47 protein-coding genes and 1 tRNA gene (2 of these 48 cut by a window edge) are annotated in these 56258 nt (G+C 67.1%); 25 read left to right on the top strand and 23 right to left on the bottom strand.

Features of this window, described 5'->3' with window-relative positions; genetic code table 11:
• On the bottom strand, nucleotides 1-1224 hold the 5' portion of the coding sequence (locus OOB33_RS19410; protein WP_271009841.1) for a sigma-54-dependent Fis family transcriptional regulator. It extends 798 nt beyond the left edge of the window; only the first 1224 of its 2022 coding nucleotides appear in the window; the start codon lies at nucleotides 1222-1224; its stop codon lies off the left edge, out of view.
• 418 nt (nucleotides 1225-1642) lie between these two features.
• Here OOB33_RS19410 and exaC point away from each other — a divergent pair, with 418 nt between their 5' ends.
• Nucleotides 1643-3163 carry an acetaldehyde dehydrogenase ExaC gene (exaC, locus tag OOB33_RS19415; protein ID WP_271009842.1) on the top strand — a complete coding sequence of 507 codons (1521 nt, stop codon included), beginning with the start codon at nucleotides 1643-1645 and terminating at the stop codon, nucleotides 3161-3163.
• A 99-nt stretch (nucleotides 3164-3262) separates the two neighbouring features.
• On the opposite strand, the gene guaA is transcribed toward exaC, so the two are convergent.
• From guaA to guaB, 3 genes are all read right to left on the bottom strand, one after another.
• The gene (gene guaA, locus OOB33_RS19420) at nucleotides 3263-4867 is read right to left on the bottom strand and encodes a glutamine-hydrolyzing GMP synthase (protein ID WP_271009843.1); all 1605 of its coding nucleotides are present in this window, start codon (nucleotides 4865-4867) and stop codon (nucleotides 3263-3265) included.
• Nucleotides 4868-4901: 34 nt separating this feature from the next.
• A complete protein-coding gene (locus tag OOB33_RS19425) occupies nucleotides 4902-6185 on the bottom strand; it encodes an MFS transporter (RefSeq protein ID WP_271009844.1) in 1284 nt (427 codons plus the stop codon).
• A 154-nt stretch (nucleotides 6186-6339) separates the two neighbouring features.
• Nucleotides 6340-7809, bottom strand: a complete 1470-nt coding sequence (guaB, locus tag OOB33_RS19430; protein ID WP_271009845.1) for an IMP dehydrogenase — start codon at nucleotides 7807-7809, stop codon at nucleotides 6340-6342.
• A gap of 142 nt (nucleotides 7810-7951) precedes the next feature.
• On the opposite strand from guaB, the gene OOB33_RS19435 reads away from it, so the two are divergent.
• The gene (locus OOB33_RS19435) at nucleotides 7952-8554 is read left to right on the top strand and encodes a DUF4124 domain-containing protein (protein WP_271009846.1); all 603 of its coding nucleotides are present in this window, start codon (nucleotides 7952-7954) and stop codon (nucleotides 8552-8554) included.
• Nucleotides 8555-8589: 35 nt separating this feature from the next.
• On the opposite strand, the gene OOB33_RS19440 is transcribed toward OOB33_RS19435, so the two are convergent.
• On the bottom strand, nucleotides 8590-8949 hold the full coding sequence (locus OOB33_RS19440) for an RnfH family protein (protein ID WP_271009847.1): 360 nt from the start codon (nucleotides 8947-8949) through the stop codon (nucleotides 8590-8592).
• Nucleotides 8936-9397 carry a type II toxin-antitoxin system RatA family toxin gene (locus OOB33_RS19445; protein WP_102767204.1) on the bottom strand — a complete coding sequence of 154 codons (462 nt, stop codon included), beginning with the start codon at nucleotides 9395-9397 and terminating at the stop codon, nucleotides 8936-8938. The genes OOB33_RS19440 and OOB33_RS19445 overlap by 14 nt, the downstream gene beginning before the upstream one ends.
• Before the next feature lie 83 nt (nucleotides 9398-9480).
• On the opposite strand from OOB33_RS19445, the gene smpB reads away from it, so the two are divergent.
• Nucleotides 9481-10011, top strand: a complete 531-nt coding sequence (gene smpB / locus OOB33_RS19450; RefSeq protein WP_102767205.1) for an SsrA-binding protein SmpB — start codon at nucleotides 9481-9483, stop codon at nucleotides 10009-10011.
• A gap of 85 nt (nucleotides 10012-10096) precedes the next feature.
• Here smpB and OOB33_RS19455 read toward each other — a convergent pair whose 3' ends face one another.
• From OOB33_RS19455 to OOB33_RS19485, 7 genes are all read right to left on the bottom strand, one after another.
• Entirely contained in the window at nucleotides 10097-11317 is a 1221-nt protein-coding gene (locus OOB33_RS19455; protein ID WP_271009848.1) for a PLP-dependent transferase, read from the bottom strand.
• Between the two features lie 77 nt (nucleotides 11318-11394).
• A complete protein-coding gene (gene rimO, locus OOB33_RS19460; protein WP_271009849.1) occupies nucleotides 11395-12816 on the bottom strand; it encodes a 30S ribosomal protein S12 methylthiotransferase RimO in 1422 nt (473 codons plus the stop codon).
• A 54-nt stretch (nucleotides 12817-12870) separates the two neighbouring features.
• A complete protein-coding gene (phaR, locus tag OOB33_RS19465) occupies nucleotides 12871-13485 on the bottom strand; it encodes a polyhydroxyalkanoate synthesis repressor PhaR (protein ID WP_271009850.1) in 615 nt (204 codons plus the stop codon).
• A gap of 51 nt (nucleotides 13486-13536) precedes the next feature.
• Entirely contained in the window at nucleotides 13537-14637 is a 1101-nt protein-coding gene (locus tag OOB33_RS19470) for an adenylate/guanylate cyclase domain-containing protein (protein WP_271009851.1), read from the bottom strand.
• Between the two features lie 231 nt (nucleotides 14638-14868).
• Nucleotides 14869-14945: transfer RNA gene (locus tag OOB33_RS19475), tRNA-Val, on the bottom strand.
• A 63-nt stretch (nucleotides 14946-15008) separates the two neighbouring features.
• Nucleotides 15009-17291, bottom strand: a complete 2283-nt coding sequence (locus OOB33_RS19480) for a RelA/SpoT family protein (RefSeq protein ID WP_271009852.1) — start codon at nucleotides 17289-17291, stop codon at nucleotides 15009-15011.
• On the bottom strand, nucleotides 17288-18172 hold the full coding sequence (locus OOB33_RS19485) for an alpha/beta fold hydrolase (protein WP_271009853.1): 885 nt from the start codon (nucleotides 18170-18172) through the stop codon (nucleotides 17288-17290). Before OOB33_RS19485 ends, OOB33_RS19480 begins: the two co-directional genes overlap by 4 nt.
• Before the next feature lie 50 nt (nucleotides 18173-18222).
• On the opposite strand from OOB33_RS19485, the gene OOB33_RS19490 reads away from it, so the two are divergent.
• Nucleotides 18223-19005, top strand: coding sequence for a 3-hydroxybutyrate dehydrogenase (locus tag OOB33_RS19490; protein ID WP_271009854.1), 783 nt, complete (start codon nucleotides 18223-18225; stop codon nucleotides 19003-19005).
• Between the two features lie 44 nt (nucleotides 19006-19049).
• On the opposite strand, the gene OOB33_RS19495 is transcribed toward OOB33_RS19490, so the two are convergent.
• Nucleotides 19050-19787 (bottom strand): SIMPL domain-containing protein, encoded by a 738-nt coding sequence (locus tag OOB33_RS19495; RefSeq protein WP_102767213.1) that lies wholly within the window; start codon nucleotides 19785-19787, stop codon nucleotides 19050-19052.
• Nucleotides 19788-19991: 204 nt separating this feature from the next.
• Between OOB33_RS19495 and ompR the strand changes: the two genes are divergently transcribed.
• Together ompR and OOB33_RS19505 are read left to right on the top strand one after the other, a co-directional pair.
• Nucleotides 19992-20726 (top strand): osmolarity response regulator transcription factor OmpR, encoded by a 735-nt coding sequence (ompR, locus tag OOB33_RS19500; protein ID WP_102767214.1) that lies wholly within the window; start codon nucleotides 19992-19994, stop codon nucleotides 20724-20726.
• A 36-nt stretch (nucleotides 20727-20762) separates the two neighbouring features.
• Nucleotides 20763-22085, top strand: a complete 1323-nt coding sequence (locus OOB33_RS19505) for an ATP-binding protein (protein ID WP_102767215.1) — start codon at nucleotides 20763-20765, stop codon at nucleotides 22083-22085.
• 7 nt (nucleotides 22086-22092) lie between these two features.
• Here OOB33_RS19505 and ispF read toward each other — a convergent pair whose 3' ends face one another.
• Nucleotides 22093-22620 carry a 2-C-methyl-D-erythritol 2,4-cyclodiphosphate synthase gene (ispF, locus tag OOB33_RS19510; RefSeq protein ID WP_102767216.1) on the bottom strand — a complete coding sequence of 176 codons (528 nt, stop codon included), beginning with the start codon at nucleotides 22618-22620 and terminating at the stop codon, nucleotides 22093-22095.
• 164 nt (nucleotides 22621-22784) lie between these two features.
• Between ispF and OOB33_RS19515 the strand changes: the two genes are divergently transcribed.
• Nucleotides 22785-25040, top strand: a complete 2256-nt coding sequence (locus OOB33_RS19515) for a patatin-like phospholipase family protein (RefSeq protein ID WP_271009855.1) — start codon at nucleotides 22785-22787, stop codon at nucleotides 25038-25040.
• 39 nt (nucleotides 25041-25079) lie between these two features.
• Here OOB33_RS19515 and OOB33_RS19520 read toward each other — a convergent pair whose 3' ends face one another.
• Entirely contained in the window at nucleotides 25080-25826 is a 747-nt protein-coding gene (locus tag OOB33_RS19520) for a helix-turn-helix domain-containing protein (protein WP_102767218.1), read from the bottom strand.
• Between the two features lie 156 nt (nucleotides 25827-25982).
• On the bottom strand, nucleotides 25983-26693 hold the full coding sequence (ispD, locus tag OOB33_RS19525) for a 2-C-methyl-D-erythritol 4-phosphate cytidylyltransferase (RefSeq protein ID WP_271009856.1): 711 nt from the start codon (nucleotides 26691-26693) through the stop codon (nucleotides 25983-25985).
• Nucleotides 26694-26941: 248 nt separating this feature from the next.
• Between ispD and OOB33_RS19530 the strand changes: the two genes are divergently transcribed.
• The 9 genes from OOB33_RS19530 (at nucleotide 26942) to OOB33_RS19570 (ending at nucleotide 37949) form a co-directional block, all read left to right on the top strand.
• A complete protein-coding gene (locus OOB33_RS19530) occupies nucleotides 26942-28222 on the top strand; it encodes an efflux RND transporter periplasmic adaptor subunit (RefSeq protein WP_271009857.1) in 1281 nt (426 codons plus the stop codon).
• Nucleotides 28223-28364: 142 nt separating this feature from the next.
• Nucleotides 28365-29093: an ABC transporter ATP-binding protein gene (locus OOB33_RS19535; protein ID WP_102767221.1), complete on the top strand. Its 729-nt coding sequence runs from the start codon at nucleotides 28365-28367 to the stop codon at nucleotides 29091-29093.
• An 8-nt stretch (nucleotides 29094-29101) separates the two neighbouring features.
• Complete coding sequence (locus OOB33_RS19540) at nucleotides 29102-30436, top strand: TolC family outer membrane protein (RefSeq protein ID WP_271009858.1); 1335 nt, start codon at nucleotides 29102-29104, stop codon at nucleotides 30434-30436.
• The gene (locus OOB33_RS19545; RefSeq protein WP_271009859.1) at nucleotides 30433-31746 is read left to right on the top strand and encodes an ABC transporter permease; all 1314 of its coding nucleotides are present in this window, start codon (nucleotides 30433-30435) and stop codon (nucleotides 31744-31746) included. The genes OOB33_RS19540 and OOB33_RS19545 overlap by 4 nt, the downstream gene beginning before the upstream one ends.
• 11 nt (nucleotides 31747-31757) lie before the next feature.
• Nucleotides 31758-33002 carry an ABC transporter permease gene (locus OOB33_RS19550; protein ID WP_271009860.1) on the top strand — a complete coding sequence of 415 codons (1245 nt, stop codon included), beginning with the start codon at nucleotides 31758-31760 and terminating at the stop codon, nucleotides 33000-33002.
• Between the two features lie 40 nt (nucleotides 33003-33042).
• Complete coding sequence (locus OOB33_RS19555; RefSeq protein ID WP_271009861.1) at nucleotides 33043-34404, top strand: sigma-54-dependent transcriptional regulator; 1362 nt, start codon at nucleotides 33043-33045, stop codon at nucleotides 34402-34404.
• A gap of 9 nt (nucleotides 34405-34413) precedes the next feature.
• Nucleotides 34414-35721: a sensor histidine kinase gene (locus tag OOB33_RS19560; protein WP_271009862.1), complete on the top strand. Its 1308-nt coding sequence runs from the start codon at nucleotides 34414-34416 to the stop codon at nucleotides 35719-35721.
• A gap of 47 nt (nucleotides 35722-35768) precedes the next feature.
• Nucleotides 35769-36842 (top strand): hypothetical protein, encoded by a 1074-nt coding sequence (locus tag OOB33_RS19565; protein ID WP_271009863.1) that lies wholly within the window; start codon nucleotides 35769-35771, stop codon nucleotides 36840-36842.
• Nucleotides 36843-36890: 48 nt separating this feature from the next.
• Complete coding sequence (locus OOB33_RS19570; RefSeq protein ID WP_271009864.1) at nucleotides 36891-37949, top strand: RNA methyltransferase; 1059 nt, start codon at nucleotides 36891-36893, stop codon at nucleotides 37947-37949.
• A 52-nt stretch (nucleotides 37950-38001) separates the two neighbouring features.
• On the opposite strand, the gene OOB33_RS19575 is transcribed toward OOB33_RS19570, so the two are convergent.
• On the bottom strand, nucleotides 38002-39555 hold the full coding sequence (locus OOB33_RS19575) for a methyl-accepting chemotaxis protein (protein ID WP_102767228.1): 1554 nt from the start codon (nucleotides 39553-39555) through the stop codon (nucleotides 38002-38004).
• Between the two features lie 459 nt (nucleotides 39556-40014).
• Here OOB33_RS19575 and mfd point away from each other — a divergent pair, with 459 nt between their 5' ends.
• From mfd to OOB33_RS19600, 5 genes are all read left to right on the top strand, one after another.
• Nucleotides 40015-43491, top strand: coding sequence for a transcription-repair coupling factor (gene mfd, locus OOB33_RS19580; protein ID WP_271009865.1), 3477 nt, complete (start codon nucleotides 40015-40017; stop codon nucleotides 43489-43491).
• Nucleotides 43492-43493: 2 nt separating this feature from the next.
• The gene (locus OOB33_RS19585; protein WP_102767229.1) at nucleotides 43494-44183 is read left to right on the top strand and encodes an HAD family hydrolase; all 690 of its coding nucleotides are present in this window, start codon (nucleotides 43494-43496) and stop codon (nucleotides 44181-44183) included.
• 70 nt (nucleotides 44184-44253) lie between these two features.
• Nucleotides 44254-44961: a phosphoserine phosphatase SerB gene (gene serB / locus OOB33_RS19590; protein ID WP_442953025.1), complete on the top strand. Its 708-nt coding sequence runs from the start codon at nucleotides 44254-44256 to the stop codon at nucleotides 44959-44961.
• 22 nt (nucleotides 44962-44983) lie between these two features.
• A complete protein-coding gene (locus tag OOB33_RS19595) occupies nucleotides 44984-45925 on the top strand; it encodes a septation protein IspZ (RefSeq protein WP_271009866.1) in 942 nt (313 codons plus the stop codon).
• A 40-nt stretch (nucleotides 45926-45965) separates the two neighbouring features.
• Nucleotides 45966-46544, top strand: a complete 579-nt coding sequence (locus tag OOB33_RS19600) for a flavin reductase family protein (RefSeq protein ID WP_271009867.1) — start codon at nucleotides 45966-45968, stop codon at nucleotides 46542-46544.
• Between the two features lie 7 nt (nucleotides 46545-46551).
• On the opposite strand, the gene rraA is transcribed toward OOB33_RS19600, so the two are convergent.
• The gene (gene rraA, locus OOB33_RS19605) at nucleotides 46552-47049 is read right to left on the bottom strand and encodes a ribonuclease E activity regulator RraA (protein ID WP_271009868.1); all 498 of its coding nucleotides are present in this window, start codon (nucleotides 47047-47049) and stop codon (nucleotides 46552-46554) included.
• A 48-nt stretch (nucleotides 47050-47097) separates the two neighbouring features.
• A complete protein-coding gene (locus OOB33_RS19610) occupies nucleotides 47098-47319 on the bottom strand; it encodes an RNA-binding S4 domain-containing protein (RefSeq protein WP_102769514.1) in 222 nt (73 codons plus the stop codon).
• A 156-nt stretch (nucleotides 47320-47475) separates the two neighbouring features.
• Here OOB33_RS19610 and OOB33_RS19615 point away from each other — a divergent pair, with 156 nt between their 5' ends.
• Entirely contained in the window at nucleotides 47476-48441 is a 966-nt protein-coding gene (locus OOB33_RS19615) for a hypothetical protein (protein WP_271009869.1), read from the top strand.
• A gap of 24 nt (nucleotides 48442-48465) precedes the next feature.
• On the opposite strand, the gene OOB33_RS19620 is transcribed toward OOB33_RS19615, so the two are convergent.
• From OOB33_RS19620 to OOB33_RS19630, 3 genes are all read right to left on the bottom strand, one after another.
• The gene (locus OOB33_RS19620; protein WP_271009870.1) at nucleotides 48466-49350 is read right to left on the bottom strand and encodes a hypothetical protein; all 885 of its coding nucleotides are present in this window, start codon (nucleotides 49348-49350) and stop codon (nucleotides 48466-48468) included.
• Entirely contained in the window at nucleotides 49347-51131 is a 1785-nt protein-coding gene (locus tag OOB33_RS19625; protein ID WP_271009871.1) for a thiamine pyrophosphate-binding protein, read from the bottom strand. Before OOB33_RS19625 ends, OOB33_RS19620 begins: the two co-directional genes overlap by 4 nt.
• Nucleotides 51132-51297: 166 nt before the next feature.
• Complete coding sequence (locus OOB33_RS19630; RefSeq protein WP_271009872.1) at nucleotides 51298-52569, bottom strand: MFS transporter; 1272 nt, start codon at nucleotides 52567-52569, stop codon at nucleotides 51298-51300.
• A gap of 69 nt (nucleotides 52570-52638) precedes the next feature.
• Between OOB33_RS19630 and OOB33_RS19635 the strand changes: the two genes are divergently transcribed.
• From OOB33_RS19635 to OOB33_RS19645, 3 genes are all read left to right on the top strand, one after another.
• On the top strand, nucleotides 52639-53481 hold the full coding sequence (locus OOB33_RS19635) for an AraC family transcriptional regulator (protein WP_271009873.1): 843 nt from the start codon (nucleotides 52639-52641) through the stop codon (nucleotides 53479-53481).
• A gap of 75 nt (nucleotides 53482-53556) precedes the next feature.
• The gene (nadA, locus tag OOB33_RS19640; RefSeq protein ID WP_271009874.1) at nucleotides 53557-54687 is read left to right on the top strand and encodes a quinolinate synthase NadA; all 1131 of its coding nucleotides are present in this window, start codon (nucleotides 53557-53559) and stop codon (nucleotides 54685-54687) included.
• A 171-nt stretch (nucleotides 54688-54858) separates the two neighbouring features.
• Nucleotides 54859-56258, top strand: partial view of a TonB-dependent receptor domain-containing protein gene (locus OOB33_RS19645; RefSeq protein ID WP_271009875.1) — the 5' portion only. 778 nt of this gene lie beyond the right edge of the window; only the first 1400 of its 2178 coding nucleotides appear in the window; it begins with the start codon at nucleotides 54859-54861; its stop codon lies beyond the right edge, outside the window.

Here is a 56258-nt window from a genome sequence, read left to right on the forward strand (position 1 = left end):
CAGCGCCGCGCAGTTGATGGCCACAAACGGCCCGGCGCGCCGCGGCCCGCTCTGGTGGCAGGCCCGCGCCAGCAACTCCTTGCCGACACCCGACTCGCCCTGCAAGAGCAAGGCAATCGGCTTGGCCAGCACGCGACGCGCCCGCTCGATCAGCTTGTGCACGGCCGCGTCACCGGTGTCGAGCGCGCTCAGTGCATCCGAGGCAGGGGCAGGCGCAGACGCTGGCGATGCCGTCGTGAGCAAAGCCGTGGCAGCCGGCGGCGCCACGCGTGGGCGGGGCTGCAGGGGCCGCGCACCATCGAGCCGGCCGTAGATCAAGCTGCCGTCCACCCGCTGCAGGCGCCGAGGCTGCGAACCATGCACATCAGCCAGCAGCTCCTGCATGCGCAGCCCCAGCGCCGCCTCCACCGTGCAGCGACCGAGGGCACTGGGCGCCAGGCCCAGCCACTCGAGGCCCAAGCCGTTGGCGCCGAGGATGAGGCCGTCGTCGGCCAGGGCCAGCAAGCCCTCGGTGACCGTGTCCAGCCCCTCGGGCCGGCTGTGCAGCCGCAGCACCAGGCCGCCGCCGTGACGGGCCACAAACAGCTGGTGCTCGATCATGCGCGCGGCCGAGCGGGCCAGGCCCAGGGTGTGGGGGTGGTAGCCACGGCGGTCGCCCGAGATGTCCAGCACCCCAAGCAGGGCACCGCTGGGGTCGACGATGGGCGCAGCGGCGCAAGTCAGGAATCCATTGCGCTCCAGATAATGCTCGGCGCCGTTGATGACGACCGGCCGGCCATCGGCCAGCGCCGTGCCGATCGCATTGGTGCCGCGCCACTGTTCCAGCCAGACAGCGCCGGGCCGCAAGGCCACCCGTGCGGCCTTGTCGGCAAAGCCATCGTCGCCCAGTGCGTGCAGCAGCATGCCTTGCGGGTCGGCCAGGATGACCAGGCTGTCGCTGGCCCTCACCTGCTCGGCCACAAACTCCATCACCGGCCGGGCCTGGGCCAGCAAGGCGCGGCGCTGCTCCAGGGCCCGCGCCAGCTGGGCGGCCGACGCGTGTGGCACACCCTGCGGCCGCCCCTCGGGCGCCAGACCATAGGCCCGGCTGCGCTGCCAGCTGGCATGGAGTCGGGCATCGAGCAAGCCGGCGCCCAGCTCACCGGTTTCCAGCAGCTGCCGGCGCGCCTGTCGCAGGCGGCTGGGCGGCGTGCGCAAGCTCATCAAGGCATTGGCAGCAGTCATCGCGTGTGTCTCCGTGATCGGCCCTTGTGAACGGGCTCTGAATCAGACGCGGCTCAGGTGTTGAAACCCGCGCCGCAGCACGACCTTAACAGGCTCACGGCACTTGCCAAGCCCTTGGGCTGGTTTTGCCCGCTTCCAGCACAAGTGGACGTGAAAGCTGTGCCACGCGAGGCGGCCACCTGTCCTCTTTCGTGACAGTGGGGCGGCACGGTGCGCAGCCAAGCGAGGCGGCCAGCCGTCTCGCCCCGCGCAGCAGCAGCCCTTGTGCCCAAGTTCCGCGCAAACCTAGGCCTTGGCACGCTCCATGCAAGAAACCCTGCGGCTGGCCTGCTTGCCTCTAACCCCGCAACTCAGCACCCGCGATGGAGACGGAGCAGGCCCAGACCTTGAGACCCCAACACAACACACGGAGACCGACATGCTTTACGCCAGCCCCAACACCCCCGGCGCCACGCTCGCCTACAAAGCCCAGTACGACAACTTCATCGGGGGCCGCTTCGTGCCACCGGTCAAGGGCGAATACTTCGACGTCGTCACCCCCATCAGCGGCCAGGTCTACACCCGCGCCGCCCGCTCCACCGCCGAGGACATCGAGCTGGCCCTGGACGCCGCCCATGCCGCCACGGCCCAGTGGGCAGCCACCAATGCCGCCACCCGCGCCAACATCCTGCTCAAGATCGCCGATCGCATCGAGGCCAACCTCGAATTGCTGGCTTATGCCGAGACCGTGGACAACGGCAAGCCCATCCGCGAAACCCTCAATGCCGACATCCCGCTTGCCGCCGACCATTTCCGTTACTTCGCCGGATGCCTGCGCGCGCAGGAAGGCGCGCTGAGCCAGATCGACGAGCACACCGTGGCCTACCATTTCCACGAACCGCTGGGCGTGGTCGGGCAAATCATCCCCTGGAACTTTCCCATCCTGATGGCGGCCTGGAAGCTGGCGCCGGCCCTGGGCGCGGGCAACTGCGTGGTGCTCAAGCCGGCGGAATCGACACCGATCAGCATCCTGGTGCTGACCGAGCTGATCGCCGACCTGCTGCCGCCCGGCGTGCTCAACATCGTCAACGGCTATGGCCGCGAAGCCGGCATGGCCCTGGCCACCAGCAAGCGCATCGCCAAGATCGCCTTCACCGGCTCCACCGCCACCGGCCGGGTGATCGCCCAGGCGGCGGCCAGCAACCTGATACCGGCCACGCTGGAGCTGGGTGGCAAGAGCCCCAATGTCTTCTTCGACGATGTGATGGCCCAGGACGACGCCTTCCTGGACAAGGCCATCGAAGGCCTGGTGCTGTTCGCCTTCAACCAGGGCGAGGTCTGCACCTGCCCGAGCCGGGCGCTGATTCAAGAGTCGATCTACGACCGCTTCATCGAACGCGCACTCAAGCGCGTGGCCGCCATCAAGCAAGGCAGCCCACTGGACACCGACACCATGATGGGTGCCCAGGCCTCAGCCCTGCAGATGGACAAGATCATGTCCTACCTGGAAGTGGGCAAGCAGGAAGGCGCTCAGCTGCTGATCGGCGGTGGCCGCAAGCAGATGTCGGGCGAGTTGGCCGGCGGCTATTACATCGAGCCCACGCTGTTCAAGGGCACGAACAATATGCGCGTGTTCCGCGAAGAGATCTTCGGCCCCGTGCTGGCCGTGGCCACCTTCAAGGACGAGGCCGAAGCCCTGCAGATCGCCAATGACACGCCCTACGGCCTGGGCGCCGGCGTCTGGACACGCGACGGCAGCCGCGCCTACCGCATGGGCCGCGCCATCCAGGCCGGCCGGGTCTGGACCAATTGCTATCACGCCTATCCGGCGCACGCGGCCTTCGGCGGCTACAAGGAATCCGGCATCGGCCGCGAAACCCACAAGGCCATGCTGGACCATTACCAACAGACCAAGAACCTGCTGGTCAGCTATTCGCCCAATGCTCTTGGCTTCTTCTGAGCAGCCAGCGCTGCTGAGTTGAAACAAAAAAAAGGCGGCCTTGCGGGCCGCCTTTTGCGTTCACTCAGGACTTGAACCAGGGGTTCAAGACCTGAGAGATCATTCCCACTCGATCGTTGCCGGCGGCTTGCTGGACACATCGTAGGTGACGCGGTTGATGCCGCGCACTTCGTTGATGATGCGGCCCGAGGTGCGCTTGAGCAGGCTGTAAGGCAGCTCGGCCCAGTCGGCGGTCATGAAGTCGCTGGTCTGCACGGCGCGCAGGGCCACGACGTAGTCATAGGTGCGGCCGTCGCCCATCACGCCCACGCTCTTGACCGGCAAGAACACCGTGAAGGCCTGGCTGGTCAGCTCGTACCAGCTCTTGCCCGTGGCTTCATCCTTGGTATTGCGCAGCTCTTCGATGAAGATGGCGTCGGCACGGCGCAGCAGGTCGGCGTACTCCTTCTTCACCTCGCCCAGGATGCGCACGCCCAGGCCGGGGCCCGGGAAGGGGTGGCGGTAGACCATCTCGGGCGGCAGGCCCAGGGCCACGCCCAGGGCGCGCACCTCGTCCTTGAAGAGCTCGCGCAGGGGCTCCAGCAGCTTCAGGCCGAGCTGCTCGGGCAGGCCACCGACGTTGTGGTGGCTCTTGATGGTGGTGGCCTTCTTGGTCTTGGTGCCACCGCTTTCCACCACATCGGGGTAGATGGTGCCTTGGGCCAGCCACTTGGCGCCTTTGGCGCCGGCATCGGCCGCCTTGAGCTTGGCGGCCTCGGCCTTGAAGACATCGACGAACAGGCCGCCGATGATCTTGCGCTTTTTCTCGGGGTCGGTCACACCGGCCAGCTGACCCAGGAAGAGCTCGCTGGCGTCCACGCGGATGACCTTGGCGTGCAGCTTGCCGGCGAACATGTCCATGACCATATCGCCTTCGTTCAGGCGCAGCAGGCCGTGGTCCACGAAGACGCAGGTCAGCTGGTCACCGATGGCGCGGTGGATCAGGGCGGCGGCGACCGAGGAATCGACGCCACCGGACAAGCCGAGGATGACTTCTTCATCGCCGACCTGCTCGCGGATCTTGGCCACGGCTTCTTCGATGTAGTCACCCATGATCCAGTCGCCCTTGCAACCGGCGATGTCGCGCACGAAGCGGGTCAGTATTTCCTGGCCCTTGACGGTGTGCGTCACCTCGGGGTGGAACTGCACGGCGTAATAGCCCTTCTCCTCGTTGGCCATGCCGGCGATGGGGCAGCTGGGCGTGGAGGCCATCAGCTTGAAGCCCGGCGGCATGGCGGTGACCTTGTCGCCATGGCTCATCCAGACCTTGAGCATGCCATGACCTTCCAGCGTGGCATGGTCCTGGATGCCGTCCAGCAGCTTGGTGTGGCCATGGGCGCGCACTTCGGCGTATCCGAACTCGCGATGGTCGCTCCACTCGACCTTGCCGCCCAGCTGCACCGCCATGGTCTGCATGCCATAACAGATGCCCAGCACCGGCACGCCCAGGTCCCAGACGGCCTGCGGTGCGCGCAGCTCGTGGTCCTCATAAGTCGAGGCATGGCTGCCCGACAAGATGATGGCCTTGGGCGCGAAGCTGCGGATGAACTCGTCCGAAACATCGTTGGGGTGGATTTCGCAGAACACCGCCGCCTCGCGCACGCGGCGCGCGATCAGCTGGGTCACCTGGGAGCCGAAATCGAGGATCAGGACTTTGTCATGCATGGTCGGGCTTTCACTCTCTGTCTGGATTCTGAATTCAGGGGCCGGCGGGGGCGGCCGGTGCGGCGTCGGCGCCAGGCGCTTGCTGAGGCAGCTGGGCAAAGTGCCGCCAGGCGAAGAACAGGGACAGCGCCTGCAGCGCGGCGCAGAAGTAGAACGGGGCGCCAATGCGCCAATCGCCCTTGGGCAGCTCGCTGACCAGGTAGATCAGGCCTAGGCCCAGCACCGGCGCGATCACAGCCATCAGGCTGTTCAGCGAGGAGATGGCACCCATGGTCTCACCCTGGTTGCGGGCATCGGCGGCATTGGAAATCTGGCTTTGCAAAGCCGGACCGGCGGCATAACTGAGCACACCCACGCCAATGGCCGCATACATCATCCAGCCGGCGCTGGACAGGCCCCAGATGGTGTTGGTCAACACGGCCGAAGCCAGGCCCAGCAGCACCAGGCGGGCGGCCGACACCCGCTTGAGGATGTGCTTGAGCAAGACGCCCTGCACCAGCACCGCCATCACACCGACGGCAAACAGGGACAGGCCGTTGTCCTTGGGGCCCCAGCCGAATTTGTAGGTGGTGTACATGACCCAGCTGCTTTGCAGAATCATCTGCGCCAGGCCGCTGAGTGCCAGCACATAGACCAGCGGGCCCACGCCTTGCAGATCGCGCACACGGCTCAGGGACTTGAAGGGGTTGGCACGGCGCCAGTCAAAGGCGCGGCGGTTCTCTGGCTGCAGCGACTCGGGCAGGACGAAAAAGCCATACATCCAGTTCAGCACCGCCATGCTGCCAGCCACATAGAAAGGCAGGTGCAAGTTGATGTCACCGAGCAGGCCGCCCAGCACCGGGCCCAGGATGAAGCCCATGCCGAAGGCCGCGCCCAGCATGCCGAAGCGCTTGGCACGCTCGGCCGGCGGCGTGATGTCGGCCACATAGGCATTGGCCACGGCCGCATTGGCCTGCATGGCGCCCGAGAACAGGCGCACCACGATCAACATCCACAGCGCATCGGCCATGGCGGTGACGAAGAAGCTCAGCGCCAGGCCCGAGAAGCCGATCAGCATGACGCGGCGGCGGCCGTAGCGGTCCGACAGACCGCCCAGAATGGGCGAACCAAAGAAATTGGCAATACCGAAAGCAAAGGCCACAGCCAGCTGCGCCAGGGTGTGCTCGGACGGGTTGTGGGTGAAGGTGCCCACCAGCGGCGGCAGCACAGGGATGATCAGGCCGATGGAGATCATGTCGATCAGCACGGCAATCAGGATGAAGCCCATGCCGGCCGAGCGGCCCTTGCCGCCTGCTGCTTGACCGCTGCCTTCTGTCATCACTCGCTCGCTCAATCGATGTCCTTGCTTGCTAGCTAGCTCTCGCGGCTTGAAGCCGCATACGAAGAAAGGGGCCGCGGCCCCTTTCTTGAAGTTCACCGGCGCCCGGCCTTGCCCTGAGGCCTCGGCGCCGGCGGCGGGACTTCGACCCGCCTCACTCGGAACGGTAGTTCGGTGCTTCCTTGGTGATCTGCACATCATGGACATGGCTTTCGCGCATGCCGGCCGAGGTGATCTCCACGAACTCAGCTTTGTTCTGCATGTCGGCAATCGTGGCACAACCGCAGTAGTGCATCGAAGCCTTCAAGCCGCCGGCCATCTGGAAGATGACCTGCACCACCGAACCCTTGTACGGCACCTGGCCTTCAATGCCTTCCGGCACCAGCTTGGAGGTGTTGGGATTGTTGGCCGAGGTGTCCTGGAAGTAGCGATCGGCCGAACCCTTGGCCATCGCACCCATGGAGCCCATGCCGCGGTAGCTCTTGTAGGAGCGGCCCTGGTACAGGATCAGGTCGCCAGGGGCTTCCTCGGTGCCGGCAAAAGCACCACCCATCATCACGCAATCGGCGCCCGCGGCGATAGCCTTGGCCAGGTCACCCGAGAAGCGCACACCGCCGTCGGCAATCACCGGCACGCCGGTGCCGCGCAAGGCGGTGGCGACGTTGTCGATGGCGGTGATCTGTGGCACGCCCACACCGGCGACGATGCGCGTGGTGCAAATGGAGCCGGGGCCGATGCCGACCTTGACGCCATCGGCACCGGCTTCCACCAAGGCCAAAGCCGCCGCACCGGTGGCGATATTGCCGCCGATCACATCCACGCCGGGGAAATTCTGCTTGACCCAGCGCACGCGCTCCAGCACGCCAGCGCTGTGGCCGTGAGCGGTGTCGACGATCAGGGCGTCCACACCGGCCTTGACCAGCATGGCCACGCGCTCTTCGGTGTCGTCGCCGAAACCGACGGCAGCACCGACGCGCAGCTTGCCCTGGGCATCGCGGGCGGCATTGGGGAAGCTGGTCTGCTTGGTGATGTCCTTGACGGTCATCAGGCCGCGCAGCTCGAAGGCGTCGTTGACGACGACCACGCGCTCCAGCTTGTGCTTGTGCATCAAGCCCTTGGCCTCTTCCAGCGACGCGCCTTCCTTGACGGTGACCAGGCGCTCGGCCGGGGTCATCATCTCGCGCACCGCCAGATCCATGCGGGTCTCGAAGCGCACGTCACGGCCGGTGACAATGCCGACGACGCGCTTGCCCTCCAGCACCGGGAAGCCCGAGACGCCGTGTTGGCGCTGCAACTCCACCACTTCGCGCACCGTGGTCGAGGGCGTGATGGTGAAGGGCTCCAGCACGATGCCCGACTCGTAGCGCTTGACACGCGCCACTTCGATGGCCTGCTGCTTGGCGGGGAGGTTTTTGTGAACGATGCCGATGCCGCCCTCTTGCGCGATGGCGATGGCCAGACGCGCTTCTGTCACCGTGTCCATGGCCGCAGAGACCAGGGGCAGGTTCAGATGGATATTGCGGGACAGCCGGGTGGCGAGAGAGGTGTCGCGAGGCAACACATGGGAGAACGCTGGCACCAACAAAACATCATCGAAGGTGAGCGCTTTTCCTAAAAGGCGCATGAGGGAAGCTCCAGACGCAAAGCGGCATTATACGGAAGACTGGCACCGCCTTGCCCGCGCCGGGCTGTGACAACCCGAATTTGCGCAAATTGACGCAATTTTGCGAACCCGGCTTCACCGGACCCAGGGCTACACTTTGCCCATGCAAACGCCCCGGTTCGCCCACCACGCCCACCTGTCCCCACGCGCCTCGCAAACCCGGCGTCCAGCGTGGGTTCTGGCCCTCTCCACGCTGTGCCTGCTGTGCTGCGCCCTGCCCGCCCACGCGCAATGGAAATGGCGCGATGCCAGTGGCCGCATGCAAATCAGCGATCTGCCGCCGCCCAACGGCACACCCGACAAAGACATCCTGCAACGCCCGGCCGGCTACAAACCGCCGCCGGTGTTTGTCATGCCCTATGCCAGCAAGGCGGAGGCCGCCGCCAGCGCCGCCGCAGCGGCCTCGGCCAATGCACCCAGCAAGGCCGAACTGGACCGACAGGCCCGCCAGCGCGAGCAGGAAAAACTTGAGAAGCAGCAGGAACGCGAAGCGATCGAGAAACACAAACAGCAGGAGCGCCGCTACGCTGAACAGAAGCGTGAGAACTGCAGCCGGGCCCAGGAGAATCTGCGCATGCTGCAGGACGGCATGCGCATCAGCCGACGCAACGCGCAAGGCGAAAACGTGATCCTTGACGACCGCCAACGGTCCGAAGAAATCCAGCGCACCCGTGCCATCGTGGCAAGCGACTGCGGCGGCAGCTGAGTCCTGACAGAGCGATCAGCGCCCCTTTCGCAGAATCAACGGCGGGTCCTGCCCGCCAGCGGCCGATGGCGAGAGACGATGCGCTCGCCTCGGTCCTTGTAGCGCTGCCGACGCGCTTCCTTCGGGTCCACGGTCAGGGGCCGGTAGACCTCGATGCGATCCCGATCACGCAAGACCGTGTCTGCCGGTTGTTGCCGCCCCCAGATACCCAGCTTGAACTCCGCCAGCCGCGCCTGCATGGGCTGAAACTCAGCACAGGCTTGCAAGGCTTGGCCCAGGGTGCTGCCTGCCGGCAGTTGCAGATCAAGGCGGTGAACGGTGCCCGCCTGCGGGCTCCAGACCAGCTCCACGGCGATCAAGGCCTGTTGCCCTTCGACGGGCTCAGCGAGGGCCATAGACACTTTCAGCGCGCTGCACAAAGCGATCGACAAAGGTGTTGGCAATGCGGTCGAACACCGGGCTGACCACCGCCTCCAGCGCTGCGCTGGAGAAGGCGTAGCGCAACTCGAACTCGATCTTGCAGGCCACCGCCTCCGGGCTGTCGCTGCCAGGCTTTTGCAGGGGGTGGAAATGCCAGACCCCATCGAGCGAGGAGAAGGGGCCGTCGACCAGGGTCATGCCGACGCTGCGATCCGTCTCGTGGGTGTTGCGGGTGGTGAAGGCGTGGCGCACGCCGGCGTAGGACAGCGACAGGCGGGCCGTCATGGCATCGCCCTGCTGCTCCAGCACCTCGGCGCGCTCGCACCAGGGCAAGAACTCGGGATAGCGCTCGACACCGACCACCAAGTCATACATCTCGCGCGGCGAGTACCAGAGCAGAACAGACTTCCTAACGTGTTTCATAGCGCTTCATACAATGGGCGGATTGTATTGGCGCGCCCAGGCCCGCCCAAGCCGACCCGGCCGCCCACCCACCAGCGAGTTTCATGTCCACTGCTGCCTCTGCCCACCACCACGGTTCACGCCCGCCCCCAAAGGCCAAGCCGGCCGTGTCCAGCGCCCCGATCGCCGAAAACCGCCGCGCCCGTTTTGACTACTTCATCGACGAGCGGCATGAATGCGGCATCGTGCTGGAAGGCTGGGAGGTCAAGGCCATCCGCGCCGGCCAGGTGCAGCTGACCGATGGCTATGTGCTGATCAAGAACGGCGAGCTGTTCCTGATTGGCTGCCGCATCAACCCGCTGCGCACCGCCTCCACCCATGTCAGCCCCCTGGCCGACCGGACCCGCAAGCTCTTGATGAGCAAGGGCGACATCCGCCGCCTGATCGGCAAGGTGGAACAGCGCGGCTTCACCCTGGTGCCACTGAACCTGCACTACAAAGGCAGTTTCGTCAAAGCCGAGATCGGCCTGGCCAAGGGCAAGGCCGAGCACGACAAACGCGACACCGAGAAAAAGCGCGATTGGGAACGAGAAAAAGGGCAGCTCATGAGACACGCGACAAAGTCGCGGGGCTGAGGCGCGTAGCGACTCGCTGCCCTTTTCGCTAAAAGGGACAGCTGATGCGCCACGCGACCAAGTCGCGCAGCTGAAGCCGCCTCCCTCAGTCTTTCAAGACCTCCAGCGCCTGCACCAGATCGGCGCGCAAGTCGGCTTCGGCCTCCAGGCCGATGGCAAATCGCACCAGATGCCCTTCGCGGTAGGGCAAGCCCAGCGAACGGCTGCGGCTCATGTTGTAGGGCACGGCCAGACTCATGGGGCCGGCCCAGGAGTAGCCGATGCCGAAGAACTGCAGCGCATCGACGAAAGCATCCACCTGGGCTGCGCTGTACCGAGGCTGGAACACCACCGAGAACAAACAAGCCGCCCCGCCGCTGCTGACCTCGCGCCAGTGCGCATGCCCGGGCGAGCCAGGCAGAGCCGGGTGCAGCACCTGGGCCACAGCGGGCTGGGCCTGCATCCAGGCAGCCAGCGCGCGGGTCGTGGCATCCTGGGCGCGGTAGCGCAGTTCCAGCGTCGGCAGACTGCGCAGCACCAGCTCCACATCGTTCTGCCCCAGGCCGTAGCCCAGGTGCTCGTGCATATAGTTCATGCGCTCATGCAAGGCCAGGTCGCGGGTGCAGACCGAACCCATCAGCACATCGGCGCCGCCCGAGGGGTATTTGGTCAGCGCGTGCATGGAGATGTCCACGCCCAAGCCCGGCTCGCTGTCCGGCAACAAATCAAAGGCCTTGAAGGCAACACCTGCGCCCCAGGTGTTGTCCAGCACCGTGGTGATGCCGCGCTCTCGGCAGACCCGCAGCAGGCCGATCAGATCGGGGAACTCCAGGGTGATGGAGCCCGCCGCCTCCAGCCAGACCAGCTTGGTCTTTTCACTGATCTGGGCAGCGAATCCAGCCACATCGAGCGGGTCGTAAAAGCGATGCTGGATGCCGAACTGTGGCAGCAGCGATTCGCTCAAGTAACGGTTTTGTCCATAGACATTGTCCGGCACCAGCACCTCGTCACCCGGCCGCAGCAGGCTCAGCGACACCAGGGTGACGGCCGCCAAACCGCTGGGCACCAGCAGGCAGTGCTCGGCGCCCTCGAGGCCGGCGATGCGCGCCCCCAGCGTGTAGCTGGTCGGCGTTCCGTGCAGGCCGTAGCGGTAGCTCTTGCCGTCACGCGGGCGGTATTGGTGCAGATCGGCGGTGTTCTTGAACAGCACCGTGGATGCCTTGAACACACCCACCGGATGCGCAGCCCAGCCCTCGGGCGCCTGGTAGGGATGGTGGATCTGCTGGGTGGCCAATGCGAGGTCTGGGGCGGGGGCGTGTTTGCTCACGAGGGGGTCCTGAAGAGGCGCTGAAAAAACAAAGCGGGCCGAAACCCGCTTTGATTCTGACTCAGATCGAACCGGGCTCAGATCGGCATGCCGATCAGGTCATGACCCTCTACCGCGACGATGCGCGCGCGGGTGAACTCGCCCACCTTGAGCGTCTTGCTGGCCTTCTCCGGCGGCAGCAGGCGCACGGTGCCGTCGATCTCGGGCGCATCGGCGTAGGTGCGGCCGACACCGCCCTTGCGGCCGAGAGCCGGCGCGGAATCGACCAGCACCTGCATGGTGGCGCCGACACGGGCCCGCAGCTTGTCGATGGACACCGCTTCGGCGATCTGCATGAAGCGCGCACGACGCTCTTCACGCACCTCAAGCGGCAACGAACCAGGCAGCTCATTGGCGGTCGCGCCGGTCACCGGCGAGTAGGCAAAGCAGCCGGCGCGGTCGATACGAGCCTCGCTCATGAAGTCCAGCAGGTACTGAAATTCCTCTTCGGTCTCACCAGGGAAGCCGGCGATGAAGGTCGAGCGGATGACGATGTCCGGGCAGGTTTCGCGCCAGCGCAGGATGCGCTCCATATTCTTTTCGCCGCTGGCCGGGCGCTTCATGCGCTTGAGCACATCGGGGTGGGCATGCTGCAGCGGCACATCGAGGTAAGGCAGGATCAAGCCTTCGGCCATCAGCGGCAGCACCTCGTCCACATGCGGATAGGGATAGACATAGTGCAGGCGCACCCAGGCGCCGTACTGCTTGGCCAGCTCGCCCATTTGCGCGACCAGGTCCAGCATGCGGGTCTTGACCGGCTTGCCGTCCCAGAAACCAGTGCGGTACTTGACGTCCACGCCGTAGGCGCTGGTGTCCTGGCTGACCACCAACAACTCCTTGACGCCCGACTCGAACAGCGCCCGTGCCTCGTTCAGCACATCGCCGACCGGGCGCGAGACCAGATCGCCGCGCATGCTCGGAATGATGCAGAAGGTGCAGCGGTGGTTGCAGCCCTCGCTGATCTTCAGATAGGCGTAATGCTTGGGCGTCAGCTTGATGCCGGCAATGCCGCGCGACTCAGGCACCAGATCGATGAAGGGATCGTGCGGCTTGGGCACATGGGTGTGCACCGCATCCATCACCTCTTGCGTGGCATGCGGGCCGGTCACGGCCAGCACGCTGGGGTGCATTTCGCGCACCAGGCTGCCGGCATCGCTGCTGCTGGCGCCGGCCTTGGCGCCGAGGCAGCCGGTGACGATGACCTTGCCGTTCTCGGCCAGGGCTTCGCCGATGGTGTCCAGACTTTCCTTGACGGCATCGTCGATGAAGCCGCAGGTGTTGACGATCACCAGGTCGGCGCCGGCAAAGGTCTTGGAGGTTTCATAGCCCTCGGCCCGCAGCTGGGTGAGGATCAGTTCCGAATCGGTCAAGGCCTTGGGGCAACCCAAGGACACAAAGCCGATCTTGGGGGCAGCGCCCGCGGCAACGGCTGCTGGGCTGGGGGTGATGGTGTCGCTCATCCCCGGATTTTGCCTGAGCCCGGCCTTGCAGGCGCCTCCGGGGCGCCAAGCGCCCTACTTCTTGCCGCCAAATCCCGGCATTCCGGGCATGCCTGGCATCACCGGGAACATCGCTCCGGCCTGCTTGAGCTGCTCCTGCATCTGTTCGATCAGGTTCTTGCTCTGTTCGACATAGCCGCCCATCAGGTTCTGCATCACCGGCGCCTGGGCGCCGAGGAACTGGGTCCAGAGCTCGGGGCTGAAAGCCAGGCCCTGGCTTTGCTCGGCGAACTTGCTCTGCAAAGCCGTGAAGGTCTGGACGTTCTTTTCGAGATAGTCGCCCATCACGCCCTGCATGGCATGACCGTAGAAGCGGATGATCTGCTCCAGCGCATTCGTGCTGAACATGGGCACGCCGCCGGTTTCTTCTTCCAGAATGATCTGCAGCAGGATGCTGCGGGTCAGGTCTTCGGCGGTCTTGGCGTCGCGCACCTCGAAGGCCTGGCCGTCCAGCACCATCTTCTTCACATCGGCCAGCGTGATGTAGCTGCTGGTCTGGGTGTCGTAGAGACGGCGGTTGGGGTATTTCTTGAGCACGCGCACGGCGGGCGATTGCGCTTCGCGCTCGCCGTCGGCCTCGGGAGCCGAGCCGGCTGCTGCTGTCTTGCTGCCTCTGCGGGCCGTCACCATGAATGCTCCTTGTCCGACCGGCACAGGGTGTTGTGCAGGTGCAGCAATATTCTAGGAGCCCGCGCGACGTGCTCCGGCGGGGATTTCCCCCGTAAGCGGCCCGGCCGCCGCCACCGCCGACAAATCCAGGCGCATGCGGCTCATGCTGACCAGGGTCTGGTCGGCATCGGCCGCGTGACAAGGCAGCGGCGCCAGCAGGCGCAGGCTCAAAGCATTGGCCACATCGATGCGGCAACCGACACGGACCGGCACATCGCGACCCTTGGGTGCCGGCTGGCCATCGACCAAGGTCGCGCTGTCCGACAAGGCCCGCAAGACCATGCCCTGGGCGCCGCGGCGCAGCTCGAAATGCCAGCGGCTGATCTGCAGCGCCTGCATGGGATCGGCATGCGAGAGCACCACATCATTGGCCGGCACACCCTCATGTTCGCGCAGGCGGCCGAAGCTGATGATGTCCAGCAAGGGCAAGGCCTGCGCTTCCTTGGCATCTCCGATCAGAACATGGGTCGGGAACTGGCTGCGATCGCGCCAATCAAAGGCCATCAGCTCAACCGCCGCCGCCACATCCTTGAGCAGCACCGGCGCCAGGGGCCGGCATTGCACGCGCCAGGCGGCCGGCAACTCTTGAAAGGCCTCGCGGCTCAGGCGCACCTCACCGGGCTCGGCCGAGGCCACCACGCGCGCGCAGAAATTGACGGCATCACCGGATACGGACTGCCCATCGCTGAGCACCCGCCCCCAGTGCAGACCCATGCGCAGCTGCAACTGATGCGAGCGCGCGCGGCTGAGGTTTTGTTCGCTGAGCTGCACCTGCACTTGCTGGATGGCCCGCAGCGCGCGGCCGCAGTCCTCAAAAACCACAAAGGCGCCGTCCCCGGCGGTGTCGACGATGCGCCCATCGTGGGCCAGGACTGCCGCCTCCAGAAGGTCCAGATGCAACTGTTGCAGCTGCCGCCCGGCGGCATCGCCGAAACGCTGGAAATACGAGGTGGAGCCCACCATGTCCGAAAACAGCAGCACCAGGCAGCGCTCGAAGCGCCGCTTCAACTCCTGCTCCAGCTGCGCCTGCAGACGGATGATGTCCTTCAAGCTCAGCTGATCGAGCTGGGCAAAGCAGGAGGGAGTGACAAAAGCACTGTCAGAAGCAATCATCGGTCGGGCTCAAAAACGCGGGGACATCCATGACGATGGCCGCATTGGAGCACAGGAGCAGAACATGGCTGCGGCACTGCACGCTTGGTTACATACGCGCCGCCAGCACCGCCCTCCAAGCCGGGCAACACAAACCTGGCCCGAAAAGCAAAAAACCCGGGAGATCTGTGATCTACCGGGTTTCTGCTTCAACGTTACTTGAGTAACGCCTACCGTCTTACTTACGTATTTTGGTAGGCGCGATTGGACTCGAACCAACGACCCCCACCATGTCAAGGTGGTGCTCTAACCAGCTGAGCTACGCGCCTCAAGAGCTTCGCAGTATAGAACAGATTTTTAGGGTCTGTCTAGTCTTTGCGAATATTTCTTCATTATTTTCTTCGCGCACCCCTCACGCCGCTGACCTGGGCAACGCTGCGCAGCACCTGGGACAGGCGGCCGGAGTCGGCCACCTCGACGGTGAAGTTCATCCAGGCCGTGTCGCTGCGCGCCGATTTGACCGACTGCGTGTTGACGGCGATGACATTCATCTTCTCCTTGGCGAAGACTTCCAGCACATCGCGCAGCAGGCCCTGGCGATCATTGGACTCGACCACCACATCGACCGGGTACAGGGCCGGGCCCTTGGCGCCGCTGCCGGCCGCAGCCGCCCCACCCCACTCGACCTCGATCACCCGCTCGCCGGCCTGCTGGGCCATCTGGCGGAAATTGCTGCAGTCCAGGCGGTGGATGGCCACGCCTTTGCCGCGGGTGACATAGCCGCCGATGGCGTCCGGCGGGGCCGGCCGGCAGCAGCGCGCCAGATTGGTCAGCAAGGAATCGACGCCCACGACCAGCACGCCGCCGCGTGGACCGCTGCGGGTGGGCTTGGTGCGGCGCTGAGCCAGCAGCTCGTCGTTGTCGGGCTCGGGGGCGGGCGGGCGCAGGAGCTGCTCGATATTGCGCAGCGAGTACTCGTCCTTGCCCACCACCTCGAACAAGGCCTCGGCACTCTTGAAGCCCAGACGCGCGGCCAGGTCCTCCAGCTTGACCGCCGTCTTGCCCTCGCGCTGCAGCAGCTTTTCCACCGCCTCGCGGCCGCGCGCCGCGGTCTGCGCCTGGGCCAGCGCGTTGAACCAGGCACGCACCTTGGCCCGCGAACGCTGGCTTTGCAGATAGCCCAGTTCGGGGTTGAGCCAGTCCAGCGAGGGTCCGCCCTCCTTGGCCGCGGTGATCTCCACGGTTTGCCCGCTTTGCAGCGGCGTGTTCAGCTGCACCATGGCACCGTCGACCTTGGCGCCGCGGCAGCGGTGGCCCAGATCGGTGTGGACGGCGTAGGCAAAATCCACCGGCGTGGCGCCCGCACTCAGCTCGATGATGGTGGCCTGCGGCGTGAACACATAGATGCGGTCGTCGAACAAGGCCTGTCCGCCGCCGGCCTCGGCCGGGGCGTCGTCCTTGTGGCCTTCGACGAAATCGCGCTCCCAGGCCAGCAGCTGGCGCAGCACCGCCTTGCGGGCCTGCGCCACTTGGTCTTCGAACTCGCCCGCTGCGCTGACGCCGGCATAGCCGCGCGCCCCCGCCTCCTTGTAGGCCCAATGCGCGGCCACGCCATGCTCGGCATGCTCGTGCATGGCCTGCGTGCGGATCTGCACCTCCATGGCCCGGCCGTCGGCACCCTGCACCACGGTGTGCAGGGACTGATAGCCATTGGGCTTGGGCCGGGCGATGTAATCGTCAAACTCACCGGCCACCGGCGTGAACTGCTCGTGCAGACGGCTCAGCACGGCATAGCAATCGGCCACGGTCGGCACCACCACGCGCAGGGCGCGCAGATCGAACACGCGCTCCAGCTGCAGGCTTTTCCCCTGCATCTTCTTGTAGATGCTGTAGAGGTGCTTGGGCCGGCCCTGCACCTGCGCCTGCAGGCCATGGGCTTGCAGATCGGCCTGCAGGGCGGCGCGGGTAGCCTCGATGCCTTGCTCGCGCAGCACCCGGGTTTCATCCAGAGCCCGCGCAATTTCGCGGTAAGCCTCGGGCTGGGAGAAGCGGAAAGACAAGTCCTCCAGCTCCCATTTGATCTGCCAGATGCCCAGGCGATTGGCCAGGGGCGCGAACACCTGCTGGGTCTCCTGCGCCAGGCTGGCCGGGCAAGGCCGCTTGGAGGCAGCAAAGTAGCGCAGGGTCTGCAGACGCGAGGCCAGGCGCAGCAGCACCACGCGCAGATCGCGGGAGAAGGCCAGCAGCATCTTGCGCACCCGCTCGGTCTGTTCGCCGCGGCGCTCGTCCTCCACCCGCGCCTCACGCGCCGCGCGCTGGATCTGCACCAGGCGCCGGGTGTGCAGCACCAGGCTCGCATAGGACTCGCCAAAGGCCTTGGCGACGATCTCCTCGGGCTTGTGCAGGTACTCACCGGCATAGACCAGGTAGGAGGCCGCCTGCATGGTCGGCGCCGCGCCGATGCCGGCCAGGATGGCGGCCACGCCATCGGCATGGGCCAGGGCGTCCTCACCGGTGTCCAGCGGCTGGCCGGCCAGCAAGGGCTCGGCAAAAGCGCGTGCGCGGGCAAAGGGCAAGGCCTCGGAGGGCAAGCCGCCCTCGGGCGTGTCCAGCAAAGCCACGATAGGCGCCGCCTGAGCCAGGGCCGGCGCCTGGGTCGTCAAACCAGTTTTCATGCCGCCTCGAGAAAGTCCTGCACCCGCGCGATTTGATCGGGCTGCACCAGGGTCGGTGCATGGCCCACGCCGGCGAACTCATGCAGCTGAGCGCGCGGGCCGCGCTGGGTCATGGCCTGCGCCGTCTCGGCGCTCAGCAAATCCGACGTCGCGCCGCGCAACAGCAGCGTCGGGCAGCGCAGGGCGTCGTAGGCATACCAGAGCGCCGCCGAGCCTGCCTGGGCCAGCTCAGGCGTCACGGCATGGAAGGCCTGGGCGATCTGTGGGTCGTAGTGCAGCTTGAAGCCTTCGCCCTCGGGCTTGAACATGGGCGCGGACAAGCGCGCCCATTGCTCGGGCGTATGCGGGCCGAAGCTCTCCGAAATACTCCAGAGGTAAGCCGTGCCCTCTTCCACGCTGGAGAAATGCTGGGGCTGGCCGAGATAGCTGCCAATGCGCTGCAAGGCGTCGAACTGGATGCTCGGCCCCACATCGTTGAGCACCAGGCGGCGCACCGGGCTGCCGGGCAAGGCGGCCAGGCCCATGCCGATCAGGCCGCCCATCGAGGTGCCCACCCAATCGACCTGCTCGACATCGAGCCGGGCCAGCAAGGTCACCATATCGGCGACATAGGCCGGCACCTGGTAGCCGGCCGCCTGGGCCAGCCAGTCCGAGCGACCGCGGCCCACCACATCGGGGCAGATGACACGGTAGCGTGCGCTCAGGACCTCGGCCAAGGCATCGAAATCCCGCCCCTGGCGCGACAGGCCGTGCACACAGACCAGCACCGGCGCCTTCTCGCCCGCCGGCAAGGCAGCACGGCAGGGCCACTCCCAATAAGCCATGCGGTGCAGACCGCCCTGCTCCAGGCATTTCACGAAATTCAGTTGTGGTTCGGCCATGATTGAGATCCTTATAAAGTCCATCCTAGCAACCCTCGAAAGGATTCCCGATGCTTCAAGGCAAATGCGCCGTGATTACTGGCTCCACCAGCGGTATTGGTTTGGGCATGGCGCTGGTTCTGGCGCGCCAGGGCGCGAACATCGTGCTGAACGGATTTGGCGACCATGAAGGCCCGCGCACCGAGGTGCTGGCCGCCGGCCAGGTCCAGGGCGCCCGCGTCGGCTACCACGGCGCCGACATGAGCAAGCCGGCCGAGATCGAAGCCATGATGGCCTATGCCGATCAAGAGTTCGGCGGCTGCGACATCCTGGTCAACAACGCAGGCATCCAGCATGTGGCGCCGGTCGAGAGCTTCCCGGTCGAGCGCTGGGACGCCATCATCGCCATCAACCTCAGCTCGGCCTTCCACACCACCCGCCTGGCCCTGCCCGGCATGAAGCGCAAGGGCTGGGGCCGAATCATCAATGTGGCCTCGGTGCACGGCCTGGTGGCCTCGGCGCAGAAATCAGCCTACGTCGCGGCCAAGCATGGCCTGGTGGGCTTCACCAAATCGGTGGCCCTGGAGATCGCCACCAGCGGCGTGACGGCCAATGCCATCTGCCCCGGCTGGGTGCTGACCCCTCTGGTGCAAAAGCAGGTGGACGCCCGTGCGCAGGCGGACGGTGTGGACGGCGAAGAAGCCAAGCGCCGCCTGTTGGCAGAAAAGCAGCCTTCGCTGCAGTTCACCACGCCCGAGCAGCTGGGCGAGCTGGCCGCATTTCTGTGCTCGAACGCGGCCAGCAATGTGCAAGGCCAGGCCTGGAGTCTGGACGGCGGCTGGACGGCGCAGTAAGGCCGAGATAGCCCTCAGGCCACCGCGCCCGCCCTGCCCAACGCTCAGCGGTTCACCGCCTCGCGCACCAGCAGCACCGAGCCATTGACCGTGGCGCTGACCGTGGCCTGGCCGGCCTCGGTCGGCAGGGCCATCTCGGCCGAAGCGGCCATGGCCTTGAAGCGCATCTGCGGCGCGGCCATGGGTTGGGCGCCGTTGGCATCGGTGTTGACATTGACCTCGCCGAGCTGGAAGCCGGGGTAGCCAAACTGCTTGGCGTAATCGGCGGCGCGGGTCTTGTACAGCGCAATGGCCTGGGCCACCACGTCCGACTCGACCTTCTCGCGCTGCGCCTTGGACAGGCTGTAGCCCACCCGCGCAATGCTCATGCTGCTGATGCGGCCGGTCAGCTGGGCGATGGCCGCACTGTCGCGGCCTTCCACCACCAGCTCGGCACTGCCCTGCCAGCCATTGATGCCGCCCTTGGGGGTGTAGCGCGGGTAGAGCGAGAAGTTGCCGGTCTGCACCTCGACCAGGCCCGGCTTGGCGATCTTGCGCGCCTCGGCCAGGGCGCTGTCCAGGGCCTGCTTGAGCGCCTGCTGCACGGCGGCGGCATCGCTGCCCTCCTTGCTGGTGCTGAAGACCACGCCCAGCACATCGCGGGTCACCTCGACGCTGGCCGTGGCCGAGAGGTTGAGGCGGTCGCGCGGCAGCTGGTCGCCCGGGGCGGCCTGGGCCCCGGCTTGCAGCAGCAAGCCACCCAGGGCGGCGGCGACGATCTTGCGGGTCTTTGAGTTCTTCATGGGACGGGTTCTCCTTGGAAAAGGCTTGGGAAAGCCGGCACAGCTTAGCGGCTGCCACTTAGCTGGTCACAACGCTGGAGCTTGCAAGTTGGATGTCTAAAAAAGTTGTTAACCAGCTGTAACGCTGGCCGCAGCGCGGCGGCAAAGGCAAAAAACCGGCTGACAATGGCTCTGTTACAAATTCAGAGCTCCCAGGACTTGGCCATGACCAGCACCAGCACCTCCCGGCCCAACCGCATCTTGGTCGTCGACGACGACGCCCGCATCCGCGACCTTCTGCGTCGCTACCTGACGCAAGAAGGCTTTGAAGTCCTGCTGGCCGAAGACAGCCGCTCGCTCAACAAGCACCTGACCCGCGAAACCGTGGACCTGATGGTGCTGGACCTGATGTTGCCCGGCGAAGATGGCCTGACCATCTGCCGTCGCCTGCGTGCCGCCAGCGACAACACCCCCATCATCATGCTGACCGCCAAGGTCGAAGAGGTGGACCGCATCGTCGGCCTCGAAGTCGGCGCCGATGACTACCTGGCCAAGCCCTTCAACCCGCGCGAGCTGCTGGCCCGCATCAATGCCGTGCTGCGCCGCCGCCCGGCGCTGGAAGCCCCCGGCGCGCCCTCGAAGGAGCCGATGACGGTGACCTTCGGCCCCTTCGAGTTCGACCTGGCCCAGCGCCGCCTGGCCCGCGACGGCGAGGTGCTGCCCCTGACCACGGGCGAGTTCTCCATGCTCAAGGCCCTGGTGCGCCACCCGCGCCAGCCGCTCTCGCGCGACAAGCTGGCCCAGCTGGCCCGCGGCCGCGATTTCGAGCCCTTCGACCGCAGCCTCGATGTGCAGATCTCGCGCCTGCGCAAGCTGCTGGAAACCGACCCGACCCAGCCGCGCTACATCCAGACTGTCTGGGGTGTGGGTTATGTCTTCGTGCCCGATGAAGCGAACTGATGGCCTGACGCATTGACCGCCCAGCGACCGGACCACATGCCCAAACCAGAGTTCGCTCTGAACCTCTTCTGGCGCACCTTTGCCCTGCTGGCCCTGCTGCTGGCCGGCGGCGTGCTGGCCTGGCAACAGACCTTCAAGGTGCTGGAGGCCGAGCCTCGTGCGCTGCAGGCCGCGCAGCAGCTGGCCGGCCTGGTCAACCTCAGCCGTGTGGCGCTCGAAGGCAGCGATGCCATCAACCGCGTCACCACGCTCAAGTCCCTGGCCCGCAGCAACACCGTGCAGGTGCGCGTGGCCGAGGACAGCGACCACTGGCAGCCCTACGACATCAACACGTTCGCCCGCCGACTGGTGACCGAACTGCGCCAGAACCTGGGCCAGGATACGGTGGTGGCGCGCAGCGTCAACGACGATGAAGGCCTGTGGGTGCGCTTCAGCATCGGCCCCGATGCCTACTGGCTCAAGACCAGCGCGGCGCCGGTCTCGGTGAGCCTCTCGGGCAAGGGCTGGTGGCTGGTGATTGCCTTGATAGCCAGCGTGCTCGGCTCGGCGGCCATCACCCGCTTGATCAATCAGCCCCTGCGCGCGCTCAGCGAGGCGGCCCACCGCATCCGCGAGGGCGAGTACGACTCGCGCCTGGACGAAACCACCCGCACCAGCGAGATCCGCGATGTCAACACCGGCTTCAACCGCATGGCGCGCGAGCTGGCCAAGGTCGAGGAAGACCGGGCGGTGATGCTGGCCGGCATCTCGCACGACCTGCGCACGCCCCTGGCCCGCCTGCGCCTGGAGGCCGAGATGAGCGTGCCCGATGAGCAGGCACGCCAATTCATGGCCCAGGACATCGACCAGCTCGACGCCATCATTCACAAGTTCATGGACTACGCCCGCCCCAACGAGCTGCGGCGCGAGCCCCTGGAGCTGGCCGCGGTGGTGGAGCGCGAGGCCCAGGCCTTCCGCTGGCCCGACCAGATCCGCATCGCCGTAGCCCTGCCCTCGGGCACCAAGGTCTGGGCCGACGAAACCGAGCTGGCGCGCGTGCTGCTCAATCTGTTCGAGAACGCACGCCGCTACGGCCACGCGCCCGATGTGCCAGCCCTGGTGGAAGTGACCTGCACACAGAACGGCCCCTGGGTCACCCTGCAGGTGCGTGACCACGGCCCCGGTGTACCGGCCGACATGCTGGCCCGGCTGACCACGCCTTTCTTCCGCGGCGACGCGGCGCGCACGGCGGCCAACGGTGCCGGCCTGGGCCTGGCCATCGTCGAAAAATCGGTGCTACGCCTGGGCGGACAGCTGCGCATCGGCAATGCCGTGGACGGCGGACTGCAGACCCTGATTCGCCTGCAGCGCGCGAACTAAAACCCCGTCAAGCCAAGGCCGCCAGCAGGCAGACCGCCCGCGTCTCGATCGCCTTGCCCTCACCCACCGGGCCCATCTTCTCGGCCGTCTTGGCCTTCACATTGACGCGCGCCAGCTCGACGCCCAGCACCTCGGCCAGGCGGCTGCGCATGGCCAGGATGTGCGGCGACATCTTGGGCGCTTGCGCGACGATGGTGCTGTCCAGGTTGACGATCTGCCAGCCGGCAGCGCGCACCTGCCGGTAGGCCTCAGCCAGCAGCACCATGGAATCGGCGCCCTTGAACTCGGCCGCGGTGTCGGGGAAGAGCTTGCCGATATCGCCCAGGGCGGCCGCGCCCAGCAAGGCGTCGGTGATGGCATGGGCCAGGGCATCGGCATCCGAGTGGCCGAGCAGGCCATGGCTGTGCGGGATGGTCACGCCGCCCAGCACCAGGGGCCGGCCTTCGACCAGGGCATGGGTGTCCCAGCCTTCACCGATGCGCAGCGGCGGCAGCAAAGAGGCGGAGGACGATGTGGCGGCAGCATTCAGGGACATGACGAGTGGGCGCAAGGCCGGCAAAGAGTTCCAATGCGGGGGAGCTTAGCGCATCACTTCCGCCATGCTGCCCACGGCCCGCCGCGGATTCGGCTGGCGCCGCGTCTGAACGCGCTATCGTTCGCCCCGGCGCCACCTGACTGATTCATCCCTCTCGAACACCCATGCCTTTGCTGCCTCGCTTGTTCTGTCTGACCCTGGCATTGGGTCTCGCTCTAGGCTGTACCGGCTGCCCGGCGCAGACCGTGCTGCCAGGCGACCCTCCGATCGCGCCCATTCGCGCCGATGGGCAACGCGCCAAGATTGGTCTGGTGCTGTCGGGTGGCGGGGTGCGCGGCCTGGCCCATATCGGTGTGCTCAAGGTGCTGCGCGAACGCAAGATCCCGGTGGATCTGGTCGTTGGCACCAGCATGGGCGCGGTGGTGGGCGGCGCCTATGCCTCGGGCCGCAGCATCGAGGAGATGGAAGCCTTTGTGCAACACACCGACTGGCCCAGCGTGCTGGCCGACCGCCCGCCGCGCCAGAACCTCAGCTTCCGGCGCCGGGAGGAAGATCAGACCATCCCCTCGCGCCTGGAACTGGGTGTGGATCCACGCGGCGGGCGCACCACCTTGCCACCCTCGGCCGCGGGCAATAGCGCGTTGGAGGCTGCGCTGGAAAGCCTGGTGCGCGGCGAACAGGCCGAGACGCCGATCAGCCAGCTGCGCCTGCCCTTCCGCGCCCTGGCCACCGATTTGCTCAATGGCGATCTGGTCGAGATGGTGGACACGCCGCTGTTCCTGGCCATGCGCGCCTCCATGGCCGTGCCGGGCGTGTTCTCACCGGTGCGTGTGAACGGCCGCGCGGTGGTGGACGGCGGCCTGGTGCGCAATCTCGGCGTCGATGTGGCGCGCAAGATGGGGGCGGACATCATCATTGCGGTCAATGTGGGCTCACCCCTGCTGGAAGAGCGCGAGATCACCAGCGCGGTCGGCGTGGCCAACCAGATGCTGCAGATCCTGACCAATCAGAATGTGGCCCAGTCGCTGCGCGAGTTGCGCAGCGTCGATGTCTTGATCGACCCCGATCTGGGCAATATCAGCTTCATGGACTTCAGCCGTTTCGAAGAGGCCATGAGATCGGGCGAACGCGCCGCCCAGGCCGCGCTCGAACGATTGACTCCACTGGCGGTGGACGACGAGCATTTCGCGCGCTACGAGCAAGGTCGGCTGCGCGAGCCCGCCCCGCTGAGCCAGCAGGCCCTGCCTCTGGCCAGCCTGAAGATCGAAGGCACCCAACGCAGCAACCCCAAGGCCTTGCGCGAAGAACTGGGGCTGCATGTGGGCAAGCCCGCCAGCCCTGAGGACATCAAGCGCGCCACGGCGGCCTTGTACGGCCTCGGCGACTTCGAGCGCATCGACGCGCAAGTCAGCGATGTCGAAGGACAGCGTCACCTGACCCTGCATGTGCAGGAGGCCGAGTGGGCGCACAACCGCCTGCGCTTCGGCCTCAGCCTGAAAAGCAATTTCGGCGACACCAACGGCTTCACGATCAGCGCCATGCATGTCAGCACCTGGCTGAACCGCTGGGGGGCCGAGCTGCGCAGCTCGGCCAGCCTGGGTGAGAACCGCGGGCTGAGCTTTGATCTGATCCAACCCCTGGGAGCCGGTTCGCCCTGGTACCTCAACCTGGTCAGCAACACCGAGAGCACGAACACCGATTTGCATGATGCCTTCGGTCGGCGCAGCATGCGGCTGAGCGTGGGCCAGGCCGGCACCGAGCTGGCGATCGGTCGCCGCTTGTCCAACTGGGGTGATGTGCGCCTGGGTGCGGTCCGGGCCTCTGGTTCGGTGCGCGCCGTGATTCCTGAGCCCGCAGAGAACCCCAATCTGAAGTACCGGGTCAGGGGCGCTTTTGCCGAGTTGCGCACCGACACCCTGGATTCCCTGGCCTTCCCCAGCCGCGGGCACATGGTTTCGCTGCGCTTGCAATACGCGTCCACCACGCACGGCACGGACGCCTTGAACGCCGGCGCCATGGGCCTGGCCGCCTTCCGTGCCGGCCGCTGGGCCGGCCATGTCTACACCGAATGGCAGCACGCAGCCCTGGGCAGCGCGGGGGGCAGCCTGGGCGGTTTCTTGCGCCTTTCCGGCACCAATGAAAACTCACTGGAAGGCCGCACGCTGGGCTTCGGCCGCCTGGTGATGGCACGCCGCATCGGCGAGATGCCCATCGGTTTGGGCGGCGCCATCCGCGCCGGCATGTCGCTGGAATTGGGCGGCATCATCCGCGACCGAGAGCTGTTCGACCGCAGTCAGCTGAAACTGGCCGGCAGCACCTTCCTGGCTTTTGACACGCGCTTCGGTCCCTTCTACCTGGCGCTGGGCGGCACCTACAAGGGCCAGGGCACCGCCTACCTCTTCCTCGGCCCGACCTGGTAGGCGTGGCGCCGGAGCGCCCCGCCCCGCCTCGCGGATGACTCAGCTCGCCTTCTTGACGCGGCGCATGGCCGTGAACTGCTCGAACTCCCAGGAACGCAGGCCCAGCAGCAGGGTGAAGCCATCTCGCTCGCTGGGCTGCAGGCGCTGATCGTCCTGGTGCAAACGCGCCAGTTCAGCGGCCAACTGGCGGATCTTCTGCACCAGCTCCTGCGCGCTCGGGTTGGACAGACGGCCATGCACGCAGAGCAAGGCCTCGCCGTCACCATCGAAACGGCCCGCGAAATAGTCGTTGACGACGTATTTACGGAAGAAGTTCTGCACCGGGCCATCGGGCAGCCAGTGGAAGGCGATGGACACGCGCATGCGGTAGCGGTTCAGCGGCTTGAGCTCGATCAGCTCCAGGCGGTCGAGCTTGACCAGGTAGCGGATGCACTCGGTCTCGCTGATGTCATAGGTCTCGATGATCTGCTCCAGGGTCCAGTGACCCAGGCAGCAGATCGCCACCAGCAGCAGCTTGGGGTCGCTGACCAGGGAGCGTTCCTGCGCCAGCGTCAGCGTGTCGGCATGCGGCGTGGCGTCCGCCGCCTGACGCAGGACATCCTCCATGGCCACACCGACGGCCTTGCAGATCTGGGCCAGGCGAGACAAGCTCATATCGCCTTGCGAGAACATGCGCTTCATGCTGGACTCGCTCATCTCCAGGCGCTGGCCCAGCTGCTTGTAGGTGATGCCGGCGGCGCGCATCTCGCTGCGCAGGACCTGGATCAGGACTTCGGGGCTGCTCATGATGACTCTCTCCTCTCGCTGGGCTCAAATTGGTAGCGCATCGTAATACCGAATTACAAGAATTAACAAGCAAAGTTCAGTTTTACGAATCCTCAGGATGAACTGCAGCTGGGCGCGATGAACTGCAGCTTCGCACCGGAGCCCGCTCGGGCGAACTCAGCGGCTGCGCAGCAGGCGCTCGGCCAGGGCGAAATCCGCCGGCCAGGTGACCTTGAAGTTCTCCATCGGCGACTCGACCAGCAGCGGCGCGTGACCGAGTGCCTCGACGGCACTGGCCTCGTCGGTGACCGAATCGCCGGCCATCATCAGCGCCGGCTTGAGCATGCCAAGGCGAAACATCTGCGGCGTCTGGGCGGCCCATTTGTGGCGCCGGTCCACGGTGGCGGCGACGCGGCCAGCCTCGGCCTGCTTGAGGGTGTCGGCCAGGGGCAAGGCCAGCAGGCCGCCCACCTCATCCTCGGCACAGGCTTCGATCAGGCGCAGCACCCACTCGGGCCGGATCAAGCAGCGCGCCGCATCGTGCACCAGCACCCAGTCGTGCGGCTGGGCGCCGCGCGCCATCAGCTCGGTCAGGCCGGCGCTGACAGTCTCGGCCCGGCTGGCACCGCCGACCCGGGCCACCCAGGCGCGTTCGCCCTGGAACTCGGGAATGGCCGCTTCGAACAGATCGTCCTCTGGCGAGAGCACCACCAGGGTCGCCTCCAGCGCCGCCACCTGCGACAAAGCGTCCAAGGTGTGGGCCATCATGGGCCGCCCGGCCAGCGTCACGTACTGCTTGGGCCCGGTCGCGCCGGAGCGAGCGCCGATGCCAGCGGCCGGCACCAGGGCGAAGCAGCGCGGCTGCAGCCCGATGGGGAAATGTGTCATGGCGCGGATTCTAGGACCGTGGATGGAGGCGTCGCTGAGGCCCCGCCGCCGTTCCAGCCCTGTCCGATGCGGGTCGATCCTGTCCGCTCCTGTCCGGCATCGCTGTCCGCCGCAGTGTCCGCGGACACTGCGGCACCGGCCCCTGAAGGCCGCCAAGGCCCATGCCACCGGGCTTGGCGCCATCTCGAAGAGCTGGCATGCGGCTTGCAATGTTTCAGGCAAAGCCCCTCCAAGGAGACCCTGACACCATGATTCGAGACACCTCTGCCCAGGACCAGGTCTTGAGCCCCCGTCGACGCAGGCTGCCACCCCGCTGGCTGCTGGCCACGATCGGCCTGGCCGCCTTGCTGGCCCTGGCCTACACCGTGCCCAAGCTGCGAGATCAAGTCGGCGGCCAAGGCGCCTCTTCGGTCAAGCTCTCGCGCCTGAGCCTCTCGACCGCAGAAATCGGTCCGCTGACGCGTGAAGTCAGCGGCGAGGGCAAGGTGGTGGCCGCGATCAGCCCCACGCTCTATGCCGGCAATGCCGGTACGGTCAGCCTGACGGTGCAGGCCGGCGACCCCGTTCAGCGCGGCCAGATCCTGGCCCGCATCCACAGCCCCGAGCTGGCCGCCCGCCTGGCCCAAGAACGTTCGAACGCCGATGCCTTGAAGAGCGAATGGCTGCGGGCCGAGGCCGACGCCCGCCAGCAGCGCGCTCAAAGCCAAAGCAATCTCGAGACCGCCACCATCGCCCAGCAAAGCGCGCGCAACGAGCTCAAGCGCCAGACGCAAGCCTTCGAGGCCGGCGCCACCGCCCGCGCGCAGGTCGACCAGGCCCAAGACGCCCTGGCCCGCGCCGAAGTCGCCCTGCGCCAAGCGCGCGGCCTGCTGGACCTGAAGGACGAAGCCAGCAAGTTCGAGCTGCAGGCCAAACGCCAGGCCTTCGAGCGCCAGCAGCTGAATGTGCAGGACCTGAGTCGCCAGGTCGATGAGCTGGCAGTGCGCTCGCCAGTGGACGGTCAAGTCGGCCAGCTTTTCGTCACCGAGCGGGCCAGCGTCGCCAAGGACGGTCGGCTGCTCTCGGTCGTGGACCTGAGTGCGCTGGAGGTGCAGATGCAGGTGGCCGAGAGCTTTGCCCGCGAACTGCAGGCCGGCATGCCCGGCACCATCCAGGGCAATGGCCAACAGTGGAAGGGCGTGGTCAGCTCGATCTCGCCCGAGGTGGTCAACAACGAAGTGGCCGCACGGCTGCGCTTCCAGGGCCAAAGGCCCGAGCAGCTGCGCCAGAACCAGCGCCTCTCGGTGCGCGTGCAGTTGGACCACCGCGACCGCGTGCTCACCGTCGCCCGCGGCAGCTTTGTCGATGAAGGCGGCGGCCGCTTTGTCTACGTGCTGAAGGACGGCCAGGTGCAACGTCGCGCCATCCGCCTGGGCGCCCAGGGCCTCGCCCGCGTCGAAGTGCTGGAAGGCCTGCAGCCCGGCGAGCAGATCGTCAGCAACGGCGGCGAGCTGTTCCAAGGCAAGGAGCGGGGAGTAGTGAGTGAGTAGCTGAACTCTTTGGGTGAACAGGTGAACGGGTGAACAAGTGAATCACTCCCCTGCCACCACCCACTCACCCACTCACCCATTCACCTGTTCACCTGTTCACGCCCTCGCCCCACCCAGATTCACTCCCAACCGGTACCCACCCATGCTCCACATGCAATCCCTCGCCAAGGTCTACCGCACCGAGATGGTCGAGACCTATGCCCTGCGCAACTTCAACCTCGAGGTCAAGGCCGGTGAGTTCGTCGCCGTGACCGGGCCCTCGGGCTCGGGCAAGACCACCTTTCTGACCATCGCCGGCCTGCTGGAGGCCTTCAGCGGCGGCCGCTACGAGCTGGACGGCGTGGACGTCAGCGCCATGGACGACGACGCCCGCTCGCGCATCCGCAACCAGAAGATCGGCTTCATCTTCCAGGCCTTCAATCTGATCCCCGATCTGAACGTGCTCGACAACATCGAGGTACCGCTGCGCTACCGCGGCATGGGCGCGGCCGAGCGCAAGAAGCGCGCCACCGAAGCCCTGGCCCGCGTGGGCCTGTCGGCACGCGCCAAGCATTACCCGGCCGAGCTGTCCGGCGGCCAGCAACAGCGCGTGGCCATCGCCCGCGCCCTGGCGGGCGAGCCCAAGCTCTTGCTCGCCGACGAGCCCACCGGCAACCTCGACAGCAGCATGGCGCGCAGCGTCATGGACCTGCTGGAAGAGCTGCACCGCGACGGCGCCACCATCGTCATGGTCACCCACGATATGCAGCTGGCCGCGCGCGCGCAGCGCAATGTCCATGTGATAGATGGTCAGGTGGTCGACCTGGCGGCCGAGCTGCGCATGGATCCGGCCTTGCTGCAAGGTCAGAGCCAGGCCGTCCAGATGCCATGAGCACCACGATGAATCTGACCCATATCAGCTGGCGCCAGCTGGCCGCAGCCGCTCTGCTGAGCCTGGCTGCCACCGCTGCGGCGCAAGCGCAATCGAGCCAGGACCTGCTCCAGGTCTACGCCCAGGCCCGCACCGCCGACCCGCGCCTGGCCCAGGCCCAGGCCTTGCGCGGCGTACAGCAGGAAAGCGCGGCCCAGGCCCGCGCTGCCCTGCTGCCGCAGTGGAACTTGGAGCTGGCCGCCAGCCGCCAGCCCGGCGGCGCCCACCAGCAGCAGCTGAGCAGCCGCATCAGCCAGGCGCTGTTCGACCTCAGCCGCCTGCGCGAATGGGATGCCGAGAGCCGCCTGCTTTCGGCTGAAGACGCCCAGCTGCAAGCGGCCGAACAAGCCCTCTGCGCTCGCGTGGCCAGCGCCTATTTCGGCGTGCTTTCGGCCCAAGCCGCGCTGCGCAATGCGCAGGCCAATGAGGCGGCGTTTGCGGCCCAGGTGGGGCAGGCGCAAAAGCGCTTCGAAGCCGGCTTGTCGGCCGCCGTCGATGTCGAGCAGGCACGCACCTACCACCAGCTCTCGCGCGGCAGCAGCCTGCAGGCGCAGGAGGCCCTGGAAGATGCCCGCGCAGCCCTGGCCGAAATCACCGGCCAGGCGCCCGCCGATCTGCAAGGCCTGAGCCCCGCGCTGCAAGCCCAGCCGCCGCAGCCCGCCTCGCGTGAGGCCTGGGTCGAGCAAGCCCTGCGCCAGAACCCGGCCCTGCGCGCCGAAGCCTTGCGCCTGCAGGCCAGCGAAGACCGCATGGCCGCCAGCCGCGCCGCCCACCTGCCCAGCCTGAGCCTGGGCCTGGACAGCCAGCGCCTGCAGGGCGCGGCCGTGCCCGCAGCCCTGGCTGGGCGCAACGAGCACACCGTGGCCCTGCGCCTGAACATCCCCTTGCTGGCCGGCGGCGCGACGCAGGCGCAAAGCCGCCGTGCCGTGCACCAGCGCGATGCCCAGCGTGAACAGCTGGAGCAGGCGCGCCGCGCCCTGCAACGCGAAACCCAGGCCCAGTACCAGGCCGTGCTGCTCAGTGCCCAGCTGCTGGACAGCACGGCCGCGGCTGTGCAGGCCGCCAACGAGGCTCTGGCCGCCACCCGCGCCGGCCAGGCCCTAGGCACGCGCAGCATGACCGACCTGCTGCTGGCGATTCAGTCGCAGACCGCCGCGCAAGGCGCGCATGAACAAGCGCGCCACCGCCATGTGCTGGCCACCGTGCTGCTGCAACAGGCGGCCGGCCAGCTGAACGAGGCCAGCCTGGCCCAAGTCAATCAATTGCTGCAGCCCCGCGCGGGCGCAGCCGAGGGTTCCCCATGAGCATGTTGAACTACTACTTCGATCTGGCCCTGCGCAGCTTCCGCGCGGCCAAGGGCCTGAGCCTGCTGATGATCCTGGCCCTGGGCCTGGGCATCGGCGCCTGCATGACCACGCTGACGGTCTTCCACGTGCTGGGCGGCGACCCCATCCCGGGCAAGAGCGAGCGCCTGTTCAATGTGCAGTTGGACGCCGAAGCGGCCAACCCCAGCTTCAAGCCCGGCGACGAGCCCGTGCGGCAGCTGACCCGCTTCGATGCCGAGGCCTTGCTGCAAGCCAAGAAGGGCCGGCGCCAGGTCATGATGACCGGCGCCCAGGCCACGGTCTTGCCGGACGACCCTGCGCTCAAACCTTTCGTCACCACGGCACGCTGGACCAGCGCCGACTTCTTCACCATGTTCGAGGTGCCTTTTGCCTACGGCAGCGGCTGGGATGCGGCCGCCGATCAGGCTGATGCCAGGGTGGTGGTGATCTCGCACAGCCTGAACGAGAAGCTGTTCGGCGGTGCCAACAGCGTGGGCCGCGAGATCCGCCTGCGCGAGCAGGGCTTCCGCGTCGTCGGCGTGCTCAAGCCCTGGCGGCCGGTGCCCCATTACTTCGACCTGACCCAGGGCGCCTACACCCAGCCCGCCGAGGTGTATGCGCCGATATCCACCTCGTTCCGGCTGAACTTGGGCAGCTCCGGCAATATGAACTGCTGGGGCAACCTGGATGGCAAGCACCCTCGCGACTTGAACGTGCCTTGCGCCTGGCTGCAGTACTGGGTCGAGCTGGACTCGGCCGCTCAAGCCGCTGAGTACCGCAATTACCTGCAGCAGTACTCCGAGGAGCAAGGCCGCGCCGGGCGCTTTGAGCGGCCGGCCAATGTGCGCCTGCGCCCGGTGATGGCGTGGCTGGATCATCAACAAGTGCTGCCCAGCGATGTGCGCCTGCAGGTCTGGCTGGCTTTTGCCTTCCTGCTGGTCTGCCTGACCAACACGGTGGGTCTGCTGCTGGCCAAGAGCCTGCGCCGCTCGGCCGAGATCGGGGTGCGCCGGGCCCTGGGGGCCACGCGTCGCGCCATCTTTCAGCAATTCCTGGTCGAGGCCGGCGTGCTCGGCCTGATCGGCGGCTTGCTGGGCCTGGCGCTGGCGGCCCTGGGTCTGTGGCTGGTGCGCCTGAGCCCGGCGCCCTATGCCCGCCTGGCCGAGATGGACTGGCCCATGCTGGCCCTGACCCTGGCCCTGGCCCTGCTGGCCAGCCTCGCCGCCGGCCTGCTGCCGGCCTGGCATGCCGCCGGCATCAGCCCGGCCCGTCAACTGAAAACCCAGTGAGGATTCAATCCATGGAACTGATGCCCATCCTCTCCACCCTGCGCCGCCACAAGACCGCGGCGGGCCTGATCGTGCTCGAGGTCGCGCTCACCTGCGCCATCGTCTGCAATGCCCTGCACCTGATTCAACAGCGCGTGGAGCGCATCCAGGCCGAAAGTGGTCTGGCTGAATCTGAGTTGGTGACCCTCTACCTCAGCGGCATCGGCAAAGCCGACAATGTCGACGAAATCACCAGCCAGGACCTTCAGGCCCTGCGCGCCCTGCCTGGCGTGAAAAGCGCCACCATCATCAACCAGGTGACATTCGGCAACAGCAGTACCGTCAGCGGTATGCGCCAACAACCGGAACCCAATGGCGAAGGCATCGCCGTGCCGCAATACGCCAGCGATGAACATGCGCTGGCGACCATGGGCCTGAAACTCGTCGAGGGCCGCAACTTCCGCGCCGAAGAAATCGTGCTCGACAACGCCTTCAATGGCCCCGGCGAGAACCCGCCGCGCCCTCGCCAGGTCATCATCAGCCAAGCCCTGGCGAAACGTCTGTTTCCCGGCAGTTCAGCTCTCGGCAAGCAGGTGTACGTCTTCGGCGATGCGCCGATCGAGGTGATTGGCGTGGTGCAGACCTTGGGTGAGGTTCATCCGGGACCCCAAGCCCAAGGACCGAACGAAACCGGAGGTGCAGGCCGGTACGGCATGCTGCTGCCGCTGCGCAACAGCTATCGCGGAGGCTTCTACGTGATGCGCGTGGACCCGGCTCAACGCGATGCGGTGCTCAAGGCGGCCACCCCGGTGCTGGAGTCCATCGGCGGCAAGCGCATGGTGCGCGAGGCGCGCACTCTGGAGGAGATGCGCAGCAGCTACTACGCGCAGGACCGCGCCATGATCTGGCTGCTCGGCGGCGTTTGCGTGGCCCTGCTCCTGGTCACGGCCCTGGGCATCGTCGGCCTGGCCAGTTTCTGGGTGCAGCAGCGCACCCGCATGATCGGCACCCGGCGCGCCCTGGGTGCCACACGCGGGCAGATCCTGCGCTATTTCCAGCTCGAGAACCTGCTGCTGTCCAGCGCCGGCATTGCGCTCGGCATGGGCGCGGCCTACGGCATCAATCTGGCCCTGATCCGCAGCTATGAGCTGCCCTTGCTGCCGGCCTATTACCTGCCGGTGGGCGCGCTGGCGCTTTGCTTGCTGGGCCAGCTGGCCGTGCTGGGCCCGGCGCGGCGCGCCGCAGCCTTGCCGCCGGTGGCAGCCCTGCGCTTCTGAGGCCCGCCCGCATGAAGGCTCTTGCTATGCTCGCCACCCCATGAGACATGTGCTGATCATCGATGACAACGCCGGCGTGCGCGAGGCCCTGGCCCTGCTGCTCTCCCTGCACGACATCGAGCCCCTGCTGGCCGACAGCCCGGCCCAAGGTCTGGCCCTGCTGGCGCGGGCCCGCCCTCCCGTGGACCTGGTGATCCAGGACATGAACTTCAGCGCCGACACCACCTCGGGCGAAGAAGGCGCGGCCCTGTTCCGCGCCATCCGGGCCCAGCACCCCGACCTGCCCGTCATCCTGCTGACTGCCTGGACCCGGCTGGAGGCGGCGGTGGAGCTGGTCAAGGCCGGCGCGGCCGACTACCTGGCCAAGCCCTGGGATGATCACAAGCTGGTGGCCACGGTGGAGAACCTGCTGGAGCTGGGCGAATCCAACCGCGCCCTGAGCCAGGCGCGCCAGGCCCGCCAGGCTCGCCGCGCACAGCTGACGCAGCGCCTGGATCTGGCCGGCCTGGTGTTCGCCTCCGATGCCATGCTGGGCACGCTGGAGCTGGCCGCACAGGTGGCGCGCACCGAGCTGCCCGTGCTGGTCAGCGGCCCCAATGGCAGCGGCAAGGAGCGGCTGGCGGCCATCGTCCATGCCAACTCGGCCCAGCGCACAGGTCCCTTCGTGGCCCTGAACTGCGGCGCCCTGCCCGCGGATCTGATCGAGGCCGAGCTCTTCGGCAGCGAAAGCGGCGCTTACACCGGCGCTCACAAGGCACGCGAGGGCCGCTTCGAGGCAGCCGATGGCGGCACGCTGTTCCTCGATGAAATCGGCACCCTGCCCCTGGCCGGCCAGGTCAAGCTGCTGCGCGTGCTGGAGACCGGACGCTTCGAACGCCTGGGCTCCAGCCGCACGCGCAGCAGCCAGGTGCGCGTGATCAGCGCCACCAATGCCGACCTGAAGGCCATGGTCGCCGAAGGCAGCTTCCGCGAAGACCTGTACTACCGGCTCAATGTCTTTGAGCTGCGCCTGCCCCCGCTGGCGGAGCGGCGCGAAGACATCCTGGTGCTGGCCGAGCATTTCCTGGCCGGCGCGGCCTCCTTGTCAGAAGCAGCGCGCGAGGCCTTGCTGGCCCACCGCTGGCCGGGCAATGTGCGCGAGCTGAAGAATGTGATGGCGCGCGCCGGCCTGCTGGCTGCCGGCGCCAGCATCCAGCCGCAGCACCTCGGCCTGCAAGCAGCAGCGCCAGCGGCCGCCTCGGCCACCGGCCATCGCAACCTCGACGAGCCCAGCCGCGAGGCTGTTCAGGCCGCCCTCACGGCCGCCGGCGGCGTGGTCAGCCGCGCTGCCCAGGCCCTCGGTCTGTCGCGCCAGGCGCTGTACCGGCGCATGGAGCGTTATGGCATGGCCGAAGCCAGCTGAGCCCAATTCATGCAATGGCGACTCTTCCTGGCCCTGCTGACCGCGGCCCTGCTCGGTGCGGGCGCGCAGGCCCTCATCCAGCAGTGGCAGTGGCCGATCTACAGCCTGCTGGTGCTGGCCCTGCCCCTGTACGGCCTGAGCGGCCAGCTGCTGGAGCCGCTGCGCCGCCTGCTGCGCGCGCTGGAGGGTGCGGTGCTCAGCTACCGCGATGGCGACTTCAGCATGTCCATCGCCGCCGGCCCCAGCGGCCCGCTGCGCCAGGCTGAGCTGGCCGCCTTGCTGCGCGCCCACCAGGAGCTGGGCCTGGCCCTGCGCGAGCAGCGCCAGCAGCTGGCCCGGCGCGAGCTGCTGCTGGACACGGTGGTGCAGAACACGCCCCTGGCCTTGCTGCTGCTGCAGGAACCCGGCGGTGAAATCAGTTATGCCAATATTGCCGCGCGCCAATTGCTGGCCCGGGGGCGCAGCCTGGCGGGCCTGAGCCTGGCCAGCCTGCTGGATGACAGCCCCGAGACCTTGCGCCTGGCCCTGGCCAGCGGCCAGGACCAGGTCTTCGGCATAAGCGAAAACGGACAGGAGGAACTCTTCCACCTCTCGCAACGCAGCCTGCAGCTGCAAGGCCAGCCGCACCGCCTGCTGCTGCTGCGGCGCATGACCCGCGAGCTCTCGCGCCAGGAGGTGGCCAGCTGGAAGCGGGTGATCCGCGTCATCAGCCATGAGCTGAACAACTCGCTGGCCCCCATCTCCTCGCTCTCGCACAGCGGCGCCGAGCTGGCGCGGCGCGGCCAGACCGAGCGCCTGGAGGCAGTGTTCGCCAGCATCGGCGAGCGCTCGCGCCAGCTGCACCGTTTTCTGGCGGCCTATGCCGAGTTCGCCAAGCTGCCCTCGCCGCACTTGCAGAGCGTGGATTGGCCGGCCTTCCTGGCCGGCCTGCTGGCCCAGCACCCCTACCGGCTGGAGGGCGCCGAGCCCACCCGCCCGGCCCGCTTCGACCCGGGCCAGCTGGCTCAGGCCTTGATCAACTTGCTCAAGAACGCCCAGGAAGCCGGCGGCCCGCCCGAGGCGGTCAGCCTGGCCGTGGAGTGGCAGGCGCGCGAGCTGTGCTTTGTCGTGCGCGACCGCGGCTGCGGCATGAGCGAGGCAGTGCTGGCCCAGGCCTTGTTGCCCTTTTACTCGACCAAGCGCAGCGGCGGCCAGCATGGCGGCAGCGGCCTGGGCCTGGCCCTGGCACGCGAGATTGCCGAGGCCCACGGCGGCCGCATTGGCCTGAGCAACCGCGAAGGCGGCGGCCTGGAGGTGCGGTTCTGCCTGCCTCAGTGAAGGCCTAGACTTTAGTTACCCCGCCCTCACTGCGAGAAGATGCGCCCATGGACTTCGCACAGATGCAAGAGACCTGGCTGGCCATGGCGGCGGATCGCCGGGCGCTGTGGTGGCAAGGCGCGGCCGGCTTCGCCCTGGCGGCCCTGCTGCCCCTGCTGCTGGAACTGCTGTACTTCCGCCGCCAGGCCAAGGCGGGCAGCTGGCTGAAGCTGCGCCTGCTGTCCCTGCTGATGGCGCCGCTGTGCTTCGCTGTGGTCTGGCTTCCCGCGCGGGCGGTCTCCGGGCCCATGGCCCTGGGGGTGTTCTACCTGCTCTTGCTGACCGTGGGCCCGGGCTTGTGGTTTGGCAGCCATGCCTGGCTGGGGCGGCGCCTGCGGCCGCCGATGAGCTGGCTGGAATCACTGATGATGGCCGTGCTCGGCCTGGTGCTGCTGTTCGGCCTGCCCCTGATGGCCGCCCAGATGGCGGAGATGGAGATGGCCAAGGAAGCGCGCCAGCTCAGTGCCAGCCCCCGGCAAGCGCCCGACGAATCGTTGCTGCCCCACCGCGTGCTGCCGCCCAAGCTCTACCGCATGCCGGGGGTCGGCCTGGTCTGGACCCAAAGCCTGATCGCGCCCGAGGGCCTGCGCCTGCTGAGCATCGACCAACGTGTGGCCGGGCCCTGGTACCCCAGCGCCGGCGTCAGCCATCCGCAGTTCTGCACGCAGGGTGGCGATCTGCATCTGATGTGGTCGTCGCAAGAGCCGACACCCCAGCTTCGCTTGCACTGGCGTGACGCTTACGGACAGAACCACAAGGCGTCACACTTCCCGGCGACCAGGCCCACGGCTGAGGGCAGCGAGGCCGAGGAGTTTCGGATCGGCTTCCGTCCCCGCGGCCTGGATCCCAGCGCCCCGATCCCGCGCAGCCGTGTGTATCTGAACATGATCCTCGGAGCGGGATCGGAGCCTTATATGCGCGCGCTCAGCCAAAACGACCCCGAGGACCCACAGGACAGCGATTGCATCCTGCCCGGCTACCAGCGCCCGAAGATCGGGCATGAGGGCGACATCGTCCATGTCGGCCTGACGTTCCAGGCACCGAGCGGCCAGCCATGGCTGCGCGCGGACTTTCGGCGCTGACGCGCGCAGCTCGGCTCCAAAACGCGGCTGAGCGACAATCGCCGCCCCATGCGCATCGAAGACATCCGCCAGCGCTTGCGCGCCCTGGGCGCCAAGCCGCCCCACGAACTCCGCCTCCTGCGCGACTGGGTGCGGGCACGCCCGCACGAGCGCAGCCGGCGCAAGCCCGAGAACTTTCTGCCCCTGGCCCTGCGCGAAGGCCTGGAGGCACTGGATGCCGAGTTGCAGGGCCTGACCCGGCTCGTTTCCAACCACCCTGGCGAGGACGGCTCAGCCCGACTGCTGCTGGCCCTGCGCGACGGCATGACAGTGGAAAGCGTGCTGCTGCCACGCGAGGGCTTGTGCGTGTCCAGCCAGGTCGGCTGTGCGGTCGGCTGCCAGTTTTGCATGACCGGGCGCGAGGGCCTGATCCGCCAAGTGACTAGCGCCGAAATCATTGCGCAAGTGGCCCTGGCGCGCCGCCTGCGGCCGGTCAAGAAGGTCGTGTTCATGGGCATGGGCGAGCCGGCCCACAACCTGGAGCATGTGCTGGAGGCGATCGAGCTGCTGGGCTTGGAAGGCAATATCGGCCACAAGAACCTGGTGTTCTCGACCGTGGGCGACCCGCGCGTGTTCGAGCGCCTGCCCCTGGGCCCGGTCAAACCGGCCCTGGCCTTGTCCCTGCACACCAGCCGCGCCGATTTGCGCGAACGCCTATTGCCCCGCGCGCCGCGGCTGACACCCGAAGAGCTGGTCGAGCTGGGCGAAGACTACGCGCGCAAGACCGGCTATCCGATCCAGTACCAGTGGACCCTGCTGGACGGCATCAATGACACGGCCGAGGAGCTGGACGGCATCGTGCGGCTGCTCAAGGGCAAGTACGCCATCCTGAACATGATTCCCTACAACAGCGTGCCCGAGCTGCCCTTCACCCGGCCCAGCTGGGACAAGGCCGAGGGCATCGCCCGCGCCCTGCACCAGCGCGGTGTGCTGACCAAGCTGCGCGATTCGGCCGGCCAGGATGTGGACGGCGGCTGCGGCCAGTTGCGCGCCCGGGCGCTGGCCAGCGATGGCAGCGCCAGCGACGCGGTGATCCGCGTGCAGCGGCGCAGCGCCGGGGCGCACTGAGCCGCAAGCGCCGGCCCGGCAAGCCCCGGCCCCAAGTCTCAGTCCTCAGGCCTCAGGTCTGCAGCTTGAACACCGCCATGGCCTGGACCAGCTCATTGGCCTGACCTTCCAGGCTCTCGGCTGCAGCGGCCGACTGTTCGACCAAGGCTGCGTTCTGCTGCGTGGTCTTGTCCATCTGGGTGATGGCCTCGTTGACCTGGGCCACACCGCGGCTTTGCTCCTGGCTGGCGGCGCTGATCTCGCCGACGATGTCGGCCACGCGCTTGATAGCGCTGACGATCTCGCCCATGGTTTGACCGGCCTGATCGACCAGATCGCTGCCCTGCTCGACCTGCTCGACACTGGCGCTGATCAGGGTCTTGATCTCCTTGGCCGCACCGGCGCTGCGTTGCGCCAGAGCGCGCACCTCGCTGGCCACCACGGCAAATCCGCGGCCTTGTTCGCCGGCCCGCGCAGCTTCCACGGCCGCGTTCAGGGCCAGGATATTGGTCTGGAAGGCGATGCCGTCAATGACGGCGATGATGTCCGAGATCTTGCGCGAGGACTCGTTGATGTCCTTCATGGTGCTGACCACCTGGCCGACGACATCGCCGCCTTGTTCGGCCACCATGGATGCGTTGATGGACAGCTGCTTGGCCTGCTGCGCACTGTCGGCGTTGTGGCGCACGGTGTGGCTGAGCACATCCATGGTCGCCGCCGTCTGCTGCAATGCGGAGGCCTGCTCCTCGGTGCGAGAAGACAGGTCCAGATTGCCCTGCGCGATCTCGCTGCTGGCCCCCGAGACCCGCTCGGCATTGCCGCGCACGCCGCCAACCAATTGTGTCAAGGCCAGGCGCATCTCATCGAGTGCAGCCAACAAGGGCGAAAACTCATCCAGCTCGCGGTCAAGCTCGGGGTGTGCCAAATCGCCATCACGCACGCGCTCGGTCAACTGCTGGGCCTGTTGAACACGCCGTTTGAGCAGACGAGCCACATGGATCGAAAACACCAGCAAGATCACCAAAGACAAGGTCGCCAGCCCGACCACCAACCGCCAGGTGATCCGCGTTTCATCCTGCATGCCCTCGATGTCATGGTGAAGTGCGCTCTGCTGCTGCAAGACTGTATCGGCCAGAAGGGCAAGGACCTCGTTGCGGGCAGGAATGGTTCGATCCACCAAAAAGGCAAAGGCTTCGTCCTTCTGGCCTGCTTTGATGAGATCGAGATTGGCCATCCCTGCAAGCCAGAAACGGGAAAGTGGCTCTGCGAGCTTGTCAAACCCCGCACTACCACCCGAGGTAGACAGATCGCCCTCATAGGCCCTGAGCAGCTTGTCGATCTCCTGGCGCTTGGCGCTGATGTCATCGAGGGCCCCCTGCATTTCGGCCGGGCTGCGCGCCAGCATGGCATGGCGCAGCTGCAACGAAACACGGGTGATGTTGAGTTCCACAGCAGCTATTCGCGTCAGCTGGGGGACCCGCATGCTCTGCGTGATCTCGGCCGTCTGATCCACACGAGCCAACTTGAAGTAGGCGACCAAGGCCACCCCCCCGAGCGACAGGCACAAAAACACAGCCAAGGCATAGAGCCGAGCGGCAATTCCAAACCGTGCCTTGTTATTCACCATTGGATCACCTCAAGAGCCAGCAAACACATGGGAGGGAAGTCTCAGACCTGGCCCACCATGCGGCAAGTGCATATTTATCATTTTTACCATTTAAATGCGGCACGGCGACCTGCAGCTCGTCGCCGCAAAATCGCCGCTGCAAGGCCCCGATGCGCTCAAATCCACAAACCGCGCTGCGCACCGCACCCGTCACGCGCCGATCGATCCCCCTCAACGAAGCCGCGTCGCGAGCAAGCATTGCCGCGGTCTGCGCGACAGGAGCGCATGCGCAACGCGCCGGGCAGCCCAGGCCCAACCCCGCGCCCATCCGGGCGACATGTGCACACCGACGGGACTCGAGTTCGCCCTGAATCAAGGCCCGGCACCGTCTGACATCGGGCTCTGAGCAGCGCAGCCGGCCCCGCTTCCCTACAATCCGCGCAGCCCCGCTTCGGGGCTGTTTCCATTTGTGCGCCCGCCATGCCCTCGTCCCTGCAGTTCCCCCTGATCCAGCCCGGAAAAAAGTTCAGCCTGCCCCGACCCACGGGCTCGGCCGATGCGCTGCTGCTGGCGCGCTACGCCCAGCAGCAACTGGGCGCTGGCCGGCTGACGGCCATCATCACCGCCGAGCCGGGCGACACCCAGCGCCTGGAGGATGAGCTCAAATTCTTCGCGCCCGAGCTGCGCGTGGGCGTCTTCCCCGATTGGGAAACCCTGCCCTACGACACCTTCTCGCCCCACCAGGACCTGATCTCCGAGCGCCTGGCCACGCTCTGGCAGCTGCTGCAAAGCCGCGGCAAGCCGGCGGCCGAGCGCGAGCTGGACGTGGTGCTGCTGCCGGCCACTACGGCGCTGACCCGCCTGGCCCCGCCCAGCTTCCTGGCCGCCACCACCTTCAACTTTGCGCAGAAGCAGCGCCTGGACGAGGCCAGCCTCAAATCCCAGCTGACCCTGGCCGGCTACAACCATGTGGCGCAAGTCGTGTCGCCGGGCGAGTACGCGGTGCGCGGGGGACTGATCGACCTCTTCCCCATGGGCTCGCTGGTGCCCTACCGGGTCGACCTGTTCGGTGACGAGGTCGATTCCATCCGCACTTTCGACCCCGACAGCCAGCGCAGCCTCTACCCGGTGCCGGCGGTGCGCCTGCTGCCGGGCCGCGAGTTCCCCATGGACGAAGCCGCGCGCCAGACTTTCCGCTCGCGCTGGCGCGAAAAGATGGAGGGCGACCCGAGCCGCTCGCGCATCTACAAGGACATGGGCCAGGGCATCGCCACCGGCGGCATCGAGTACTACCTGCCCCTGTTCTTCGAGCAGACCGCCAGCATCTTCGAGTTCCTGGGCGAGCATTGCGCGCTGGCCCTGCACGGCGAGATCGACGAGGCGCTGGGCCGCTTCTGGACCGACACCCGCGAGCGCCACCGCTTTCTGCAGCACGACCCCGAGCGGCCCATCCTGCCGCCCGAGGATATCTACTTCAAGAGCGAAGAGTTCTTCAGCCTGACCCACGCCCACCCGGTGCTGGCCGTGCGCGGCAAGGAGGCGGTGGACTATGCCCGGCCCCTGCCCGATGTGTCCGTCGAGCGCGGCGCGCAAGAGCCCCTGGCCCGCCTGGCCACCCATCTGCTGAGCACGCCGCACCGCGTGCTGCTGCTGGCCGAGAGCGAAGGCCGGCGCGAGAGCCTGCTGGAGCTGCTGCGCGACAACAAGATCGACCCGCCCTCGGTCAGCGGCCTGGCCGATTTCGAGACCAGCCCGGAGAAGTTCGCCATCACGGCGGCGCCGCTCGCGGCCGGCTTTTTCTGGAACGACCCCGAAGGCGGTCACCAGATTCAAATCTTCACCGAGACGGAGCTGTTCGCCACCACGCCGACCACGCGGCGCCGGCGCAAGCAGGAGCAGGTCTCCGACGTCAACGCCCTGATCAAGGACCTGTCCGAGCTCAAGGTCGGCGACCCGGTGGTGCACAACAACCACGGCATCGGCCGCTACCAGGGCCTGATCAATATCGACATCGGCGATGGCGCCAGCGAGTTCCTGCATCTGGAGTACGCCGACAAGGCCACGCTCTACGTGCCGGTGGCCCAGCTGCACCTGATCAGCCGCTACACCGGCGTCTCGGCGGACGAAGCGCCGCTGCACCGCCTGGGCTCGGGCCAGTGGGAAAAAGCCAAGCGCAAGGCCGCCGAGCAGGTGCGCGACACCGCTGCCGAGCTGCTCAACCTCTACGCCCGCCGTGCCGCCCGCGAGGGCCATGCCTTCCGCTACTCAGGCCACGACTACGAGGCCTTCGCCGCCAGCTTCGGCTTCGAAGAAACGCCTGACCAGCGCGCCGCCATCCATGCGGTGATCCAGGACATGATCAGCCCCAAGCCCATGGACCGCCTGGTCTGCGGCGATGTGGGCTTTGGCAAGACCGAGGTGGCGCTGCGCGCGGCCTTTGTCGCCGTCATGGGCGGCAAGCAGGTCGCCATCCTCGCACCCACCACCTTGCTGGCCGAGCAGCATTACCAGAACATCGCCGACCGCTTCGGTCGCTGGCCGGTCAAGGTGGCGGAGATGAGCCGCTTCCGCTCCAGCAAGGAGATCAAGGCCGCGCTCGAGGGCCTGGCCGACGGCACCATCGACATCGTGGTCGGCACCCACAAGCTGCTGTCCAGCGAATGCAAGTTCGCGCGTCTGGGCCTGCTGGTGATCGACGAGGAACACCGCTTCGGCGTGCGCCACAAGGAGGCGATGAAGGCCATGCGGGCCGAGGTCGATGTGCTGACGCTGACCGCCACGCCGATCCCGCGGACCCTGGGCATGGCGCTGGAAGGCCTGCGCGATTTGAGCGTCATTGCCACCGCGCCGCAGCGCCGCCTGGCGATCAAGACCTTTGTGCGCAGCGAAACCAGTGGCACCATCCGCGAGGCCATGCTGCGCGAGTTGAAGCGCGGCGGCCAGGTCTACTTCCTGCACAACGAGGTCGAGACCATCGAGAACCGGCGTCAGAAGCTTGAAGAGCTGGTGCCCGAGGCCCGCATCATCATCGCCCACGGCCAGATGCCCGAGCGCGAGCTGGAGCGGGTGATGCGCGAGTTCGTGGGCGGCAAACACAATGTGCTGCTGTGCTCGACCATCATCGAGACCGGCATCGACGTGCCCAGCGCCAACACCATCATCATCAGCCGCGCCGACAAGTTCGGCCTGGCCCAGCTGCACCAGCTGCGCGGCCGCGTCGGCCGCTCGCACCACCAGGCCTATGCCTATCTGATGGTGCCCGATCTGGAAGGCCTGACCAAGCAGGCCGCCCAGCGCCTGGACGCCATCCAGGGCATGGAAGAGCTGGGCTCGGGCTTCTACCTGGCCATGCACGACCTGGAGATCCGCGGCGCCGGCGAGATGCTGGGCGAGCACCAGAGCGGCAACATGATGGAGATCGGTTTCCAGCTCTACAACGAGATGCTGGCCGAGGCGGTGCGTTCGCTCAAGGCCGGCAAGGAGCCCGATCTGCTCTCGCCCCTCGGCGCCACCACCGAGATCAATCTGCACGCCCCCGCCCTGCTGCCCGATGCCTACTGCGGCGATGTGCACCAGCGCCTCTCGCTCTACAAGCGCCTGGCCACCGCCGAGAAGAGCGAGCAGATCGACAAGCTGCTGGAAGAGGTGACCGACCGCTTCGGCAAGCTGCCCGCACAAGGCCAGACCCTGTTCGACACCCACCGCCTGCGCGTGCTGGCCAAGCCCTACGGCGTGCTCAAGATCGACGCGGCCCCCTCGGTGATGAACATCAACTTCCGCCCCAATCCGCCGATCGACGCCATGCGCGTGATCGAGCTGGTGCAGAAGAACAAGAGCATCAAGCTGGTCGGCAACGACAAGCTGCGCATCGACAAGGCGCTGAGCGACCCCAAGGACCGCGCGCAGGCCATCCGCGAAGTGCTGCGCCTTTTGGGTCAACCCGTTCGAAGCGACTAACGATGAATCAGTTTTTCGGTGACTACAAGTTGGCTGCTTTTGCCATGGACTCCACATTGCTCGTCAACGATATGTTGATTGAGCTGGCGGAGTTTTCAGGGCATCGATCAGTCGCTGAAGCCATGACCGAAGAGGGCCTGGCTGGCGACCCCAGCTTATTTAAAAGCAACCTGCTCAATCGTGTTACCTTGCTAGCGGGGTTGCCGATGTCTGCAGTGCTGGAAGTCGCTCGGGAGCGTATGCAAATTCGGCCAGGCGTGCGAGAAACGTTTGAGCGGTATCGGTCTGCAGGCTTGAAGACTGCCATCATTACCAGTGGCTTCGGAATGTTTGCCCGTGACTTGGCAGCGGACCTGAAGGTCGACTTCGTTCGCGCGAATGAGCTCCGCGTAGTTGATGGTCGACTGACCGGTGAACTTGCACCCCAACCTTGGGGTCAAGTTTGCGATGGGGGAGTAAAAGTCCGCATGCTAAGAGCATGCATGGAAGTAGTGGGCTGCAGCCCTTTACAAACCATCGTTGTTGGGCGCGGCGCAAATGACTTGGAAATGCTCGCCTCAGTTGGCTTACCTGTCGCGTTCAATGCGCCCAAGTCCGTGGAACAAACCTTTCGGGCTGTACGCGGAGAGTCCTTTGACAGCATCGCTTCAATTGTTCCGACGTACGACGAGTGGATTAACAGCTATCGATAGGCTAGCAAGCACCGGCCATGTCAACGAACCCCAAATCGTCCAACACACCATTGACCAAGGTTTTGATTTCGTGAACTCATCAGAAATTGGCGGTCTCGTCCAGCACAACGGCAGTGCGCTCCCGCCTCTATCGCACTTCCGCCTCGCCGCCTTCGACATGGACTCGACCCTGATCAATATCGAGTGCATCGACGAGATCGCCGCCGCCGCGGGCAAGAAAGAGGAAGTGGCCGCCATCACCGAAGCCGCCATGCGCGGCGAGATCACGGATTTCAAGGACAGCCTGCGCCGCCGCCTGGCGCTCTTGCAAGGCGTGCCGGTGAGCGCGCTGGAGCAGGTGCTGCAGGAGCGCCTGCAGTTCAACCCCGGCGCGCGCGAGCTGTGTGCGGCGCTCAAAGCCGCGGGCTTGAAGTTGCTGCTGGTCTCGGGTGGCTTCACGTTTTTCACGCGTTATGTCGCGGCCGAGCTGGGCATGGACTGGGTGCGCAGCAATGAGCTGGAGATCGTGGATGGCCGATTGACCGGCGCGCTCGTGATGCAGCCCTGGGGCGAGATCTGCGACGGTGAGGAAAAGCGCCGCATGCTGGTGCAATGCGCGGCCGAGATCGGCGCCCTGCCCGCCCAGTGCATCGCCGTGGGCGACGGCGCCAACGACCTGCCCATGATGGGTGCGGCCGGCCTCTCGGTGGCGTTTCATGCCAAGCCGCGGGTGCGCGAGCAGGCCATGGTGGCCATCAACGCGGGCGGGCTGGATCGCCTGCTCGAGGTCTTGCGCTGACCCCCGACATCGCTGCCCCATCTTGAAGATCTGGACCTACCACTACCCGGTCGACCTCGACGGCCAGCGCTACGCGCTGCACTTCGAAGCTGCCTTGCGCGGCTCGCGACTGATGCTCACCCACGAGGGGCAAACGCTGGAAGACCGGCAGGACTTCGGCCGCGAACCCTATCGCCTGCATCGGCTGCAGGTCGACACGGCACAAGGCCCCTTGGTCTTCGAGCTGGGCCCGCGCACGGTGCTCAGCTACGGCGTCAAGGTGTCGCGCCAAGGCCAGGTGCTCTACCGCTCCCACCCCGACCCCTTCGCCTACCTGGCCCGGGTGCAAGCCATGATGGCCAAGCGCCAGCGGGAAGCCTCGGCGCCGGGCGCACCCGATTTCTCTCGCCTCAAGGGCCAGGCGCCCGCGATCGCCGTGGACATTGCGCTCGGCCTGCTTTTCTTCGTGATGGGCAAGCTCGGTGATCTGCGCACGGCCGCCCTGGTAACGGCCGCGGCGGGCCTGGCCTTGCTGCCGCTGCAATGGGCCATCAACCGCTTCGCGCCGCCCGCGCGGCGGGTCGATCTGCTCGGTGGCATGGCCTTGTTCGGCGTGGTGGTGATGCTGCTGTCAGCCGGCTTCTCCTGGTACTTCGAGTCGGAGTTCCTGGTGCAACTCAAGGCCAGCGTGATCGGCGGCCTGGTGGCCTGCGCCTTCGGCGTTGACGCGCTGGCTGGCGGCCGCTGGCTGGGCAAGCGAGTGATGACGTATCTGGTCTACAGCGACATCGACGCGCGCCGGCTCTCGACCGGCATGTGCGCCATGGGCCTGGCCCTGGCCGGCGTCAATGCGGCCGTGGCCAGCCTGATGTCCAAAGACGCCTGGCTTTGGTACACGCTCTGGGGCGATCTGCTGCTGGTCTTCGTGCTGTCCAATCTGGCCATCCACTGGGCGCGACGCAAGCCCGGCCCGCGACCGGCCTGAATCGTTCCGTTCTCACTGAATTCGCACCTGACCCCTCGCCATGCGCCACACCGTTGAACTCCGCCACGCCAGCCGCCTGCTCAACACCGGCCCCACCGTGCTGGTCAGCAGCCGCCACGGCGCGCAACAGGATGTGATGGCCGCGGCCTGGAACATGCCGCTGGATTTCGAGCCGCCCAAGATCGCCGTGGTGATCGACAAGAACACCTTCACCCGCGGCCTGATCGAGGCCAGCGGCGAGTTCGTGATCGCCGTGCCCTGCGTGGCGCAGGCGGCCATGGTCACCGGCGTGGGCCACTGCAGCGGCCGCGAGGTCGACAAGTTCGAATGCTTTGGCCTGCGAACCCAACCGGGCTCGCAGGTGGCGGCGCCCCTGATCGAGGGCTGTCTCGCCTGGCTGGAATGCCGGCGCATCCCCGAGCCCGCGCAGGAGCAGCGTTATGACCTGTTCCTGGCCGAGGTGGTGGCCGCCTGGGCCGAGGACTGGGCCTTCACCGAGGGCCACTGGATCGAGCCGAGCGACGCGAGCCGGCGCTGCCTGCACCACCTGGGCGGCGGCCGTTATTTCAGCAGCTCGGGCCTGATCGACACCCAAGCCGACACCCAAGCCGACTCCTGAGCCGCTATCAAGCGGCGTGCAGGGCCTGCTCGCTGATCACCACCCCGTCGGCATCGGCATACAACCACTCACCGGGCCGCACCGGCAGGCCATGCAGATGCAGGACCAGATCGCTCTGACCCTGAGCTTTGCGGTCGGTGGGCATGGGCACATGGCCGAGGGCCAGGATGCCCAGCGGCGTGGCCGCCAGCTCGGCCAGATCGCGCACGCAGCCATGAATCAAAAGGCCGGCCCAGCCATTGGCAGCGGCCGCCGCTGCCAGATTGCCACCCAACAAAGCGCGGCGCAGCGAGCCCGCGCCGTCCACCACCAGCACCTGGCCATGGCCCGGGCTTTCCACCGCTTCCTTGACCCGGCTGTTGTCCTCGAAACACTTCACCGTGCGAACAGGCCCGGCAAAGCGGCCCAGGGCCCCATAGCTGCGGTACACGCACGGCAGCACACGCAGGCGGCCGGACTCGTCGGACTTGAAGCGGTCGCAAATATCGCAGGTCGAGAATTCCATATCGGGACACCTCCTCCGAGTCGGTTCGCCACAGGGCCAAGAACAAACTCAGGCCGGCGGCAAGACCTTGATGCGCGCATCCTGGTACTGCACCACCTGGCCGGCGCGGATCTTGGCGGTTTTGCGCAATTCCTCGCGCCCGTCCACCTGCACATGGCCCTCGCTGATGACGGCCCGGGCACGCCCGCCACTCTCCACCAGACCGTTGGCCTTCAGCAGCTTGTCCAGCTCGATGAACTCGCCGCGCAATTCGAAATCGATGTGTTGCATGGCGGCATTGTCCCAGAGTGGCATGCGCTGCCTGTCGGGCCCGGCCGCTCACCCTCTAAACTCCGCCACGCCCCCCCTCCGGCGCTCGGCCTGCAGTTCAGTGGCCCGGGCCTTCAGATCCACAGATCCAGCCCACGGCAGTTTCGCCGCCGAACCATGATTCGACCCTTTCGCCAGACTTTGGCCGGCATCCCCTTCGCCTCGGATGTCACCCATGCTCACGGGTTGCAGGCCCCCAGGTCCGGCCTGCTGCTCGGCCTGAGCCTGGCCCTGAGCCTGTTGGCCCCCATGCCGGCCTCGGCCGGCGAACGCAGCGAAACGGCCATTGCCCTGCAGCTCTGGACCGTCACCCAGGCCGTGGCCGAGGTGCGAGCCCTCCACGCCCGACCCGGCACCGGTGCGGAGGCTGCGATCTGCCTCAAAGCCCTGGGCCCGGACAACTTCCGGGCTTTCGCCGGCGAGCTGGCATCGCAGGCCTACAAGCCCGAGGAATTGCGCGGCCTGGACCGCTTTCTTGGCACGACCTTGGGCCAGAGGGCGCTGCAGCTGCAACTGGCCGAACTGCGACAAACCATGAGCCCACCCCGGCCAGGCCAGGCGGCAGTACCCGCACCCGTCATCGCTTTCACGCAAGCCGAACAGCGCGCGCTGAGCGCCTGGCCGCGCGAGCTGGTCTTGCTCAGGCACGGCCTCAATCGCCAGAAGAGCGTGCAGACCCAGCTTCAAGAGCATGTGCTCACCCGCATCCAGGCCTGCAATGCAGCGGCTCAGGCCAGCGCCCGCGATGCAGAGGCCATGCAGACGCTGCGCCAGACCCACGCGCAAAGCCACCCGAACCTGCTGAACGCCTTCCAGTGCCTGGCCCGCCAGCATCCCGAGCCTGATGCGCAGCAGGCCGTGCAGGCCGCGCGTCAGGCCTATCTGGACCTGCATCAGCAGATCGAGCAAGTCAGCCAGGCGCGCCTGCTCAAGCCGGGCTTGGAAGCGCTGAGCCAGGCCTACGCGCAGATCCCGCGGGGCGCCCTGAGCAGCAGCGATACGGCCCCTTGTGAGAACCTGGGCCTTCAGATCGAAGCCTTGCGGCAAGACATTGAGCGGCCCTCAGACTCGCCAGCCCGCTAACGCTCGCCGGCGCCGCGGTCCTCCTCAGTCCCTCGCCGCCGCATGACTCGGTGGCAATCCGCTCCAGCGCGGCCGCTGCCCGCGCCTGCGCCAGTCGCGATAGATGCCGCGCAGCCAGATGTGCAGGACACCCAGGCCGAAGAGGACGCCCATCAGAAAAACCAGGTAGGAATGGGGCTCGGAATCCAGCAGGCGGCCACTGCCATCCTGCAGCTGCCAGAGTCGAATCACATCGCCCGGCTGGCCCCAAGACGGGAAGCGACCTCGCGCAACGGTGTAAACCCGCTCCTGCTCCCCGCCCTGCTCCAGGCCTTCTGCATCGCGAGGCCGCAAGCGCAGCTGCACATAGGCCTTGCGCCCGCTGCCATGCTCTTCGCGCGCCAGCACCCGCATGTCCAAGGCCTGGGCCTGGCTGCGAAAGCGCTCGTTCTCGCGCAACTCCCAGCAACCCACCAGGATCAGCAAGCCGGGAACGATCATGAGGATCAAGAGCGCGCGCAAGGCGCACCACCAGGTCGGCGCCTCGTCCTCGCGGCGCCCGCCACGCGCATGGCCATCGGGCAGCCAGCGGCGACCGCGGCGCCAGGGCGCCTTGGCATCCCGGCCCTCGCCGCCACAGGCCCAGAAGCCCTGCAAACGCCGCAGCAGCTCGGCCCGGCTGAGGTCATCTCGCTCGGTGCGCAGCAGGCGCTGCTCGGCATCCTCAGCCTCATCATCCAGCAGCTCCAGCTGAAAGCCCGTCGCGGTGCAGCCGGCCGCCTGCAGGCAGCGTCCCGCGGGCGCTTCCAGCACGACAAAACTGCCGGGTTCGCGGGCGCTCCAACTGTCCAGCGCCTGCGCCAGCTCGGCCGCGCTGTGCACCTGACGCCGGCCACCGGGCTCCAGCGTCAGCCACATCGGCGTGCTCAAGATTTCGAGGCGGCCAGGCGCTGCTCGGCGGCGATGCGAATGGCACTCAAGCTGCTGCGGCTGGTGGAGACATCGCTGGACAGGCGCAGATGGATCAGGGTCGGCTGCTCGGGCGCCGCCATCGCGGCCTGCAGGGCGGGCTCGAAGTCCTCGGTGCGCTCCACCCGCGCCGAGCGCCAGCCATAGGCCAGGGCCAGGGCGGCGAAATCGGGGTTGTAGAGATCGCTGCCCGAGACCCGGCCCGGGTACTCGCGCTCCTGGTGCATGCGGATGGTGCCGTAAGTGCCGTTGTCGACCACCACGCAGATCAGCCGGCGGGCGCCATAGCCCGTGGCCGTGGCCAGCTCCTGGCCGTTCATCAGAAAGTCGCCATCACCGGCGATGTTGACGACCCAGCGGTCCTCGGGCGCCGGGCCGTCCCAAGCCCGAGGCTCCCCCTCGGGGGGCAGCCGATGCCCTGCATCGGCTTGGGGGCGTGGCGACTGTTGAAGCAAAGCCGCTGCCACCGCTGCCGGCAAGCCATAACCCATGGCGCCGCTGGTCGGCGCCAGCTGGCTGCGGCCATAACGCTGCAAACCGGTGTAGCGGTGGAAGCGGTGCAGCCAGCCGCTGTAATTGCCCGCGCCATTGGTGAAGACCGTGCCCTCGGGCAGGCGCCGGCCCAGGGTCTTGACGACCTCGGCCATGTCCAGCGGGCTGACGGCCTGCGGCAGCAGATTGCCTTGGTAATCGGCGTTCGCCTGCCGGGCCCAGGCACCCCAGGCCACCGACTCGGGCGCCCGCAGCGAGGCCAGGGCCTGGGCGGCGCAGCTCATGCTGGCGTTGATCATCTGGTCCGCCGCATAGACGCGGCCCAGCTCCTCGGCACCGGCATGGATGTGCACCAAGGTCTGGGCCGGGCGCGGCGCCTGCAGCAAGGTGTAGCCGCCGGTGGTCATCTCGCCCAGGCGCGGGCCCAGGGCGATGACCAGATCGGCCTCACGGATGCGCTGAGCCAGCTTGGGGTTGATGGCGATGCCGACATCGCCGGCATAGAGCGGATGCGCGTTGTCAAACAAATCCTGGAAGCGGAAGGCGCAGCCGACCGGCAGCTGCCAGCCCTCCGCGAACGCCTGCAGTGCGGCGCAGCTCTCGGCCGTCCAGCCGCCGCCGCCGGCAATCACCAGCGGGCGTTGCGCGGCCAGCAGGCGATCGCGCAGCTCGGCCAGGGCGGCGGGGCTGGGGTAGCTTTGCGCTGCCTGCACGCGCGGCAGCACCGGCGCGGCCGTCATCTGGGTCAGCATGTCCTCGGGCAGCACCAGCACCACCGGGCCGGGGCGGCCCTGCAAGGCGGTGTGGAAGGCGCGGGCCACGTACTCGGGCAGGCGGTCGGCGTCTTGCACCTCGCCCACCCATTTGGCGAAACCGAGGGTGCCGGGGCCGAACATCTGCCGGTAGTCCAGCTCCTGGAAGGCCTCACGGTCGCGCTGTTCGCTGGCGACCTGGCCGATGAAGAGAATCATCGGCGTGCTGTCCTGGAAGGCGGTGTGCAGGCCGATGCTGGCGTTCGTCGCACCGGGGCCGCGGGTGACAAAGCAGATGCCGGGGCGGCCGCTCAGCTTGCCCTGCGCCTCGGCCATGAAGGCGGCCCCCCCCTCCTGGCGGCAGGCGATGAAACGGATGCCGTGCTCGCGGTGCTCATGGAAGCCGTCGAGCACGGCCAGGTAGGACTCGCCAGGCACACCGAAGACGGTGTCCACGCCCTGTGCGATCAGGGCTTCGACCAGGGCATGGCCGGCCATGCGGGGTGCTATCGCGGAGGGCGCGACTGCGGAAGATGGGAGGCTGGGGCTGGAGCTCATGCGCCCCACTTTAAACGCCGCGCCAGGCCTCCCGCCTCTGGGCTTACCCGCCATTGCAGCGGCAAGCTCAAGTGCCTTTGTGTCAGATCAAGACCTGAGCATCGCCTCAATCCTTGCGCCCGCGCCGCACCAGGCTGGCCGCCGACAGGGCCGACAACAGGGCCAGGGCCGCGCCCACAAACACCGCGCCCGGGTGGCCGCCGTCGAGCAGGGCGCCGAAGACCGGCGCGGCCGCGGCAAAACCGATGTCCAGGCCCGAGTACACCGTGCCGTAGACCCGGCCGGTGGCGCCCGGCGGCGCGGCGCGCTTGATCAGCATGTCGCGCGAGGGGCCGGCCAGGCCAGTGCCGAAGCCGGCCAGGGCAACGATGAAGCCCGCCAGGGCCGGCGCCACCCAGCCGCTGGCAGCCAGGATCAGCAGGGCCGCAGCAATGCTCAGGGCGATGGCGATATTGCGCTCCAGCGAGCTGCCCTTGGCCACCCAGAAGCCGCCGATCACCATGCCGATGGCGCCGCAGAACATATAGCCCGTCACCACAAAGGCCGTAGCCGCCAGCGGCAGGCCGTAGAGCGCGGACAAGGCCGGGCTGGCAAAGCTCTGGATGGCGCTCAAGGAGGCGGTGGTGAAGAGAAAGAAGGAGAAGCACAGCCAGACCGAGGGCAGGCGCAAAAAGGCCAGCGGATGCTCGGGCGCCAGGGTGGCTGCGCCGGCCTTCTCATGCGCCCAGCTGCCGTGGGCATCGTCAATGGCCTCGCGCTTCCAGGCCAGCACGGCGATCACCACCAGGCCAAGCAGGGCCGTGCCCAGATAGGCGTAGCGCCAGTTGCCGCTCCAACTGCTCAGGGCCAGCGCGAACAGCGGCGCCAGGCCCCAACCGATATTGCCCGAGATGCCATGCACCGAAAACGCATGGCCCAGGCGCGCCGGTGAGACCCGCTTGTTGAGGATGGTGAAGTCCACCGGATGAAACGGCGAATTGCCCAGCCCCGCCAGCGCCGCCGCCAGCAGCAGGCCGCCAAAACCCTGGGCCAGGCCGGCCGCGGCCGAGGCCGCCACAAAGCAGGCCAGCGCGGCGAACAGGATGGGGCGGGCGCCACGACGGTCCACCACAAAGCCGGCCAGGGCCTGGCCGATGCCCGAGATCACAAAGAAGGTGGTGACCAAGAGGCCCAGCTGCGAGTAGCTCAGGCCGAAGTCGCGGATGAAGACCGGGAACAGCGGCGGCAACAGCATGTGGAAGAAATGCGAGGTGCCATGGGCCAGGCCGATCAGGCTGATGGTGGCAATGTCACGGCGCTTTAGCTCGGCCGCGGCCTGCTCGGGGGCCAGGCCGGCGGCGGAACTTGGAGGGGTCAGGACTGCAGAAGAGGAATTCATGCCCTCAATGTAGGCGGCCCTTCCCCGGCCGGGTTACGATAGTTCGCCAAAGAGTATTGAATTTCCGCCATGAGACCATCCACCCCTGCTTTGCGAGCCGCCGGCCGCACCAGCCTGCCGCCGCTGGACCCGCAGCGCTACGCCCCCAGCGCCGCACGCCCGGTGCGGGCCAAGGCGCGGCAGATGGAAAGCTGGATGGACATCCACGCCCACCACCACGACTGGGGCCAGCTGGTGTTCTCCATCAGCGGCGTCGTGCGGGTGAACACGCCGGACGCCACCTTTTTGCTGCCGCCCGGGCGGGCGGTCTGGATCCCACCGCTGCGCGAGCATGCGGTCACCGCCGTCGAGCGCGCCGATCTGCGCACGCTTTACTTGCATGCCGCCCCACCCTCCAGCCGGCCCGAGGCCTGGGCCCAGGCCCGGGTGCTGGAAGTGACGCCGCTCTTGCGGGAGCTGGTGCTGCAGTTGGCCCGCGGCGGCGAGAGCCCGCCCGAGCTGGCGGCGCAGAAGGCCCAGCGCGAGCACTGGATCGCCAGCCTGGTGCTGGACGAGCTGGGCCGGGCCAAGCCCTTGCGCCTGGGCGTGGACCTGCCGCAAGACCCGCGCCTGCGCCGGCTCTGCGAAGCCATTCTGCAAGCGCCGCAGCGCCACACCGCCCTGGCCGACTGGGCGGCCGAGGTGGGCGCCAGCGAGCGCACCGTCTCACGCCTGTTTCGCGAACAGCTGGGCAGCAGCTATGCCCAGTGGCGCCAGCAGGTGCTGCTGGCCCAGGCCCTGAGCCTGGCCGCCCGCAAGCGGCCCATGAGCCTGATCGCAGCTGAGCTGGGCTATGCCAGCGCCAGCGCCTTCAGCGCCATGGTCACCCGCACCGTGGGCATGCCGCCGAGCAAGTTCTTTGCCGAGGCCTGAGCAAAGCACCCTCCGCACCGCGCCCTTCACCCTGCGCAGCCGCTGTCCATCGGGCCTGCGCTACCATTTCCGCCCATGACACAGGTACTTTTCGACTACACCCGCCAGGACGCCCAGGGCGACAGCTGCACCGCCCACGCCTGGGCCAAGGTGCCCGCGCCCCTGAACCCCAGCCAAAGACAGGCACTCAAGGCCCGCGCCGCTGAGCTGCTGCGCCAGCACAACGCCGTGCTGGTGGCCCATTACTACGTCGATGGGGACCTGCAAGACCTGGCCCTGGAAACCGGCGGCATCGTCTCCGATTCGCTGGAGATGGCGCGCTTCGGCCGCGACCATGCGGCCCAAACCCTGGTGGTGGCCGGAGTCCGTTTCATGGGCGAAAGCGCCAAGATCCTGAGCCCCGAGAAGCGCGTGCTCATGCCCGATCTGGACGCCACCTGCTCGCTCGATCTGGGCTGCCCGGCCGATGAATTCGCGGCCTTTTGCGACGCCCACCCGGACCGCCAGGTCGTGGTCTATGCCAACACCAGCGCCGCCGTGAAGGCCCGCGCCGACTGGATGGTGACCAGCTCCTGCGCGCTCGAGATCGTGGCCGATCTGCATGCCAAGGGCCAGAAAATCCTCTGGGCCCCGGACCGCCACCTGGGCCGCTACATCCAGGAGCAGACCGGCGCCGACATGCTGATGTGGAACGGCGCCTGCATCGTCCACGACGAGTTCAAGGGCCTGGAGCTGGACCTGCTGCGCGAGCAGCACCCCGGCGCCATGGTGCTGGTGCACCCCGAGTCGCCCAAGAGCGTGGTCGACAAGGCCGATGTGGTGGGCTCGACTTCGGCCCTGATCAAGGCCGTGGTCGAAGGCACGGCGCAGGAGTACATCGTCGCCACCGACAACGGCATCCTGCACCGCATGCGCCAACTTGCGCCGGGCAAGACCCTGATCGAAGCACCCACTGCCGGCAACAGCGCCACCTGCAAGAGCTGCGCACACTGCCCCTGGATGGCCATGAACGGCTTGCAGAACCTGGTCGACTGCCTGGAGCAGGGCCTGGGCGAGATCCACATCGAAGAAGCGATCCGGGTCGAGGCCCTGGGTTGCATCGACCGCATGCTGGACTTCACCGCCGCGCTCAAGGTGCGCCAGGCGCGGGCCCAGGCGCCGGTTCCCGCTGCTGGCAGCCTGGTGCCCGGCATCGGCGCGGCCTGATTCGGCAGCGACGGCGGCACGCAAGCGGCCGGCCATTAGGGCCCGCCGCGCTTCCAGTTCGTTGGCAGATTGGCCGCTTGGCTTGAGGGCTGAGCTGCTGGACTGCCTTATACTCAAATGATAATAATTCTCATTTGAGTTTTCGTGAAGTCCTTGCATCCCGCCCCCTCGTTGTCTCTTCTCCTCCCCTTGCTGCTGGCCATCCCCGAATCCTTCGCTGCCAGCACCCCTGCCGAACTGGAGCTGCCGCCGGTCACCGTCTACGGCGTGCGCAGCATCAGCCCTGGCAAGACCAGCATCAGCAGCGCCGAGATCGAGCGCCAGCAGGCGCTGACGGTGCAGCAGCTGCTGGACAATCTGCCCGGCGTCGACCTGAACGGCAGCTTCCGCCCCGGTGGCCAGAGCCTCAATATCTGGGGCTTCAGCGATGTCGAGGACATCCGGGTGCAGCTGGACGGCGCCAACAAAGGCTTCGAGAAATACCGCCAGGGCTCCATCTTCATCGAGCCCGAGCTGATCAAGCGCATCACCGTCGACAAGGGCGCGCACTCGGTGCGCTTCGGCAACGGCGGCTTCGGCGGCACCGTGCAGATCGAGAGCAAGGACGCGGCCGACCTGCTGCAACCCGGCCAGCGCCTGGGCGGTCTGGCCAAGCTCGCCTGGCACAGCAATGACGGCCAGCGCCTGGGCTCGGCCAGCGTGTTCGCGCGGGCCGAGGACGAGGCTGCCCTGCCCTGGCAGTTCCTGCTCGCCGTCACCGCCCGCGACTCGGGCAACCAGCGGCGCGCCGACGGCAGCGAGTACGAGTTCTCCAACACCCATGCGCGCTCGGCCCTGGCCAAGCTGAGCCTGCCGATCGGCGAAGCCAAGCTGACCCTGTCCGCCATCGAGGGACGCAGCCAGGCCTGGTCGCCCTTTGCCGCCAAGCGCGACGAGATGCCGGCGCCGACAGCGGCCGAGATCGCCAAATACGGCGAGCGCGAGGCCTGGCTGCGCAAGGTCCTGTGGCGCGATCAGCGCGACAGCAGCCAGACGCTGCAGTGGCAGTACGCCCCGGCGGCACAGCCGCTGCTGGACCTGCAGCTGCGCCTGACGCGCTCGTCCAGCGTGCAGGACGACCAGCGGCCCGACAGCATCAGCAGCGATTTCGCCGCCAGCCTGGGCAAGCAAAGCCATGCCAGCTACCGCGACCAGCAGTTCGAGCTGAGCAACACCGCCCGCTTTGCCACCGGCGCGCTGGGGCACGAGCTGGCCGCCGGCCTGCAAGTGCAGCGCCACCAGCGCGACACCCTGATGCTGCTGCACACCCGCACGCAGGACGCCAGCTACAACTACGGCTGGCTGCAGCCCTACTACATGCCCAGCGGCCAGCAACGCAGCCTCGCCGGCTGGCTGGAGGATGAGATGCGCTGGGGCCGTTTCAGCCTGAAGCCCGGCCTGCGCTACGAGCAGGTGCGCACCGAAGGCCAGCCCAATCTGGCACCGCGCTACAACGATCCCAAGGCCGGCCATGACTACAGCGCCGCCTGGCACAGCGGCTGGTCCCACCACCTGGCTGCCAGCTGGCGGGC

Origin of the sequence: Paucibacter sp. B51 (genome assembly GCF_027863535.1) — a bacterium.
In the GTDB taxonomy this organism is placed as follows: domain Bacteria; phylum Pseudomonadota; class Gammaproteobacteria; order Burkholderiales; family Burkholderiaceae_C; genus Paucibacter_A; species Paucibacter_A aquatilis.

What these genes read in the sequence shown, in the direction of transcription:
- exaC (WP_271009842.1), top strand. Translation starts at nt 1,643, where the DNA reads ATGCTTTACGCCAGCCCCAACACCCCCGGCGCCACGCTCGCCTACAAA.
- guaA (WP_271009843.1), bottom strand. Translation starts at nt 4,867, where the DNA reads ATGCATGACAAAGTCCTGATCCTCGATTTCGGCTCCCAGGTGACCCAG.
- OOB33_RS19425 (WP_271009844.1), bottom strand. Translation starts at nt 6,185, where the DNA reads ATGACAGAAGGCAGCGGTCAAGCAGCAGGCGGCAAGGGCCGCTCGGCC.
- guaB (WP_271009845.1), bottom strand. Translation starts at nt 7,809, where the DNA reads ATGCGCCTTTTAGGAAAAGCGCTCACCTTCGATGATGTTTTGTTGGTG.
- OOB33_RS19435 (WP_271009846.1), top strand. Translation starts at nt 7,952, where the DNA reads ATGCAAACGCCCCGGTTCGCCCACCACGCCCACCTGTCCCCACGCGCC.
- OOB33_RS19440 (WP_271009847.1), bottom strand. Translation starts at nt 8,949, where the DNA reads ATGGCCCTCGCTGAGCCCGTCGAAGGGCAACAGGCCTTGATCGCCGTG.
- OOB33_RS19445 (WP_102767204.1), bottom strand. Translation starts at nt 9,397, where the DNA reads ATGAAACACGTTAGGAAGTCTGTTCTGCTCTGGTACTCGCCGCGCGAG.
- smpB (WP_102767205.1), top strand. Translation starts at nt 9,481, where the DNA reads ATGTCCACTGCTGCCTCTGCCCACCACCACGGTTCACGCCCGCCCCCA.
- rimO (WP_271009849.1), bottom strand. Translation starts at nt 12,816, where the DNA reads ATGAGCGACACCATCACCCCCAGCCCAGCAGCCGTTGCCGCGGGCGCT.
- phaR (WP_271009850.1), bottom strand. Translation starts at nt 13,485, where the DNA reads ATGGTGACGGCCCGCAGAGGCAGCAAGACAGCAGCAGCCGGCTCGGCT.
- OOB33_RS19470 (WP_271009851.1), bottom strand. Translation starts at nt 14,637, where the DNA reads ATGATTGCTTCTGACAGTGCTTTTGTCACTCCCTCCTGCTTTGCCCAG.
- OOB33_RS19480 (WP_271009852.1), bottom strand. Translation starts at nt 17,291, where the DNA reads ATGAAAACTGGTTTGACGACCCAGGCGCCGGCCCTGGCTCAGGCGGCG.
- OOB33_RS19485 (WP_271009853.1), bottom strand. Translation starts at nt 18,172, where the DNA reads ATGGCCGAACCACAACTGAATTTCGTGAAATGCCTGGAGCAGGGCGGT.
- OOB33_RS19490 (WP_271009854.1), top strand. Translation starts at nt 18,223, where the DNA reads ATGCTTCAAGGCAAATGCGCCGTGATTACTGGCTCCACCAGCGGTATT.
- OOB33_RS19495 (WP_102767213.1), bottom strand. Translation starts at nt 19,787, where the DNA reads ATGAAGAACTCAAAGACCCGCAAGATCGTCGCCGCCGCCCTGGGTGGC.
- ompR (WP_102767214.1), top strand. Translation starts at nt 19,992, where the DNA reads ATGACCAGCACCAGCACCTCCCGGCCCAACCGCATCTTGGTCGTCGAC.
- OOB33_RS19505 (WP_102767215.1), top strand. Translation starts at nt 20,763, where the DNA reads ATGCCCAAACCAGAGTTCGCTCTGAACCTCTTCTGGCGCACCTTTGCC.
- ispF (WP_102767216.1), bottom strand. Translation starts at nt 22,620, where the DNA reads ATGTCCCTGAATGCTGCCGCCACATCGTCCTCCGCCTCTTTGCTGCCG.
- OOB33_RS19515 (WP_271009855.1), top strand. Translation starts at nt 22,785, where the DNA reads ATGCCTTTGCTGCCTCGCTTGTTCTGTCTGACCCTGGCATTGGGTCTC.
- OOB33_RS19520 (WP_102767218.1), bottom strand. Translation starts at nt 25,826, where the DNA reads ATGAGCAGCCCCGAAGTCCTGATCCAGGTCCTGCGCAGCGAGATGCGC.
- ispD (WP_271009856.1), bottom strand. Translation starts at nt 26,693, where the DNA reads ATGACACATTTCCCCATCGGGCTGCAGCCGCGCTGCTTCGCCCTGGTG.
- OOB33_RS19530 (WP_271009857.1), top strand. Translation starts at nt 26,942, where the DNA reads ATGATTCGAGACACCTCTGCCCAGGACCAGGTCTTGAGCCCCCGTCGA.
- OOB33_RS19535 (WP_102767221.1), top strand. Translation starts at nt 28,365, where the DNA reads ATGCTCCACATGCAATCCCTCGCCAAGGTCTACCGCACCGAGATGGTC.
- OOB33_RS19540 (WP_271009858.1), top strand. Translation starts at nt 29,102, where the DNA reads ATGAATCTGACCCATATCAGCTGGCGCCAGCTGGCCGCAGCCGCTCTG.
- OOB33_RS19545 (WP_271009859.1), top strand. Translation starts at nt 30,433, where the DNA reads ATGAGCATGTTGAACTACTACTTCGATCTGGCCCTGCGCAGCTTCCGC.
- OOB33_RS19550 (WP_271009860.1), top strand. Translation starts at nt 31,758, where the DNA reads ATGGAACTGATGCCCATCCTCTCCACCCTGCGCCGCCACAAGACCGCG.
- OOB33_RS19555 (WP_271009861.1), top strand. Translation starts at nt 33,043, where the DNA reads ATGAGACATGTGCTGATCATCGATGACAACGCCGGCGTGCGCGAGGCC.
- OOB33_RS19560 (WP_271009862.1), top strand. Translation starts at nt 34,414, where the DNA reads ATGCAATGGCGACTCTTCCTGGCCCTGCTGACCGCGGCCCTGCTCGGT.
- OOB33_RS19565 (WP_271009863.1), top strand. Translation starts at nt 35,769, where the DNA reads ATGGACTTCGCACAGATGCAAGAGACCTGGCTGGCCATGGCGGCGGAT.
- OOB33_RS19570 (WP_271009864.1), top strand. Translation starts at nt 36,891, where the DNA reads ATGCGCATCGAAGACATCCGCCAGCGCTTGCGCGCCCTGGGCGCCAAG.
- OOB33_RS19575 (WP_102767228.1), bottom strand. Translation starts at nt 39,555, where the DNA reads ATGGTGAATAACAAGGCACGGTTTGGAATTGCCGCTCGGCTCTATGCC.
- mfd (WP_271009865.1), top strand. Translation starts at nt 40,015, where the DNA reads ATGCCCTCGTCCCTGCAGTTCCCCCTGATCCAGCCCGGAAAAAAGTTC.
- OOB33_RS19585 (WP_102767229.1), top strand. Translation starts at nt 43,494, where the DNA reads ATGAATCAGTTTTTCGGTGACTACAAGTTGGCTGCTTTTGCCATGGAC.
- OOB33_RS19600 (WP_271009867.1), top strand. Translation starts at nt 45,966, where the DNA reads ATGCGCCACACCGTTGAACTCCGCCACGCCAGCCGCCTGCTCAACACC.
- rraA (WP_271009868.1), bottom strand. Translation starts at nt 47,049, where the DNA reads ATGGAATTCTCGACCTGCGATATTTGCGACCGCTTCAAGTCCGACGAG.
- OOB33_RS19610 (WP_102769514.1), bottom strand. Translation starts at nt 47,319, where the DNA reads ATGCAACACATCGATTTCGAATTGCGCGGCGAGTTCATCGAGCTGGAC.
- OOB33_RS19615 (WP_271009869.1), top strand. Translation starts at nt 47,476, where the DNA reads ATGATTCGACCCTTTCGCCAGACTTTGGCCGGCATCCCCTTCGCCTCG.
- OOB33_RS19625 (WP_271009871.1), bottom strand. Translation starts at nt 51,131, where the DNA reads ATGGCCGGCCATGCCCTGGTCGAAGCCCTGATCGCACAGGGCGTGGAC.
- OOB33_RS19630 (WP_271009872.1), bottom strand. Translation starts at nt 52,569, where the DNA reads ATGAATTCCTCTTCTGCAGTCCTGACCCCTCCAAGTTCCGCCGCCGGC.
- OOB33_RS19635 (WP_271009873.1), top strand. Translation starts at nt 52,639, where the DNA reads ATGAGACCATCCACCCCTGCTTTGCGAGCCGCCGGCCGCACCAGCCTG.
- nadA (WP_271009874.1), top strand. Translation starts at nt 53,557, where the DNA reads ATGACACAGGTACTTTTCGACTACACCCGCCAGGACGCCCAGGGCGAC.